We start from the raw sequence: 55,810 nt of genomic DNA, 5'->3' as shown, positions 1-55,810 counted from the left end.
GTGAAGTCGCCCTGAGCGTCAAGCGGTTGACCCGCGAGGGCGTCTTCACCGACGTGTCCTTCGATGTACGGCGCGGAGAGATCGTCGGTCTCGCCGGGCTCGTCGGCGCCGGCCGTACCGAGGTGGCGCGGGCCGTCTTCGGCATCGACCGGTGGGACGCCGGCGGGGTCGAGGTCGACGGCAAGTCGCTGACGAACGGCGCCCCTTCGACCGCGATGGCCGCGGGCCTCGCCCTCGTCCCCGAGGACCGGAGGGCCCAGGGCCTGGTGATGGACATGTCGATCGAGCGGAACATCGGCCTGACCGGGTTGCGTACGACGGTCAGGGCGGGCCTTGTCGACCGGGGCGCCGAGCGCAGCCGGTCCCTCGACTGGGCGGTGAAGCTGCACGTCAAGTACGCGCGGATCGCCGACACCGTCAACACCCTCTCCGGCGGCAACCAGCAGAAGGTCGTCCTCGCCAAGTGGCTTGCCACCGGCCCCAAGGTGCTGATCGTCGACGAGCCGACCCGTGGCATCGATGTCGGGACCAAGGCCGAAGTGCACCGGCTGCTCAGTGAGTTGGCCGCCGACGGGGTCGCCGTCCTGATGATCTCCTCCGATCTGCCCGAGATCCTCGGCATGGCCGACCGCGTGCTGGTGATGCACGAGGGCCGGCTCACCGCCGAGATCCCCCGCTCCGAAGCCACCGAGGAAACCGTGATGGCCGCAGCCACCGGGAGGGCCGCCGCATGACCAAGGCCTTCATGACGACCGCAGCTTTCGGGAGGGCCGCCGTATGAACAGGTCCTTCATGGCGTTCGGACCTTTCGGGAGGGCCGCCGTATGACGGTCACCGCGCCCAATCCCGCGCCCGCCGCCGAGGTGCCCGAGTCGAGCAGCACCCGGCTGGTCGACCGGGTCTTCAAGATGCGTGAACTCGCCATCCTGGTCGTCTTCTTGGTGATGATCGGCATCACCCAGGCGGGCAACAGCGAGTTCCTGTCCGAGCAGGGCATCAAGGACCTGCTCCTCAACGCGACCATCCTGGTCCTGGTCGCCACCGGTCAGTCGCTGGTCGTCATCACCCGCAACGTCGACCTGTCCGTCGGCTCCACGCTCGGCATCACCGCCTTCGCCACCGGCACCTACCTCCAGGGCGGTGGCAACGCTGTCATCGCGATCCTGCTGGCGGTGCTGCTCGGTGTCGGACTCGGCCTGGTCAACGGGCTGTTGGTCAGCCTCGGGCAGGTACCGGCCCTGGTCGTCACGCTCGGCACGCTCTACATCATCCGGGGTGTCGACTCCATCTGGGTCGGCTCACGGCAGATCACCGCCGCCGATCTCCCGGGCGGATTCGTGGACTTCGGCTCCGGCGGACTGTCCGCGGTGCCCTGGCTGGCGATGATCGCGCTCGCCGTACTGATCGCCACCGCCTACTACCTCAAACACTTCGGCAGCGGACGGGAGTTGTACGCGCTCGGCTCCAACCCCGAGGCCGCCCGGCTCGCCGGCATCCCCGTCCGCAAGCGGACCCTCGCCGCGTACACCTTCTGCGGCGGACTCGCCGGACTCGCCGGCGCGATGTACCTCGCCCGCTTCGGCAACGTCGACTCCGGCACCGGCACCGGGTACGAACTCACCGTTGTCAGCGCGGTGGTTGTCGGAGGTGTGGTCTTCACCGGCGGCTCCGGCAGCGTCTACGGCGCGGCCCTCGGCGCCCTCCTGCTGACCTCCATCAACAGTGTGCTGCCCGCCCTCGGCGTCAGTTCCGTCTGGGTGCTCGCCATCAACGGCATCCTGCTCATCCTCGCCATCGCCGTCGACCGGATCGTCGCCCTGCGCGTGGCCACCGCACTGAAGAAGAGGAACGCCCGCCATGCCTGAGCCAGCGTCCTTTGCGAACCGCGCGATCCGCTGGGACACGGTCGTCGGCGCCCTCCTGATCGTCCTGCTGCTGTTCTCCTTCTCCTTCGTGGACGGCTTCGGCAACGCGCTGAACCTGTCGTTCCTGATCGGCAACACGCTCCCCATCGCGCTGATCGCCCTCCCGATGACCCTGTTGGTCGTCGCCGGCGAGATCGATCTGTCGGTCGCCTCCACGGCGGGCCTGTCGGGCGCGGTGATGGGCAAGCTGTGGAACGACGGCATGACCATCGAGACGATCATCCCGATCTGCCTGCTGCTGGGTGTGGCCTGCGGACTGGTCAACGGGCTCCTCGTCACCCGGCTCGGGCTGCCGTCCCTCGCCGTTACGATCGGCACCCTCGCCGCGTATCGGGGGATCGCACAGATCGTGCTCGGCTCCGATGCCGTGACCGATTTCCCCACGCAGTATCTGGACTTCGCGTCCGGGCGGCTTGGGAGCACGTTCCTTCCGCAGGCGTTTCTGCCCTTCCTCGTGTTGCTCGCGATTGCCGTGGTCGTGTTGCATGCGACGCCGTTCGGGCGGTCGTTGTTCGCGGTTGGCGCCAACGTGGAGGCTGCGCGGTTTGCCGGTATTCGGGTTCGGCGGCAGAAGCTGATCCTGTTCACGGTGACGGGGTTGATGGCTTCTCTCACCGGCGTCTTCTGGGCGCTGCATTACGCCAGTGCTCGGTATGACAACGCGACCGGGCTCGAACTGTCCGTCGTGGCAGCGGTGTTGCTCGGCGGGATCGATTTTGACGGCGGAAAGGGGACGTTGGGAGGTGCGATCGCCGGGGTTTTCCTGCTCGGTGCGTTGCAGAACGTGATGAGTCTGCTCAACGTTTCGGCGCAGTCGCAGATTGTCGTCACCGGTGTGCTGCTTGTTGTCTCGGTGCTTGGCCCTCGGGTTGCTCAGCAAGTGGCTGTCGCCAGGGCCGCGGCTCGTTCCACTGGATAGGTCGTTTGGCGTCTGCGGGCCCGTTGTGGCTGGTCGCGCAGTTCCCCGCGCCCCTTAAGGGGCGCTTCTGCTCACCCTCGTATCAAAGGAACCCATGCCATGCGCAAGTCATCCCTCCGTCGTGCCTGTGCGGCTCTCGTCGCCGTCACTTCGCTCACCCTCGTTGCCACCGCCTGCGGTGGCACCACCAAGAAGGACGTCAAGGACGAGAACACCGGCTCGGCCGTCACCGGTGGCAAGGCCGATCCGAATGCCGCGCTCAAGAAGGGGCTCACCGTCGCCTTCCTGCCGAAGGCGGTCAACAACCCGTACTTCACCACGTCCGACAAGGGCGGCGAGAAGGCTCTCACCGAACTGGGCGAGAAGTACAAAGAGGTCGGTACGACCAACGCCACTGACACCTCCGGGCAGGTCTCCTACGTCAACACGCTCACCCAGCAGCAGGTGAACGCGATCGCCGTGTCCGCGCAGGACCCGGGTGCCCTGTGCACCGCGCTCAAGCAGGCGATGAGCAACAAGATCAAGGTCGTCACCTACGACTCCGACACCAACCCCGAGTGCCGCAACGCCTTCGTCTCGCAGGCCAGCGCCGAGGACCTCGGCCGCACAGAGGTGCAGCTGCTCGCCCAACAGATCGGCTACAAGGGCGAGATCGCGATCCTGTCCGCCGCACAGACCGCGACGAACCAGAACACCTGGATCGGCTTCATGAAGGAGGAGTTGAAGGACCCCAAGTACAAGAACATCAAGCTGGTCAAGGTCGCCTACGGCAACGACGACGCCCAGCAGTCCTTCCAGCAGACCCAGGGTCTCCTCCAGGAGCACCCGAACCTGAAGGGGATCATCTCCCCGACCACCGTCGGCATCAAGGCCGCCGCCCAGTACCTGTCCGGTTCCAAGTACAAGGGCAAGGTCAAGCTGACCGGCCTCGGCACCCCCAACGACCTGCGCAAGTACGTCAAGAACGGCACCGTCGACGGCTTCGAGCTGTGGGACCCGGCGAAGCTCGGCGACCTGGCCGCTCGTACCGCCGTGGCGCTCGCGTCCGGGCAGATCACCGGCAAGGAGGGCGAGACCTTCAAGGCCGGTTCCACCACGTACACCATCGGCAAGGACGGCGTGATCAACTTGGGCAAGCCGACCGTGTTCGACGCGAAGAACATCGACCAGTTCAACTTCTAGTCCCCGAAGTTCCAGAAGGTCCCGAAGTCCCTTTTCCCTAAGGGGTGTTGATGCAACGTGTGTGCTTTCTGCTGAAGGTCCGGGCGGACCGCCTCGACGAGTACCGCGAGCGACACGCCGCCGTGTGGCCCGAGATGCTCGACGCACTCTCGGCCACCGGCTGGCACAACTACTCGCTCTTCCTGCGTGAAGACGGCCTGCTGGTCGGCTACTTGGAGACCGAGGACTTCGCCGCCGCCCAGGCCGGCATGGAAGCCACCGACATCAACTCCCGCTGGCAGGCGGAGATGGCGCCGTTCTTCGAGTCCCTGGACGGCGCCCGTCCCGACGAAGCGATGAAGCCCCTCACCGAGGTCTTCCACCTCGCGTGATCCCCCACAGGAGCCGCTCATGAGAAGACGCGCCGTGCTCACGACCGCCATACTGGCGGCCGTGGCGACGCCGGGCATCGCGCGGGCGGCCGACCCCGGCCCGTCCGTCACCAAGAAGAGCACCACCCAACTCGACGCCCAGGCCCTCTACTTCGTCTCGTACGACGGCCTGGTCAACAACAACTCGTTCCAGAAGAACGGCCTGTTGACCTACAAGGGTTATCAGTACGCGGCCTGGTACACCGCAAGCAAGCACGCCGTCGTCGGCCGCCGTGTCCTCGGCGGTTCCACCTGGTCCACGATCACCCTCTCCCACACCCTGAAGAGCGACGACTCCCACAACGTCATCTCCATGGGCGTCTCCAGGACCGACGGCCGCCTCCACCTCCACATGGACTCCCACAGCGACGGCTTCTTCTACGTCAAGTCGGTCGCCGGTCTCCTCGACAACCCGGCGTCCACCGCGTGGACTTCGGCCGTGCTCGGCGCCGTACAGACATCGCTGGACGGAGTGGCACTCACCACCCAGTTCACCTACCCCCAGTTCATCGCCACCCCCGAAGGCAAGCTGCAGCTCAGCTACCGCGTCGGGATATCCGGCAACGGCCGCAACGCCCTTGCCGAGTACGACGGTTCGACCTGGACGGCGCTGGGGGAGTGGAGCGCCTCGACCGGCACCTACACCAGCACGCACGGCTCCAGCGCCGCCCGCAACATGTACCTGCACGGCATCGACTACGACGTGAACGGCCGCCTGCACGCCTTTTTCACCTGGCGCGAGCAGTCCGCCGCCGTGATGTGCAACAGCGGCGGCATCACCAACCACGACACCGGCTACGTCTACTCGACCGACCGGGGCCGCACTTGGCGCAACGACGCGGGAACTGCCGTAGGAACGACGGGTAGTTCAAATACCGTGGCTGTCACGGACGCAGGTCTCGTCGTAGATTCACTCAACCCCGACCACTCCCTGATGAACCAGGAGAGCCAGTCCACCGACTCCACCGGCCTCCCGCACGCGATCATCAGCTACGTCCCCGGCCGCTTCGGCCAGTGCACCACGAACTACGTCACCGACCGCACCGCCAACGGCCGCGCCTTCCACGTCCGCAAGAACTCCGCCGGGACCTGGCAGAAGACCGAGATCCCGATCGCCCTGAACTCCAGCCAGCGCACCAAGCTGGTCCTGGACAAGTACGACAACGCCTACGCGGTCCTGCCCTACGGCCGTATCGCGGGCGCTTCGAAGTCCTCGGGGTACACGGACTGGGCGCTGCTGTACGACGGGAGCGGCCTGAACGCGTTCGGTGAGGTCGTCATCGACGAGCCGCGGGTGAGGGCGGACAGCGTGCTGTCGTTCATGTACCAGGAGAAATCGAGCGGTACGACCCCCTCGGCACTCCACGTCGTCGACTTCGCCCTGCCCGCGTGACCGGCACGGTCGCAGGAGTCGTCACAGGTCATGGCGGTAATGTGAAGACCTGCCCGCCGCCCCACGTCACCCTGGAGGTCTCCGCCTGATGGCCCAGCCGGTGGGTATCAAGGACGTCGCCCGCGCCGCCGGAGTCTCCGTCGGCACGGTCTCGAACGTCATCAACCGCCCGGACACCGTCGCCACGGAGACCCGGGCCCGGGTGCTGTCCGCGATCGACCGCCTCGGCTACGTCCGCAGCGAGTCCGCGCGCCAGCTGCGCGCCGGCCGCAGCCGGATCATGGGGCTGCTCGTCCTCGACATGGGCAACCCGTTCTTCGTGGACGTGGCCCGCGGCGCCGAGCGCGCCGCGCGGGAATCGGGGCTCGGCGTGATGGTCTGCAACAGCGCGCAGAGCCCCGTCGAGGAGGCCGACTACCTCTCGCTCTTCGCCGAACAGCGGGTGCGGGGCGTGCTGTTGACCCCGGCGGACGCGACCGGACGCAACATCGAATCGTTCCGCCGGCACGGCATCCCCTTCGTGCTCGTCGACCGCGTCGCCGAGGGCACCACCGAGTGCTCGGTCTCCGTCGACGACGTCGCCGGAGGTGCGCTCGCCGTGCGGCACCTGGTCGACGCGGGACATCGTTCCATCGCGTACGTCAGCGGCCCGCCCGGCTTCAACCAGGTGCGGGACCGCCGTACGGGCGCGAAGAACGCGCTCGCGGAGGCCGGTCTCGACCCCGACGCGCTGCGCGAGCTGCCCACCGACCGGCTCGACGTGGCCGCCGGACGCGACGCCGGAGCGCGTCTGCTCGGCCTCGCCGACCGGCCCACGGCCGTCTTCTGCGCCAACGACCTCCTCGCCCTCGGCGTGCTCCAGGCCATGTACGCGGCCGGGGTCGGCGTCCCCGACGACCTCGCGATCGTCGGCTACGACGACATCGAGTTCGCGGCCGCAGCCGCCGTACCGCTCACCTCGGTCCGCCAACCCGCCGTCACCATGGGTGCGTTGGCCGCCGAGCTGCTCCTGGAGGAGACCGAGGCGGAGACCGCCGCACGTCCGCACGAGCACCGGCGGGTCGTCCTCCAGCCGGAACTGGTGGTGCGCCGCTCCAGCCTCGCCGCCCGCTGATCCGCCGGTCAGTAGCGATCCGCAGGATTTCATGATCCAGGGGGTCGGATATCGGACGCGCATGTGCTGAGATGTGACGCGGCCCGTAAATCGTCCGTCCCAGGAGCCCCGTTGTCCGTCAGCTACCGCCAGCCCGGCGTCGTCCTCACCGACCGCCACTTCACCGTGCCCCTCGATCACGAGGACCCCACGGGCGAGACCATCCAGCTCTACGCCCGTGAGGTCGTCGCGAGCGGCAAGGCGCACCGCGAGGACCTGCCGTGGCTGCTCTACCTGCAGGGCGGACCCGGATTCGGGGCGAATCGTTTCGTCGGACGACAGGCCTGGCTCGACCGCGCCCTCGACGAGTACCGCGTCCTCCTCCTCGACCAGCGCGGCACCGGCCACTCCACCCCGCTCACCCGCCAGACGCTCCCGCTGCGCGGCGGCCCCGCCGAGCAGGCCGAGCACCTCACGCACTTCCGCGCCGACTCGATCGTCCGGGACTGCGAGACGATCCGCCCGGCCCTCACCGGTGGCGCCCCCTGGACCGTCCTCGGCCAGAGCTTCGGCGGCTTCTGCACGGTGAACTACCTGTCCACGGCGCCCGAGGGCCTGCGCGCCGCCGTCCTCACCGGCGGCCTGCCGTCCCTCGACGCCCACGCCGACGACGTCTACCGCGCCGCCTACCCGCGCATCGAGCGCAAGGTCGCCGCCCACTACGACCGCTACCCGCAGGACGTGGACCGGGCCCGCCGCATCGCCGAGCACCTGATGCGGCACCAGCCGGTCCTGCCCAACGGCTACCGGCTCACCCCCGAGGCCTTCCAGTCCCTCGGCATCATGCTCGGCAGCGGCGAGGGCAGCCACCGCCTCCACTTCCTCCTGGAACACGCCTTCGTCCGCACCCCGCAGGGCCACGAACTCTCCGACGCGTTCCAGGAGGAGGTCCAGAACTCCCTCTCCTACGCCGGGCACCCCCTCTACGCCCTCGTCCACGAGTCGGTCTACGGCCAGGACAGCCGCCCCACCGCCTGGTCGGCGGAGCGCGTCCGCGCCGAGTTCCCGCAGTTCGACGCCGCCAAGACCCTCACGGGCGACAGCCCCCTCCTCTTCACCGGCGAGTCCATCCACCCCTGGATGTTCGACTGCGACCCCGCCCTGCGCCCACTCCGCGACACCGCCGAACTCCTCGCCGCCCACACCGACTGGCAGCCCCTCTACGACCCCGCGCGCCTCGCCGCCAACGAGGTCCCGGTCGCCGCGGCCGTCTACCACGACGACATGTACGTCGACGCGACCCACTCCCTTCAGACGGCCCGCACGATCCGCGGCCTGCGCACCTGGGTCACCGACGAGTTCGAGCACGACGGGGTACGGGCCGGCGGCCCGCGCGTCCTGGACCGGCTGCTCGCCCTCACGCGGGACGAGGCGTAAAGCCCGAGGAGCGTGGCTATTCTGCGCCCATGACCGAGCCGCAGAGCACCCCACTCCAGCCCCTGCCCGACGACTGGCAACGCGCCCTCGCCGTCGTGGCCCACCCGGACGACCTCGAATACGGCTGCTCGGCGGCGGTCGCCGCGTGGACCGACGCCGGCCGGTCGGTCGCCTACGTCCTGGCCAGCCGAGGCGAGGCCGGCATCGACACACTGGAGCCACGCGAGTGCGGCCCGCTGCGGGAACGCGAGCAGCGGGCCAGTGCTGCGGTCGTGGGCGTGACGGAGGTGGAGTTCCTCGGCCACCGGGACGGCGTCATCGAGTACGGCATCGCCCTGCGCCGCGACATCGCCGCCGCGATCCGCCGTCACCGCCCCGAACTGGTCATCACCATGAACCACCGGGACACCTGGGGCGGCGTCGCCTGGAACACCCCCGACCATGTCGCCGTGGGCCGCGCCACCCTCGACGCGGCCGGCGACGCGGGCAACCGCTGGATCTTCCCGGAACTCCGGGACCAGGGCCTGGAGCCGTGGGACGGTGTCCGCTGGGTGGCTGTCGCCGGTTCCGCCACGCCCACGCACGCCGTGGACGCGACCCCCGGGCTGGAACGCGGGGTGCGCTCGCTGCTCGAACACCGCACGTACATCGAGGCGTTGACGGACGAGGACCCCGAGACGTACGCCCGCGAATTCCTGACGAAGTGGGCGACGGCCACCGGTGAGAGGTTCGGCGGTAAGCCGGCGGTGTCGTTCGAGCTGTTCGCGAGGTAGGTCCTGCCGGAGGGTCGAGGCAGGCCCCACACCAGGTGGCTCACGGGTGGTCGCCGAGGACATGCCGCATCGAAATTTCCGACATAAGGTTCATTTCGATGAATACCAAGCCACTCCGCCGGGCCCGCCCGGCCGCCCTGGTCCTCGCCGTCGTCGCGGCGAGCACGGTCGCGCTGGTCTCGTGCGGCAACGACAACGACAGCTCCGGCAGCAGCTCGCAGGCTTCGGCCCCGGACACGGCCTCCTTCTCGGGGATGACACCGTCGGCCCTGAAGTCGGCCGCTTCTTCGGCGGTCGCGTCGGCCTACGCCGCGGCCTCCGTCGCCGCGTCCTCCGCATCGGCCGCCGCGTCCTCCTTCGAGGCATCCGTGTCGGCCGAGGTGGCCCGCGCGAGCAAGGACGCCCAGAACGAGCTCAAGGACGTCAAGGGCCAGGGCAACGCCATGTCGGACGTCGCCATGACCGGCAAACCGCGCGCCCAGACCAGCGGACTGCTCGCCGTCGTCGTCACCATCACCAACAAGACCGACAAGAAGGCGTCCTACGCCGTCCAGGTCGACTTCCTCGACTCCTCGGGGAAGGTGGTGGAGACCCGCTACGTCGGCGCCGAGAACCTCGCCCCCGGCGCGAAGGCCCAGCCGATCGCCATCAGCACCAAGCCGCCGGAGCCGGTACTGACCCCGAAGTTGGCGAAGGCGCAACGCTATTGAGGAAGCTGACGGGCAACAGACGTCTCAGCGCTTGGAGTTGAGCTCGTCCACAGCTCCACCCGCATCGCCGATCGTCGTGTAGTCGACGGCGACGAAGTTCACCGGCCGACCGCGTTCCCGCTCGCAGCGGTGGACGCGGTCGAGCACGTACTGCCGGGCGTTGACCTTCCCCGCGTCCAGGCGGCTGCCGCCGTCGATGGTGATGAAGTGGTTGAGCAGGAACAGGCGTTTGTCGCTGCCGCCGCGATACGGTGCGCAACTCATCGCGTCCGGGGTCCGGAACGCGAACGGCGTCTCCATCCCGTAGTCGTAGAAGTTCCGGTACCAGGACGCCGGGCCGTCGGCCTGCTCGGCGAAGACGACAAGCCGGCGCCCGCTGTCGATCAGGTCGCCCAGGGTCGGCCACGGCTTCGCGGGATCGGGGTCCGGGGTGTGGACCAGGTCACTCAACCCGGCCTGCGTGAAGGCCTGTTCGGTGTCCTCGCCGCTGATCGCGTCCTGCACGATCAGCGTGACGACCTCGGTCGGATGGGCGCGCGTCCAGTCACCGATCTCGCGCAGCGCGGGCACCAGCGCGACGGCGCCGGCCCGGCACACGGAGTGGCACAGCCACAGCCCTTCGCGCGGCGGGTTGAACCTGTCCACGGTCGCGGCGATGAACTTCCGCTGTTCCGGGGTGAAGTCGGACTCGGCGAGCCGCTGCGTGATCTCGTCCGGGCGCTCCCACCGGTAGGTGTCGATCTGCAGGGCACGCACCCCGTCGTCCAACTGGGCGGAGATACCCGGGTCTTGAAGCGGGCCGATGAACCGGTCGACGGTCGACGACATCGCGTTGTGCGAGGTCAGGTAGGCGACCTCGTCGTACGACCGGTCGCACAGTGCGGCGCTGCCCTCACAGGTACGGGACGCGGCGGGCGTGACGGCGTACGGCACGAGCAGGATGCCGGCGACGGCGGCACCACCCGTGGCCAGGGCCAGCCACCGGATGCGGGGCGGTGTAGAGACGCGGGGCCTGACCTGAAGGGCCCAGCCCACGCCGGTCAGGAGGGCGCCGGCCAGAACAGGGACCAGGGCGGTCGTCAGGGCGGTGGCCGTGAGCCGGTCCAGGGCGGTGCGCTGCACGTCGTCGACCAGCCGGGCCAGGCTCGGCGGCCAGGAACCCGGCGGATCGATCACCTGCCCACCGCTGACCAGCCGGAACAGTACGGCGACGAGCCCGGCCAGTACCCCACCGGCGGCGAGCGACCAGCCCAGCGGCAGCAGTCGGCGGCCCGGAGGCGCCGAGCCCCCGGCGACCCACAACACCGCGAGCGAGACGACCAGGAGCGCCGAGGCGAGGGCCTCCGCGAGGCCGAGTCCGACGGCGGTGTAGGTGCGGGCGCGGTGGAGGGGCGCCAGGTCGTTGCCGGACGCGGCGAGGGTGTCCGTGAGGTTCCAGGTGCCGCCGTCGACGGTCGCCCGGAGCTGGGCAGCGGTCGTACGGATCCGGTCCGACACGACGGCGGGGGCGACGGTGGCGAGCGCGGTCGCGACATCACCGTCCCGCAGTGCCGTCTCGACCGCCGGACGCAGGGTGACCCGTTCCGCGGCGGGCAGACCGCTCACCAGCGTCTCCGCCGCCTGGCCCGCCTGAGCCTCGGTCAGCGGAAGGGCGGGCAGCCCCTGGGGCACGTGCCCCGCGACCACGGCACTCAGGGCGCCGGACAGGTCGGTCGAGAAGCGCTCGAAGTCGGGCTCGGGCCGGTCCTGGACCGAGGCGACGAGATCCCCGAAGTAGATCTGGGCCAGGTCGTTGAGGTTGGCCAGCACCGGCCGCAGATCGACCGTGAGGTCCAGCGAGTCGCGCTCGCCGCCCAGATAGCCCACCACGGCGTTGATCTGCTGCTGGGTGAGGTCCCGGACCGTCTCCGGCGGCAGCACCAGCTTGAGGTTGGAGGTGACCTGGGCCTCCGGAACCGGCAGCCGGGCCAGCAGCCCCCGGGTGACAGCCGCCGTCTTCGGATCGACCAGCACCTGGTTGTAGAGGCGGTCGTAGGCCTGCTGTTCGTCCAGTACGGACCGGTAGAAGCCCGGTGAGCCGACAGTGGAGCGGGCCGTGGCCGCGGTGGTGAGCACCGCGGTGGCGAGGGCGGCCAGGATGAGGGCCGCGATACGCGGCAGCCTGCGGGACGCGACGCCGACCGGGTCCATGACTCACCATCGTCGTCCCGCCCCACCGGCCCCGCAAACGGACAGGGGAGGCGGAAACCGCATCGCCATGGCGGCGGCGGACGTGCTTTGATCACCCCGGCCTTCGCTCGTACGACCACGGAATCCACCACGGGGACGGTATGAACGACGAGGAACTTCTGGCGGAGCGCTTCGAGGAACACCGCGGCCGGCTGCGCGCGGTCGCCTACCGCATGCTCGGCTCGGTGCCGGAGGCGGAGGACGCCGTCCAGGAGACGTGGCTGAAGCTCAGCCGCACCGACGCGGACGACATCAGGAACCTCGGCGGCTGGCTGACCACGGTCGTCGGCCGGGTCTGTCTCGACCTGCTGCGCTCCCGTACGTCACGCCGCGAGGAACCGATCGACGAGACCTTCACCGAGACCTTCGTACCCGACCCCTTGGTCAGCCCCCTCACGGAGCTCGACCCGGAAGAGGAAGTACTCCACGCCGACTCGGTGGGCCTCGCCCTCCTCGTCGTCCTGGAGACCCTGGAACCCGCCGAACGACTCACGTTCGTCCTGCACGACATGTTCGCGGTGCCCTTCGACGACATCGCCCCGATCGTGGAACGCGGTTCGGCCGCGACCCGCCAACTGGCCAGCAGGGCCCGCCGTCGAGTGCAGGGTGCCAGCCCGTCGACCGACCCCGATCTCGCCCGCCAGCGCGAGATCGTCGAGGCCTTCCTCGCCGCCGCACGCGAGGGCGACTTCGACGCCCTCGTCGCACTCCTCCACCCGGACGTGGCCCTGCGCGCCGACTCCGGTGCCCTGGTACGGGGCGCGGCTGCCTCCAAGGCGCTGCGCGGCGCACGCGCGGTCGCGGAACAGGCGCTCATGTTCGCCCCGTTCGCTCGCTTCGCCCAACTCGCCCTGGTCAACGGCTCGGTGGGTGTCGTCAACGCGCCCGAGGGACAGGTGCTTTCGGTCATGGGCGTCACCGTCGCCGACGGCCGGATCACCGAGATGTACATCCTCTCCGACCCGGATCGGCTGGCCCGCCTCGATGTGAACAGGGATGTGAACAGGTAAGTACGCTTGGACACCATGGAAGATCACATAGCGGACCGCTCCGACCTCCGCGGCGACTGCGAGCGCTGCTTCGGGCTGTGCTGTGTGGCGTTGCCCTTCGCCGTCTCGGCCGACTTCGCGATCGACAAGGCCGCCGGGACGCCCTGCCCGAATCTTCAGGGTGATCACCGCTGCGGCATCCACGCGAAGCTCCGGCCGAAGGGCTTCACCGGTTGTACCGTCTACGACTGCTTCGGGGCCGGGCAGCGGGTCTCGCAGGTCACTTTCGCCGGACAGGACTGGCGTACGGCTCCCCAGGAGCAGGCCCGCCGGATGTTCGATGTGTTTCCCGTCGTACGGCAGCTTCATGAACTGCTCTGGTACCTGACCGAGGCGCTCACCCTGCCCGCCGCCGGCCCGGTCCACCCCGACCTGCGCCGGGCGCTCGACCGCACCGAGGACCTCACGCGTGGGACGCCCGAAGAGCTCGGCGCGCTGGACGTGGGCGCGCATCGGCAGGAGGTCAACGTGCTGCTGCTGCGGACCAGTGAGCTGATGCGGGCGGGGGCGAAGGGGAAGAAGAAGGAGCGGCGAGGCGCCGACCTCATGGGTGCCCGGCTCAACGGTGCCGATCTGAGCCGGGCCAATCTGCGCGGTGCCTACCTCATCGCCGCCGATCTCACCGGGGCCGACCTGCGCGGTGCGGATCTGATCGGTGCCGATCTGCGGGACGCCGATCTCACGGACGCCGATCTGACCGGCGCCTTCTTCCTCACCCAACCGCAGGTCAACGCGGCCCGGGGGAGCGCCGGGACCAGGCTGCCGGAGTCAGTCGTCCGTCCCGTGCACTGGGCAGCGGGGTTCTGACCGAACCTCGTCGGGGACCGCGACCGGTGCGGAGGCCGCCGCCGCGGCGCGGCGGTCGAGGTGCAGGCGGAGGCCCTCCGGCATCAGCGTCAGGCGCTCGGCCACGCGCAGCTGGTACGCCGGGTCCGGGCGCAGTTCGTAGCGGCGCAGCAGCAGGCCCAGGACCAACGTCGCCTCGTGCAGGGCGAATTGGCGCCCGATGCACGCCCGCGCCCCCGTCCCGAACGGCTTGAAGGTGTGCGGGGCGCGGGAGCGTACGGCCTTGGCGTCGAAGCGGTCCGGGTCGAACTCCTCGGCGTCCGCACCCCACACCTCGGGGTCGCGGTGCAGCATCGGCGTCAGGATCAGCGCCCAGGCGCCCCGGCGCATCGGGTGGACCCCGGTCAGTTCGGTGTCCCGGGTGGCTTCGCGGGCGTACGCGGGGGCCGTCGGCCAGAGCCGTAGCGACTCGTCGAGGACCCGGCGGACGTAGCGCAGCTTGGCGACCTGGTCGTAGCCCGGGGTCCGCGTGTCACCCCACACCTGGTCCACCTCGGCGCGGGCGCGGGCCGCGATCTCCGGGTGGCGGGCGAGATAGTGCAGGGCGAAGGACAGGGAGCCCGAGGTCGTCTCGTGGCCGGCGACCAGGAAGGTGATGACCTGGCGGCGGACGTTCTCGGGGGAGAGGCGTTCGCCGGTCTCCGGGTGGGCCGTGTCGAGCATCCGGTCCAGCAGGTCGCCGTCACCGCCCCCGCTCGCCTTACGGCGGGTGTGCACCATGTCGTCGACCGTGCGATTGAGGTAGGCGATGTCCGCCTCGTTGCGGCGAGTTGCGGTACGCAGCAGGAGCGGGGCCAGAGGCGACGGTACGGAGTTGAGGCGTTGCGCGTAGCTGAGCGTGCCCACCATCGACGTCACGAAGGGGTGCGGGCGGTCGCGTTCGAAGGAGCCGAAGTCATGGCCGAAGCCGGTGCGCGCGATCGTCTCCAGCGTCAGCTTGGTCATGTCGCCGGGCACGTCCACCGACCGTCCGGCCGTCAGTTCGCGGTCCCAGTGGTCCGTGAGCCGCTCGGCCACGGACAGCATCATCGGGTGGTAGCCCGCCATCGCCTCGCGGCTGAAGCCGGGGGCCAGGACGTCGTGCGCCAACTGCCAGTTGGGCTCGTGGTTGTACGCCGTGAACAGCCCGTCCCCGGCGACCGGCCGCAGGTTCGCGACCCCCAGACCGACATGCTTGGCGAACCGCGACTCGTCCGCCATGTCGGCGACCATGTCGGCGCCCCACACGAACACGAACTCCTTGCCGAAGGCCTTCCGCCGGAAGATCGGGCCGAGTTGGCGGGCGTGGCGGAGCGTGTCCTGGAGGGGAGTGCGGCGGTCGGCGCCGAGGACGTCACCGAGCAGCGGGACCCGGCGCGGGGGATGCGGGATGCGGTCGAGGTCGGGCCAGCCCTGCTCGGCATCCCGGAATCCCTTCGGCAGCGCGGTCGGCGTCGCCGTCGTCTCCGCCATGACGCGATCTCCCTTGAGGCAGCGGGCCGTTGAGGGGCACTGAGCCTGTTGTACGTGGGTTCAATAGCGTGTTTCAGTGTGATCCCGTCGGTGAACCGACGTCAAGTAAAGTGCGGGAATGGCCGCCAACCAGGGTGAGCGCACGCGCCGCCGGCTCAGCATCGAGGAGCGTCGGGAGCAACTCCTCACGGTGGGCGCGCGGTTGTTCTCGGAGGACCCCTACGACGACGTGTGGATCGAGCAGGTCGCCGAGATCGCCGGGGTCTCCCGCGGGCTGCTCTACCACTACTTCCCGACCAAGCGGGACTTCTTCGCGGCCGTCGTCGAGCGCGAGAGCGAGCGGATGCTGCGGATGACGGCGGCCGTGCCGGGCGTGCCGGCCCGTGAGCAACTCGCCGTCGCCCTCGACACCTATCTGGAGTACGTGCACACCCACGCGCACGGCTACCGCGCCTTCCACCGCGCCGACGCGGCGGGCGACCAGACCGTGCGGCGGGTCTACCAGCGGGCGTTGGCCGCGCAGGAGCGGCAGATCCTGGCCGCGCTCGCCGCGGATCCCGAGTTCGGGCCGGCCGTGGCGGAGCGGCCCGACGCGAAGCTCGCGGTGCGCGGGTGGCTGGCCTTCACCACCGCCGTCTGTCTGGAGTGGCTGCGCGGGCCGGAGTTGAGCCGGGAGCAGGTGCGCGATCTGTGCGCACGGGCGCTGTTGGGCGTCATCTCGCCCTGAACAGTGGCTCGTGAAGCTGAGCAGCGGTTCGTGAAGGAAGTCGTGCGGATCTGCGTGACGTGGTTGGCGTGCGCTCCGATCTTCGGTAAGTTAGGCAAGGCTTACCTAAGGAGGTTCAGGGATGGGTGACAGCCAGACGTGGACGGCCGTGCCTGCCGCGGCCGAGCGAGCCCGCTCGGTGCTCGCCGCCGCATGGTCCTGCGCGGTGACCGCGGAGGGCGGTCGCGAGGAGTTCGTCGGAGCGCACAGCGTGGACGACGACGGCCGGGTGCTCCTGCAAGTACCCGAGGACAGCGCCCTGTTGGCGGCCGCGATCTGCGCGCCGCGCGGAGAGCCGTCCGCCGTCCTGGAGTTCGCGGACGTCGCCCCCGTCCCCGTGCGCAACCGTATCCGGGCCAGGCTGTGGCTGGCCGGGTGGTTCGTGCCCGAGGAGGGTCAACTCGCCTTTCGGGCAACGCGCGTGGTGCTGCGCCCGTCGACCGGCGCGGTCGTCATCGACCTCGACGAGTTCGCCGGCGCCGAACCCGACCCGCTCGCCCTGGCCGAGGCCCAGCTGCTCACCCACCTCGCCGACTGCCACTCCGACGCGGTCGAGCGGCTCACCCGGCTCGTCGAACCCGACAGCCTGCACGGCGCGGTCCGCGTCCAGCCCCTCGCCGTCGACCGGCACGGACTGACGCTGCGCATCGAGCGCGCCCGTGCCCACGGCGACGTACGACTGCCGTTTCACGCGCCCGCCGACACGGTCACCCACCTCACCGAGCGCATGCATGTGCTGCTCACCCAGGCCAGCGCCGCGTCCTGCCCGCGCCCCCTACAGCGGCAGCGCACAGACGGCGACCGGTGAGGCGAACGGCTCGCCCGCAAGCCGCAGTTGACCTGTGCCGTCGTCCACGTGGAACACACTGACCGTGCTCGACTTCTGGTTCGCGGTGAACAGCAGCGTTCCGTCCGGCGAGAGAGCGATCTGCCGCGGGAAGTCACCGGACACCGGCACCGTGTCGAGCAGCCTGAGCCGGGCGCCGTCCGCCTCGACGGCGTACCGGGCAAGGGTGTTGTCGCCGCGGTTGGCGAGATAGGCGTACGAACCGTTCGACGTCACCAGGATCTGCGCCGGGTAGTTGGTGGTGCTGCCCGTGCTGCCGCTGGACTGCGGGTCGCCGATCGAGAGGGCACCCGTGGCCGGGTCGTAGCCGCAGACCGCGATGGTGTCGTCGACCTCGTTGGCCAGGTAGGCGTACCGGCCGCCGGGGTGAAACGTGAGGCTGCGCGGGCCCGCACCCGCGCGGGTGTGCGCCTGCGAGACCTCGGTGAGCGTGCCCTTCGTGGTGTCCAGGCGGTAGGTGTAGACCGTGTCGGTGCCCAGGTCGACGGCGAGGACATGGCCGCCGTCGGGACTGGTGACGAACTGGTGGGCGTGCGGGCCGTCCTGGCCCGGACCCGGCTGCGGACTGGAGTGCTTGACCAGCGCGGTGCGTTCGCCGAGCGCGCCCGCGGTGTCGATCGGGTGCACGGCCACACTGCCGGAGGTGTAGTTGGCGCTGAGCAGCCAGCGCCCGGTGGGATGCACGGACAGATGGCAGGGGCCCGCGCCGCCGGTGCTCCGCGCGCCGAGGATCTTGCGGTCCGCCAGCCGTACGGCGGTCACCGCACCGGCCGTCTGTTCGTCGACCGCGTACAGCGTGCGACCGTCGGGGTGCACGGCGAGGTACGACGGGTCGGCGACCCCGGTGAGCGCTCCTCCGCCGGTGATCTGCCCGGTCGACGCGTCGTAGGTGGCCAGGCCGATGCCCGTGCCGCCGCCGTCGACCGAGGTGTACGTGCCGAGGTAGAGGGGTCGGGGACCGGAGGCCTTGCCGGTGCGGTGGGTGCCGGGAGCCGGTGCCTTGGCGGCCGACGGATCCGGCGTGTTCGTACCGGGCGATTCGGGATCCGCAGGTGCCGCGGCCGGTGAGGGGACCGCGACCACCGCCGCGGTTCCCGCCAGGGCGCCGATGAAACGGCGCCTGCTCCAGCCCTCGCGTGACGCCTCCGCACCACTGGTCATGCCCACACCCTCAGGTCGTCGCTTGCCTCGGTCGTCACAGCAACCTTGGCGTGACGGACCCGTCGAGCGCAAGACCGGCAACAGGCGTTGCGGACGGTGCAACGGGGGGGGGCGGTTGTGCGACCTACCCCGCCGACTGACGGGCTTACCAGTCGCCGTCCTCCACCGGCTTGCCCCGCGCGTCCTTGAGGGGCTGCACCTGGCCGGTCGCGGGCGGCTGCCAGGGTTCGTGGTCGTCGCCCAGCCAGTCGCCGACCGGCTGCACCGCGTCCAGGGTGTCGGTGGGGGCGAGATCGGTGGCGTCCTGGTCGTAGTAGTCGAACCAGGGGAGCCCCGCCTTGGTGTACGCGGCGCGGTCCACCGGCGACGGCGGCGGGGCCTCGCCGGTGATGCGGCGCCACTCCGGAGGCGTCACCAGGTGCACGAAGACCCGTCCGGCGGGCTCCTCGGCCCAGGACTTCAGCGGGCGATCGTCCTCGTAGACCTCCTGGTGCATCGAACCGCCGACACCGAGCCCCATGGCAGCGGCGGCCCGGGGGCTCGGTGCCGGCGGCGCGCCCGGCGCGGGGGCGGCCTGCGCGGCCATCGGCATGGCGGGCATGCCGTAGCCCCCGGTCGGCAGGGTCGTGGCACGCGCCCGTGACTGCTGCGACCGGCGGCGCTCCGCCTCCCGCCACTTCGCCAACTCCCGCTCGCCGAGCGGGAAGGACTGGAGCTGGACGCCGCCCCACACCTCCTCGCCCGTGACCTGCCCCTCGACGGTCGCGCCGAGGCCGAGCGGGACCGCCACGAACTGGCGGACCGTGCCCTTGCCGGAGTTGATGCCGTCGAGCCACGGCTGGCGGGGCAGTACCACGTAGTTCTGCGGATTCCGGGACAGCCGGTCGCTCCACGGCTCGCCCGAGACCGCGCACACCTTGCCCACCCCGACCTGGAGGGCGGCCGGCTCCAGCGTGCCCGCGAAGCTCAGCCACATCGCCTCGCGCAGATACACCGGCAGCATCACCCCGCCCCGCGCCCGCCACTCCTCGGGCACCGTGTCCGGGAAGTCCGCGACCCGCCGGACGGGGAACTCGCCGAGCCCCGGCGGCAACGGATGAGTGCCCGTCTCGGGCAGCCGCAGGGTGCGGACGAACCGCACCGCCACACCACCGGGCAGCCGCAAGGTGTTCCCGTCGATCCGTACGGTGCTGTTGGTCATGCGCCCGCCCCCATCGTTCCGCTGTGCCGTGTTGTCCTCGTTGTCCTCATGGGGGCGACCCGCCCCCGCGTTCCACGGCCGGAGGCCCCCGCCCCCAGGTGACTCCGTCACCTAGAACGATCGGCGCCCGTGTCCCGGTTCCTGCGCAGCCGATCCGGCACGCCCACCCGCTCCCGCAGCCAGGTCAGCCGGGGCATGCGTTCGCGCTGTTCGCGGGAGACCCGGTCCAGTTCCTCCAGCAGCCGGCGCGAACGGTGCTCGGTGTCCAGCTCGTCCAGCATGCGGTTGACCTCGGTCAGCATGGCACCCAGCAGCTGCCACTGGGCCGCGTCGCGCTGGACCTCCTCCAGGAGCAGCTGGGCCAGCTTGTCGCGGGTCGCGGCGGCGGTGTGCAGCTCGGCGGTGAGCCGTGACTCCGCGGACTCGGCGCTCACCGTCACGTCGGTGGTCACCAGCACCGCGAAACTGACCACGGCGTCGCCGATCTCGGACAGCAAATGGTCTACGGCGGCGCCCGTCGGCGGTGCGAACAGTGGCTCGGGGTCGCGCTGTTTCGCCAGGTCGGTGAAGGTGCGCGCGAGGACGCGGAGCACGACCGTGCAGATCTCCAGGGTGTCCAGGCCGGTCCGCAGCACGACCCGGTGCAGCAGCCCCTCCTGTACGCGCGGATTGAGCCGCAGGCTGTCCTCGGCCTGCCGGAGGGCCGCGTCCACCTCGACGATGTCGTGGTCGAGCCGGCGCGCCTCGTGCAGCCGTGCGGTGGCGTGGTCGACGGGGGTACGGCCCGCCGCCTCCTCGCCCATGCGCCGCATCAGCCGCCGCAGCCGACGGGCCAGGCCCTCGATCGACTCGCCGGCCTCGTCCACCCACACCGGGGGAGCCAGCAGCAGATTGCAGCCGAGTCCGACGACCGCGCCGATCAGCGTCTCCACGACCCGCGCCCAGGCCGTGTTCCCGACCGTGGTGACGCCGAGGACCAGCATCGCGCTGATCGCCACCTCGGGGACGTACTCGTCGACCCGCACCAGACGTCCGACCACCAGCGCGGCCACGATCAGCAGGGCCAGGCTCCACCAGGTCAGACCCACCAGCAGGCTGAAGGCGATGGCGACGAGCACGCCCGCGACCACGGCGTTCACCCGGCGGATTCCGTTGGTGAGGGTGGCGTAGAGGGTGACCTGCACGACGAGGAGCGCGGTCAGGGGAGCGGTGAGCGGCGCGGGCTCGGGGCTCAGGCGCAGTGCGACGACATACGCGACCGTCGCCGCGGTCGCCGACCGCAGCGTCTGGACGACCACGGGGTCCCGGTGCCGCCCCACGAACCGCACAAGCGGCGCCGTCCACTCACGGACATCTCGCATCCTTGGCCTATTCCCTCTCACAGATGCGCCGAACGTAACTATTGAGGACAGTAGCTGTCCGTAAGTGGTCCTGGATTGTCATCACCGGACAGAGTCGACGGGTCGCATCCTGAGGGAAACCCCACCCCTCTACGGAGGGCCACCGGATGGCCCCGGTCCCCGGTACCCGCGACCCTCGGACGATGACACGGCATCGGACCGGACTGATCCTGACCATGCTCATCAGCCTCGGCGCCGTCGCGGCCGGCACCCCGGACGCGACGGCAGCACCTCCGACTCCCTTACCCTCGCCGACCCCCCTGACCTCGGCCGTGGTTGCGGCCCTCGACCGCTCCGCCCACCCCTTGCGGACCGTCGAACCTGGCGGCGCCACCGACGATCTGCGCCCCCTCGACCGGATGATCGGCGGCGCCCGGGTCGTCGGCCTCGGCGAGGCCACCCACAGCTCCCACGACTTCTTCGCCCTCAAGGACCGCGTCTTCCGCCACCTCGTCGAGACGAAGGGCTTCCGCACCTTCGCCCTGGAGGGCGCCTGGAGCACCGGCCTGCGCCTCAACGACTATGTCCTGTACGGCAAGGGGAACCCGCGGCGCATTTTCCGCGAGGAGTTCCAGCGCGACTACCTGTGGTGGAACAACACCGACTATCTGAAACTCGTCGAGTGGATGCGCGCGTACAACGTCCGGCATCCCGGCGACCCCGTGCGCTTCATGGGCGACGACATCGGCTGGGCCGGCCCGGAGCTCTACGACTCGGTCACCGCCTATGTGGCCGACACCCACCCCGAGTTGAGCACCCGCCTCGCCGAGCTGTACCGAGGACTGCGGCCCACGGTGCCGGCCGGGACGTACATCGAGCAGTACCTCGACAAGCCGTACGCCGAACGGAAGGAGATGGCCGAACGCACCGGCCAGGCGCTGGAGTTGCTGAAGCGGCAGTCACCGGGGAAGGACCGCGAGGCGTACGACTGGGCCGTGCAGAACGCGGCCGTCGTCGACCAGGTGGCCCGGCAGTACGACTTCGACTTCGCCGACCCCGCGCAGCTTCCCGCGGCCATGCGCTACCGGGACGAGACGATGGCCGCCAACGTCGTCTGGTGGCAACGGCACACCGGCACCAAGGTGTTGCTGTCCGCGCACGACGCCCACGTCGGCTACGTACCGTCCGACCCGGCCAACTACCCCAAGATGCAAGGGGCGTTCCTGCGCGACCGGCTCGGCTCCGGGTATCGCGGCGTGGGCCTGACCTTCGACCGGGGCTCGTTCAACGCCACCGGCCCGGACGACGCGATCCACCGCTGGACGCTGGGACCGGCCGGGGCGGGCAGCAACGAACGGATCCTGGACCAGGTGCGGTTCGCCGACTACCTGGTCGATCTGCGGTCGGTGGGATCACCGGCCCGGACATGGCTGGAGACGGCGCGGCCGACCCGCAGCATCGGCACCGACTACCCGGAGGACCTGCGGAACATCGCACTGGCCCGTAGCTATGACGTCCTGATCCACCTTCACTCGGTCACGGCGGCCCGGCTGCGCGATCGATAGCCCGCGATCTTCGCGAGGTTGCCGCAGCGGTCCATCGAGCACCAACGGCGGCGGCGGGCCTGGGAGTCGTCGAGGAACAGCAGCGAACACTCGGGGTTCTCACACTCCTTGACCCGCTCCAGCAGTGAACTGCCCACCAGCAGCACGCCGTCCCGGGCCACGGTAGCCAGCGCCGCACGCGCCGGATGTGCCGACTTCCAGCGCTGTTCGCCCAGTTGAGGCGCGAGATCCGGCCGCGCGGCGGCCTCGTTGACCCGCTCGACATCGGCCGCCGCCGGTTCCCGACCGGCCATCGCGTCCCGTACGACACGGTAGAGCGCCTCGCGCAGGGTTCGCGCGTCCGTCAGCTCCCGGGCCGTGACCCGCACCGGCTCGGTACCCGCCGACAGCTCCGCCTCCGTGATCCAGGTGGCCAGGGTCGCCGGATCGGGAAGCCGCTCGACGGGGGTGCCGTGCCGTTTGCCGAGCGTGGCCACGAAGTTCAGGCACGGGCGTCCGCCGATGAACGGGAAGGCGAGCGGGAGGGTCATGACAGGGAGCTTACCTCGCGTACACCGGTTCATGCGGTGTACGCAAGGGCGACCGACGACACCCGACAAGCCTTGACACCGGTTCGTCCGGTGTCGCATGGTGACACCAGTTCAGCGGGTGTCATTCGGATCGGCCCGAGTTCGGTGGCCGTGACAGGGAGCGGGTAGCGGTATGCGTGCGGTACGGATCGATGAGTTCGGCGGGCCCGAGGTGCTGGTAGCGGTCGAGGTGCCCGACCCGGTCGCGGGTCCCGGGCAGATCCTGGTGCGGGTCGCCGCGGCGGGCGTGAACCGCGCCGACGCCCTGATCAGGTCCGGGAACTACCACCGGGCCGGGAAGCCGCCGCTGATCCCGGGAGTGGAGGGAGCCGGTACGGTCGCCGCGCTGGGGGAGGGCGTCACCGGCTTCACGGTCGGGCAACGGGTCGTTGCCCTCGACGGCGTGAACTCGCCTGGTTTCTATGCCGAGTTGGCGGTCGTCCCCGCCATCCGGGTCACCGCCCTGCCTGACGGGGTGGACCTGACCCACGCGGCCGCACTGCCCGTCGCCTGGCTGTCGGCCTGGTACTGCCTGCGGCACCTCGCCCGCGTCACCAAGGAGGACACGGTGGTCGTGAAGGCCGCCGCGAGCGGGGTCGGCAGCGCGGCCGTACAGATCGCGGCCGAGACCGGCGCCCGGGTCATCGCCCTCGCCGGATCACCCGAAAAGGCGGCCTGGGCAGGGGAGTTCGGCGCCCACGCCACCCTCGACACCTCGGCACACCCCGACGACGCGGAGGTCGACGAGGTGCTACGGCTCACCGGCGGACGCGGCGCGGACGTCGTCCTCGACACCGTCGGCGGCCCGGCCTTCGGGCGCAGCCTGCGCGAGATCGGGCACGGCGGCCGGGTCGTCGCCCTCGCCAATGTCGCCCTGGAACCCAGCACCGTCGACACCCGCGACTTCTACCCGAAGAACGCGTCGGTCCTCGGCTTCCAGCTCACCAACCTCCAGATCCACGGCGGCTACGACCCCCGCCCGGACCTGCGCGAACTCGCCGAGCGGGTTGCCGAGGGCACGTACCGTGTGCCGATCGAGACCGTCGTACCCCTCGCCGAGGCGCGTGCCGCCCACGAGCGGCTGGAGCGGCGGGACAACCGGGGCAAGATCGTGATCGCGGTGCCGGGGGACTGACGTCAGACGTACAGCTTGTCGAGGAAGGCGGTCAGGTTGCCCACCGTCCGGTCGATCTGCTGCTCCACGGTGAGGCTCTCCTCGATGCGGATGCCCGACTCCGGGATCTTCTTGCCGCGCGCATAGAGGGAACAGGCGAGGTCGGTGCACATGTACAGGCCGACCGAGTTGCCCTCGCGGCCCGCCGGGCCGACCTTGCGCGCGGTCATCAGGGAGACGCCGCCGCCCGGGTGGGTCGTCACGCACAGCGAACACATGCTCCGGTGCAGAAACCCGCGCCGCGCGGACGGGAACCGCAGCGTGACGCCGATCAGCCCGTCCGCCCGCTCGGTGACGAGGTAGCTGCGGTCCGGTGCCCCGGGATCCCGCCAGCCCAGGAAGTCGAGATCGGCCCAGGGGCGGGTGTCGAGATCACGGGGTACCGCGAGCCGCTTCGCCTCGCCCTTCGAGCAGTTGACAAAGGAGTTGCGGATGTCCTGCTCGGTGAGTGATCTCATGGGGGAGCCTCCTGGGGGCGGTGCCTGTTCAGGCGGTGCCTGTTTCCGAAACCTAGGGGGTCTAGGTTTCGGGCCAGGGTAATGAGGCGAGCGGTGGAGGGGCCAATGGATTTCGGGGGCGTCGAGGGCGTCGGGGCGCGTCAGGCGCGGGCGCTGGGGCATGTGGCCGAGGGATCGTCGGGTCCGGCCGTCGACCCGCGACTGCGCATCACACTCAACTTCCATCCCGACCGTACGGCGCCGCCGCCCGGCCGCTCGATCCTCGACGCGCTGGCCCAAGACGGCACGTACCACTCGCAGTTCGTCACCGGCACCAGCAACGGCGGCCTCACCGCCCGTCCCGGCGGCGACCGTTGGCGCTGGGAGAGCCGGATCTTCGCGGGTGCCTACGACGAGGCGCCCGCACCCGAGCGACCGGTGTACGGTGCGCTGAACTTCCGGCGCCAAGTGGTCGGCGCGGCTCCGCGGTTCGGCTCCTCGCACTTCCGGCTGAGCGGTGCGACCCTCGCCCGCGCGACCTTCTGCTACCCGGACAGCGCGGCCGAACCGACCGACTTCGGCGTCGCCTCCGGCATGTCCCTGATCGCGCTCGCCGAGGCCGGTGAACGGGACGCCCTGAACGACTACATCGAGACGCAGGTGCACGGAGGTGTCGTCCTCGCCCGGGACATGGAGGCCCTCGTCCTGGACGCGAGCTATCGCGGCACTTCCGTCGAGACCGTGGCCCGCCGCCTGCCCTGCCCCGTCGAATGGCACCCCGGATACCGGCTCACCGTGGGGGAGTTGCGGCGGCACGCGGACTACCGGGGGCAGGAGTACGCCGATCTCGGCACCCTTGTCGCCGAGCGCGGTGTCATCGACCCACGCGTCATCGGCGACGCGGCCCGCACCGGTCGCTACGAACTCCAGGACCTGAAGATGGTGTGGCACACGCTCGCGCGTTTCGGGGCGCCGGAGGGAGCGGGTACGGCCTACCGTTCGGCGGTGTCCGTGACAGGCACCGGCGGCCACACCCCCGGCGTCAGCACTCCAAGTGCATAGGCGCGGGCGACCAGTTCGGTACGGTTCGCCGCGTCCCAGCGGGCCGACAGACGCCGTAGGTGATAGGTCACGCCGTCCGTCGTGAGGCCGGTCTCGCGGGCCGCGCGGGCGGTGGTGGCACCGCCGGCGAGCAGCGCCAGGATGCGGGCCTCGATCGGGGTGACCTGCGCGGGGGCATCCTCGCCGGGCCTGTCGTCGCGGGGTTCGCCCTCGCCCTGGACGCGGAGCATGACCAGCAGCGCCGGTGTCTCCTCGACCGTGTCGCTGACCGGGTCGGCCGTCAACTCCCCATGGCGCTCAGTGCCGTTCGGGGCCCGCCACCGTACCGACACCTGGTAGCGCGACCGGTGCCGCAGCCGCAGCGCCTGCGCGATCCGCTCCACCTGTCCCGACTCCTGCGGCTGGAACAGGTCGAGCACGTCCCGGCCGCGCAACCGCCCCGGCGTCGTACCGCACTCCGCCGCCATCGCGGGATTGGCCACCTGCACCGAGCCGTACACATCGCACACCGCGACCGGCACCGCCACCCGGTCGAAGAGCATCAGGGCACGGTTGCGCCACACCACGCCCTCCCTGCGGGTCCAGTCCACCCGTACCTCCTGCCACGTCCGTGCGCCCTACACCATCATGCGGCTCAGTGGCACTTCCCACTGCCGCTGAGGCACGGCGTGTAGTGGACGGTCGGGGTGGGCGTGGGGTCCGGATGAGCGCGGTCGTAGTCCTGCTGTGAGCCCGTGAGCAGCGCGCCCAGGAACAGGGCGACGGCTTCGCTGATGAACAGGGCAATGGCGGCGATGACGTCCGAAGCGGTGGATGTCCTGCTGGACCACGGCCGTCTGTTGCGCAGAGGTGGACGTTCGGGCAGCGCCTGAGCCATGGGCCCACCCTGCCGGGGCGGTCGCGGGGTGCGCATGAGTACGCGCACTCAGTTCGCGCGCCGTGCGTCGGTCTAGCCGGAGAGTGTGGTCTGCGCAAGGCGCCATCGGTGCTTCTCGCTACACGATCGTGTAGTCGCACGGCGCGGTCCGCCGGGGCGGGGCGAGCACGCTGGAGCGCAGTACTTCCGTACCGCGAAAGGCAGTTGTCGCGCCATGCCCCCCACCGCGCCGCACCCCCGGCCCGTCGACACGCTCCCCGGCGTGCCCGTAGTCGACATCACCGCGACCGGTCCCGGTCGCACCCCGATGCAGCAGATCATGGACCTGATGCGCCGTCACGGACCGGCTTTCGTGCGGCGGTTGCACGGCCGGGACACGCTGTTCGTCAGTGATCTGGACCTGGTGACGGACCTCGCCGACGAACGGCGGTTCGCCAAGCACATCGGGCCCGCCCTGGAGAACGTGCGGGCCTTCGCCGCAGACGGACTCTTCACGGCGTACAACGACGAGCCCAACTGGGCCAAGGCGCACGACATCCTGATGCCCGCGTTCGCGCTCGGCTCGATGCGCACCTATCACCCCGTGATGCTGAAGGTGGCCCGCAGGCTCATCGAGGCCTGGGACCGTGGCGCCCGTGACGCGCAGCCCGTCAACGTGCCCGACGACATGACCCGGATGACCCTCGACACCATCGGACTCGCCGGATTCGACTACGACTTCGGGTCGTTCGAGCGGGACGAGCCGCACCCCTTCGTCGAGTCGATGGTGCGCTGCCTGGAGTGGAGCATGACCCGGCTGGCGCGTGTCCCGGGCCAGGATCACTCGGCGGCCGACGCGGCCTTCCACGCCGACGCCGACTACCTCGCCCAGGTCGTCGACGAGGTCATCGCCGCCCGCACCGGCACCGACCAGGGCGACGCCGAGGACCTCCTCGGACTCATGCTCAGCGCCGAGCACCCGGTCGACGGCACGAGGCTCGACACCGCCAACATCCGCAACCAGGTGATCACTTTCCTGATCGCGGGCCACGAGACGACGTCCGGCGCCATGTCGTTCGCGCTGTACTACCTGGCCAAGCATCCGGCCGTGCTCCAGCTCGTGCAGCGCGAGGTGGACGCGCTCTGGGGCGACACGGCGGACCCGGAACCGACGTACGACGAGGTCGGCCGGCTCACCTACACGCGCCAAGTACTCAACGAGGCACTGCGGTTGTGGCCCACCGCCGCCGCGTTCAGCCGGCACGCGCTTCAGGACACGGTGCTCGGCGGACGCATCCCGCTCCGCGCCGGGCAGGCCGTCACCGTGATCGCCCCGATGCTGCACCGGCAGCCCGGCTGGGGCGACAACCCCGAGCTGTTCGACCCCTCGCGCTTCACGCCCGAGGCGGAGGCGGAGCGTTCCGTGCACGCCTTCAAGCCGTTCGGCACCGGTGAACGTGCCTGCATCGGAAGGCAGTTCGCGCTGCACGAGGCGACCATGCTGCTCGCGATGCTCGTCCACCGCTACCGGCTCCACGACCACGCCGACTATCAACTCACGGTGAAGGAGACCCTCACCCTCAAGCCCGACGGCTTCACGCTCACACTGACCCCGCGCACCCCCGCCGACCGTGTGCACACTCCGCTGCCGGGTGCCGTCGAGGCCCCCGCGACTCCTGCGGCCGACCCGGCCGCCCTGCCCGCCCGCGTCCGCCCCGGCACCAGTGCCCTCTTCCTGCACGGCAGCAACTACGGCACCTGCCGCGAGTTCGCCGCCCAACTGGCCGACGAGGCAGCGGTGTTGGGATGCTCCGTGGAGGTGGCACCGCTGGACGCGTACGCCGACGGCCTGCCCACCGACCGGCCCGTCGTCATCACCGCCGCCTCCTACAACGGCCGCCCCACCGACGACGCCCTGGCCTTCGCCGCCGGGCTGGAGGAGACCCACGACCTCACCGACGTGACCTACGCCGTCCTCGGCGTCGGCGACCGCAACTGGGCCGCCACCTACCAGCACATGCCGACCCGCATCGACGCCCGCCTTTCCGAACTCGGCGCCACCCGCCTGACAGACCGTGCCGCCGCCGACGCCTCCGGCGATCTCGCCGGCGCGGTACGGGAGTTCACGGCCCGGCTGCGCACGGCACTCCTGGAGACGTACGGCGATCCCGACGCCATGGACGCCGAACCCATCGAACCGGCCACCGGCTACGAGGTCCGTGCGCTCACCGGCGGCCACCTGGACGCCCTCGCCGAGCGGCACGGACTCGTCCCCATGACCGTCACCGAGGCCCACGACCTCACCGCACCGGGGCACCCGCGCCGCAAGCGCTTCGTCCGCGTCGCCCTGCCGGACGGGACCGACTACCGCACCGCCGACCACCTCACCGTCCTGCCCGCGAACGCCCCGGCTCTCGTCGAACGCGCAGCCGCAGCCCTCGGCGTCGACCTCGACACCGTGCTCGACATCCGCCCGGCCCGCCCGCGCCGCGACGGCCTCGCGGTCGACCGTCCCGTGACGGTTCGTCAACTGCTGACCCACCACGTCGAGTTGCAGGACCGTCCGACCGCCGACCAACTGGTCGCGCTGGCCGCCGCCAACCCCTGCCCGCCCGAGCGCACCGCCCTGGCCGCCCTCACCGACGACCCGCGCACCCTCGTCGAACTCGTCGAGGGTCACCCGGCGTTGCGCGGCGCCCTGGACTGGCCCACGCTCCTCGACCTGCTCGGCCCGCTGCGCCCCCGGCACTACTCGATCTCGTCCTCGCCCGCCGTCGACCCCGGCCACGCGGACCTGATGGTCTCCCTGCTGGAGGCCCCGGCCCGCTCGGGCAGGGGCGTCTACCGGGGCACGGGCTCCGGCCACCTCAACACCCTCGCGCCCGGCGACACGGTGTACGCCCGTGTCCAGCCGTGCCGCGAGGCCTTCCGGATCGACGACTCCACCCCGGTCGTGATGATCGCGGCCGGCACCGGCCTCGCCCCCTTCCGGGGAACCATCGCCGACCGTGCGGCCCTCCTCGCCACCGGCGCCGAACTCGCCCCGGCTCTCTGCTACTTCGGCTGCGACGCACCCGACGCCGACTACCTCCACGCCGACGAACTCCGCGCCGCCGAGAGTGCCGGAGCCGTCTCGCTCCGTCCGGCCTTCAGCGCGGCCCCGGAGGGCGGAGTGACCTTCGTCCAGCACCGCATCGCCGCCGAGGCCGACGAGGTGTGGGCCCTCCTGGACGCGGGCGCCCGGGTGTTCGTCTGCGGCGACGGCGCGCGCATGGCACCGGGCGTGCGGGAGGCGTTCCGTACCCTGTACCGGGACCGCACGCCCGACGCCGACGACGCGGCGGCCGAGCGGTGGCTCAACACACTGATGGCGGGCGGGCGTTACGTCGAGGACGTGTACGCCGCCGGCTGACCGGAAAGCGGAGAGGTGGGCGCACGGTGACGGACTCCTGGGAGCGGGCCCGGCAGGCACTCGGCTTGGCGGGCATCCCACCCGGCGACCTCGCCCACCTCCGCCCCCTGGGCGGCGGCACCTACAACACCGTCGAGGAACTCACCCTCACCGACGGCAGCCGCTACGTGTTGAAAACCGCGCCCACCGCCCCCGGCCTGGCGCACGAACGTCAACTGCTCATCTCCGAGGCCGACTTCTACGGCGCCGCCGCCAAGGCCGGGGTGGCGGCACCGCGCGTCGTGGTCCTCGACGGCGACACCCTCCTGATGACACTCTGTCCGGGCGACCCCTGGGACGACTCCCTCACGGACCCCGAAGTCGCCCTCCTGCGCACGGAGTTGGGCCGCCAGGTGGCCCGCCTGCACGAGATCGCCGGCCCCGGCTTCGGTTACCCCTCCGGCGCCCTCGGCCCGCTCGCCCCCGATTGGCGGACCGCGTTCACCACGCTCTACGACGCCGTCCTCGACGACTCCCGCCGCTACGGGGCCTGGCTCCCGCTGCCCGCCGCCGACATCGCCCGCACGGCCCGGTCGGCGTTCGCCGCCCTGGACGACGTCACCGTCCCGTGTGCCGTCCACTTCGACCTGTGGCAGGGCAACATCCTGGTCGACCGCACGACCGGAACGCCCCGTATCGGCGGCCTCATCGACGGCGAGCGCATGTTCTGGGGCGACCCCCTCGCCGACTTCGTGTCCCTGGCGCTGCTCGGAGACATCAGGAAGGACGAGTCGTTCCTCGCGGGCTACCGGGAAGCGGGCGGGCGGGCCGAGTTCGACCGGTCGGCCCGCCTCCGCTACGCCCTCTACCGCAGCTACCTCTACCTGATCATGCTCGCCGAGACGGTCCCCAGGGAGTTCGGCGAGGAAGAGATGCGCTGGCGGCGGGAGAGGGTCGCCCCCGAGCTGCTCGCCGCCCTGGGGGAGATCGACGAGACGGCTTCCACCCCGTAGTGTGCATTCCGCCGCCCCTTAGTTCAGGGCGTGAATTAAGAAGGCGGGGAAAGTCGCGCCCGGCGGGTCCGCAGGAGTATCTTGCAGGTCGGGCAGGGTTCGGAGGGAGCCACATGGCGGGGCGGAACGGGCGCACGGTACGCGACCTCAGGCGGGCCAACCGCACGGCCGTACTGCAACGGCTGTACTTCGACGGACCCCTCAGCCGCTTCGAACTGGGCCCGGCGACCGGTCTCAGCTCCGGCTCGGTGAGCAATGTCGTCGCGGACCTCGTCGCCGACGGCCTGGTCGAGGAGGCCGGCAGCGTCGACTCCGACGGTGGCCGCCCCCGCACCCTGCTCCAAGTCGCCCCGCACAGCGGCCACATGATCGGCGTAGACGTCGGCGAGACCCGGGTCCGCGTCGAGCTGTTCGACCTCACCCTCACCGAACTCGCCCGTGCCGAACGCCCGTTGGAGCAGCAGCGCTACGAGGTCGAGGTCATCGTCGGCCACATCCGCGACGGCATAGCGGAGGTCCTCGCCGCCGCCGACATCGCACCGGAACGGCTCCTCGGCGTCGGCATCGGCGTGCCCGGCATAGTCGAGCACACCCCGGACCACGGCGCCGTCGTGCACGGCCAGACGATCGGCTGGGACGCGGTCCCCCTCGAAGAGCTGCTCCGCTCCACCTCCCAACTCCCCGACGCCGTCCCGTACTTCATCGACAACGGCGCCAAGACCCTCGGCCAGGCCGAGATGTGGTTCGGCGGCGGGCGCGGCGCCCGCAACGCGATCGTCGTCCTCTTCGGCTCCGGCGTCGGTGCCTGCCTCGTCACTCCCGAGGTGGAGCACGGCCGGGCCGTCGAGTGGGGACACCTGACCGTACGGGTCCGCGGCCGCCGTTGCCGCTGCGGAGCCCTCGGCTGTCTGGAGGCGTACGCGGGCGCCGAGTCACTGCTGGACCGCTGGCGTGAGCAGGGCGGACGCCCGCCCGAGGGCACCGACGAGGAGACCGCGATGACCGCGCTGCTGGTCGCCGCCTACCCGCCCGAGGGCACCGAGGCCGACCCCGTAGCGCTCGCCGTCCTGGAGGAGACCGCCGAGTACCTCGGCGCCGGTCTGTCCGACCTGATCAACCTCTTCCAGCCCGAGCGCATCCTCATCGGCGGCTGGGCCGGACTCCAGCTCGGCTCCCGCTTCCTGCCCGCCGTCCGCCACCATGCCACCGCCTACGCGCTGCGCCACCCCGCAGGACGCGTGACCATCGAGCTGGGCCGCCTCGGCCCCGACGCGGTCACCGTCGGCGCCGCGATCCTCCCCCTCGCCGACTTCTTCGCCCGCGGCGGCCGCCGCGCCGAACCCGAACCCGAGGGCCCACCCCCCGCCTGGCGCCCTGCAAATGAGGAACGCGCCCCGCACTGAGGGGACGGGCAGTTGGGGGATGATCACCCCATGAACGAGATCATCCTGATGTCCGACGCCCGGGTCGCCGCCGTCCCCGTCGAGGAGTGCGGGGAGCCCCTCGTCGACGTGAGCGACGTACTGCTGGTCGACGACCGGAAGCACGAGGACGCCCAAGGCGCCGAACTCCATGTGCGCCAGGGCGTCCTGGACCGGCTCGTCGAGGCGCAGGCCCTGCTGCCCGACGGCCTGCGTCTGCTGTTCGTCGAGGGATACCGGCCGCCGGCCCTCCAGCACCGCTACTTCGAGAGCTACGGCGACGAGCTGCGCGCCGCCCACCCGGACTGGTCCGCCGACCGGATCCGGTCCGCCGCCAGCCGCTATGTGTCCCCGCCCGAGATCGCCCCGCACTCCGCCGGCGCGGCCGTCGATCTGACCCTCGCCGGCGCCGACGGCCGCGAACTCGACCTGGGCACCCCGATGAACGCCAACCCGGAGCAGAGCGACGGGGCCTGCTACACCGGCGCCGAGAACATCACCGCCGAGGCCGGGGCCAACCGCGCCGTGCTCGGCAAGGCGCTCGGTGCGGTCGGCCTGGTCAACTACCCGACGGAGTGGTGGCATTGGTCGTACGGAGACCGCTACTGGGCGCTGATGACCGGCGCGCCCGCCGCCCTCTACGGGCCGAGGGACCTCGACCCCTCCTGAGGCTGTGTGCTCGGTTCTATCCGGCGAAAGCGTTCACACCGGTTAGATCGGCGGACAGCTTCCACAGACGGGCAGCCTGCTCGGGGTCGGTCGCCCAGGACTTGACGCGGGTGCGGTCGTCGTCGCCGTCGGCGGCGGGCTCGGCGATGTCGCAGTCCACCAGGTAGACACCGCCCATGCCGTCCAGCTGGGGCGAGGTCGCCGCCCACACCTCGGTGGCCGCGCCCTGCTCCGGGGTCTTGAAGCCCTCGGGGTTGAGCACGTCGCCCTGCTCGTCCATCCATCCGCGCTCGATCATCTCCGCCTGGGGGATGTGGCGTTGCAGCGGCGTCAGGATGCCGCCCGGGTGGAGCGCGAAGGCGCGGACGCCCCGGTCGGCGGCGAGCCGGTCGAGGTGGACGGCGAACAGGACGTTCGCGGTCTTGGCCTGGCCGTACGCCTCCCACTTGTCGTAGCCCCGGCTCCACTGGACGTCGTCCCAGCGCATCCCGGAGAGGTGGTGGGCACTCGAGGACACCGAGACCACACGGGCGCCGCCCGACTCGATCGCGGGCCAGAGCCGGTTGACGAGGGCGAAGTGGCCGAGGTGGTTGGTGGCGAACTGTGCCTCCCAACCAGGCCCGACCCGGGTCTCCGGGCAGGCCATGATGCCGGCGTTGTCGATCATGAAGTCGACGGTGCGGCCGGAGCCGAGGAACCGCTCGGCGAAGCCGCGCACGCTCTGCAGGTCGCCGAGGTCCAGCTCGTCCACCTCGACGCCGGGCGGGCCGGCCAGGGCCTCCCGGGCGGCGTCGGGCCGACGGGCGGGGACGACCACCCGGGCGCCCGCCCTGGTGAGCGCGCGGGTGGCCTCCAGGCCGAGGCCCGAGTAGCCACCGGTGACGATCGCGAGCTTTCCGCCGAGGGCAAGGCCATCCAGGACGTCGTCGGCGGTGCTCTTCGCGTCGAATCCCGAACCGATCTTGTGCTGTGCAGTGGTCATGGAAGGAACGCTACGAATTGAAGTGCGCTCGAAGTCAAGCGGAGAGGGCGCGCGAGCCCGGACAGGGAGAAGCCCCGACCGCGACGGGGGAATCACGGCCGGGGCGGCCACATGGTGGGTACGGATGGCGGTCGCCTCGCGGCGAAAGGCTCCACAGGGCTTCAGCCGAACGATCTTCCCTGTGGGCGGAGGTTGAGGCCCGGGGACACTGTCCCATCCGCACCCACGGTCTGTTCAACGGGGAACTACCGGCGAGTGTTCCTGCGTAGGCCGCCGCGAGCGGTGATGTGCATCACTTGCCATTGGTCCAGTCCAGTAGCTCGTCCGCCGACCAGGTCGTCACCACCCGTTCGGCGGACACCCCGCACTCCTCCGCCCGCGCACAGCCGTTGATCTGCCAGTCGAGCTGCCCGGGCGCGTGCGCGTCGGTGTCGATCGAGAACAGCACCCCGGCGTCGACGGCCATCCGCAGCAGCCGCCTCGGCGGGTCCAGCCGCTCCGGACGGCTGTTGATCTCGACGGCCGTACCCGACTCGGCACACGCGGCGAACACCTCGTCCGCGTCGAACTCCGACTCCGGCCGCGCTCCACCCCCGTTCCGCCCGATGAGCAGCCGTCCGGTGCAGTGCCCGAGGATGTCCGCGTGCGGATTCCGTACGGCGGCCACCATGCGGCGGGTCATGGCGCGGGCGTCCATACGCAGCTTGGAGTGCACGGAGACCACGACGACATCGAGCCGTTCCAGCAGCTCCCGTTCCTGGTCCAGCGAGCCGTCGTCGAGGATGTCGCACTCGATGCCGGTGAGCAGCCGGAACGGCGCCCAGGTCTCGTTCAGCGCCGCCACCACGTCCAGCTGCTCGCGCAGCCGCTCCGGGGACAGTCCGCGGGCCACGGTCAGCCGGGGCGAGTGGTCGGTCAGCACCGCCCACTCGTGGCCGAGCCGGGCCGCCGTACGGCCCATCTCCTCGATCGGGCTGCCGCCGTCCGACCAGTCGGAGTGGAGGTGGCAGTCGCCGCGCAGCAGCGCCCGCAGCTGCTCGCCGCCGGGGCCGGACGGCGCGGGGGCCTCGGCCTCCAGTTGCTCCAGATAGGCGGGGACGCGCCCGTCCAGGGCCTCGCGGGCCACCTGCGCGGTCTTCGGGCCGATGCCCTTGAGGGACTCCAGCGTCCCGGCCGCCGCGCGTTCGGCCACCTCGCCCTCGGGGAGCGCCGCCAGCACCCTGGCCGCCGTACGGAAGGCGCGTACGCGGTAGGTGGGGGCCAGGGAGCGTTCCAGCAGGAAGGCGATCCGGTCCAGGGCCTGCACGGGATCCATCGAGCCTCCTCCCGCGAGCGGCCCCCGGACGGAAACCGTGGACCACTCGCGACCGCCTGATGCGTTCTAGGCTCTATTGCATGACCGAAATCGCCAGCCCGCACATCTCCACCCCGCGGATCATGGTGCTCAAGGTGCAGCCGGGCACCCCGCCGTTCCGCATCGTGGAGATCGACGGGGAGATGGTCTGCGAGGCCAGAACCCTCACCGACGTCCTGAAGGTCGCAGCCGTGTGCGGCATCACGGTGCATGACCTGGACGACCCGGACGTGGTCCGCTGGGTCGGCGGGGACAAGCTCACCTGGATGCCGCACTAGGCACTGAACACCGGGGTTCTACGAGGTCAGCCGACCGTCCACTTCTGGTTGGCGGCGCCCGAGCAGGTCCAGATCTGGAGCGGGGTGCTGTTGGCGGAGTTGCTGCCGGTGACGTCCAGGCACTTGTTGGCCTGTGGGTTGACGATGTCGTTCGCCGAGCTGACGGCCCACTGCTGGGCGGCGGAACCGTTGCAGTCGTAGAGCTGGACCTTGGTGCCGTCGGCGGTACCGCCGCTGGCCACGTCCAGGCACTTGCCGAGCGCGCGGATCGTGCCGTCGGAGCCCACGGTCCACTGCTGGGCGGCCGAGCCGTTGCAGTCGTAGAGCTGGACGGCGGTCCCGTTCGCGGAGCTCGCCCCGTTGACATCGACGCACTTGCCGGCCAGGCCCTTGATCGCCGCCCCGGCGGCCGTGTCGCTCGTGGTCACCGAGACCGAGTCCACCACCAGCTGGGCCGGGAAGGCCGTGGAGCTGTCGGGGTCGCCGGGCCAGTAGCCGCCGACCGCGAGGTTGAGGATCAGGAAGAACGGCTTGTTGAAGGCCCAGGTGTTGCCGCCCACGTCGGCGGGTGTGCGCGTCTGGTAGACGACACCGTCGACCGACCACTTGATCGAGTTGGGCGCCCAGTCGACGGCGAAGGTGTGGAAGGCGTCCGCGAAGGCCTGGCCGTTCGACAGCGTGTAGCCGGCGCCGATGCCGGCCGAGCCTGAGTAGCCGGGGCCGTGGATGGTGCCGTGGATCGTGGAGGGCTCGAAGCCGACGTTCTCCATGACGTCGATCTCACCGGAGTTGGGCCAGCCGACCGAGCCGATGTCGGTGCCGAGCATCCAGAACGCGGGCCACATGCCCTGCCCGCGCGGGATCTTCATCCGGGCCTCGACATGCCCGTACTGCGCGCTGAACTTCCCGGAGGTGTTCATCCGCGCCGAGGTGTACTGACAAGTGCCGTACCAGCACTGGTAGTTGGCCGGGTTCTCCTTCTTGGCCGTGATCACCAGATGGCCCTGGCCGTCCAGGGCCGCGTTGTTGGTGCCGGACGTGTAGTACTCGCGCTCGTGGTTGTTGACGTTGTCGCCGGTCTCCTGCGTCCACTTCGAGGAGTTGACGGCACTGCCGGCGGCCCCGTCGAAGGTGTCGGAGAACGTGACGGCGTCGGCCTGGGCGGCCGACGAGGACGCCGCCCGCGCCGGACCGATCGCGGCGGACGCGACCAGTGCGGCGGACAGGGCGGCGAAGAGACATCTGCGGAACATGCGTGGGGAGGCCACGTCATTCCCTTCTGTACGGCGGTCGTGGGGACCGGCACGCCGACTGAGGTGGGGGGTGAAAGCGTCGCCTCTTGATTTAAGGGATGAGATAAGGGGAGCGTCAATACCTTGGTACGGACCAGTAGTTGAATGTTACGGACCGGTAGTTGAAGGTCATGAGGATGCCTTCGGCGCTTTGGACGCCTTCGACGCCTTTGTTGTCGTTGTTGCCTTCGAGGGCTTCACCGGCTTCTTGGGCTTCGGGGTCTTCGCCGCGGGCTTCCGCGCGTGCACGGCCTTGCCGAGCCGCCGCCCCATCAGCACCCAACCGATCAGCGCGCCCGTGGTGTTGAGGATGACGTCGTCGATGTCGAAGGCCCGCCCGGTGATCAACGCGCCCTGCGCGAACTCCACCAGGAGCATCACGGTCGCCGTCAGCAGCAGCACCCGCAGGATGCCGCGAGCCCGGGGCGCGAACACCGGCACCAGCACACCGAACGGGATGCCGAGCACCACGTTCCCGCCGATCTGCTTGATGGCGTCCCGCATGGCCGGCTGGTCGAGATAGGCCTTCAGCGAGCGGCCCGGGTGCAGATTGGTGTGCACGAGCGCCTTGGACGCGGGGGACGGCTCCAGGGTGAGCCGGGCCAGTACGACGGCGAAGGCCACCATGAAGGCGAAGGCGAGCAGCATCGACAACACGCGCAGAGGGAGGGGTAGTTGGTGCCGTTCGGGGCGGCTCGGCTTCGGTTCGGGATCCGTCTTCCTGGTGCGCAGGCGTGCGGTGGTACGGGCCATGCGGTGGGCCTCCAGTTGTCAACGGTCCTGCGTCGTGAGGCGAATACCCGGAACGCGGATACCCGAGAGCCGGCCGACGATGCCTCGTCGGCCGGAGTCCGGTCAGGCGCTGTACGAGATGTTCACGTTCTTGAAGCCGAGTGAGCCGAGAAGTCCCTTGAGCATGCTGGTGGTGTTGGTCTCGGCGCGCGTGGTCAGGCCGCTGGTCTTCGCCGCCTCGGCGATGTGCTTGGAGGCGAGTTTCTGCACGGCCTGCTCGCTGTTGGGGTTGTCGGAGAAGATGTCGCCCAGCCGGTCCAACAGGCCGCGCTGCTTGGAGACCGTGTAGGAGTGGTCCGGGTCCAGCGCCGGCTTTCCGAGCGTCGCCTTCGGCAGCTTGATGCTCGCCGACGTGCGGTCGCCGTTGACCGTCACGTCCTGCTTGCCGAGCTTGCCGAGGTCGACATAGCCCTCCACGGTGCCCGCGCCGACGTACAGCGTGCGGGTGCCGCGGATCGCGTCGGGCAGGAACTTGGCGTCCTTCTCCAGGTCCACGACGACCTGGAAGTTGCCGGAGGCCGCGTCGTAACGGCTCATGTCCTGAATGGACTTGAGCAGCGCCGGACCCGAACGGTCATGGGTCTCGGTGCCGAAGATGTCCCGCAGCCCCGGGAGCACGGCCAGTCGGAGCCCGGCGAACAGTACGGCGATCACAACGACGACGGCGGTGAGCACCTTCGCCCAGCCCGGCATGCGCCGGGGTATACGGCTGATGGAAGTCGTCATGGGGACGGCCCTCCCTTCCTCGGTATCCGCATGCCCCCCAAATGCCCTGTCAGACCGACCTGTTGGCCGAACGGTCCATCTGACGGGGGCACGGAGGGCGCACAGGGGTGAAAAGTCACTGTTCCGGCCCGCCGGGAGTCCCGGATGGCCGCAGACAGCATTTCCCGGCCGCTTCGCCCCATGCGTCCCGTGACCTTTCCGGAGCACGGTCCGCTCCGTCTCGTGACACTGGCCACGGATGCCCCGACCGCGCCGTCCGTTTCCCGCACCCGCGCCGGTGAACACCCCTCAGTACGGCCGTAGTTCACGGTCCCCCGACGGCCGCGACCACCACATCCCCTCCCCGTGCGTGAGTCCGGGCAGGGTCAGTTCCACGTCCCGCACCCGGCGGGCCGGCAGCTCGCCGGTGATCAGCCAGCTGCCGATGCCGCCCGTCGTCCCCGCGAACTCGGCGCGACAGGAGGCGAGATGAGCGGTCACCGGCGCGAGCGCGTCCAGCGGGACCTCCGTCTCGAAGGTGACGTACGGCTCGTACAGCCGCGTCCGCGCCAGCCGCAGCGCCCGGCGCAGCACGATCGGGGTGAGGCCGCGGAAGTCCGCCGCCGTGCTCAGCGGGGCGGCGTACCCGGAACGGGTCAGGGTGACCCGGTAGTCCGTCACGGGCGCGCCCTGCAGCCCGCTGAGCAGCGTCGCGTGGACCGTGTCCTCGATGGCCTGGTGGAGCGCGCGGGGGAGCGCGCCGAGTTCGGTCTCGTAGCCGAAGAGCCCGCCGGAGCCCCGCTCCGCCGGTTCGACCCGCAGTCCGATCGTCGCCCAGTAGTGGGTGTGGTCGTGCCACGGGAACTCGTCGCAGGCCTCGCCGGTCCCGGCCGGGCGTTCCAGGAACCGCACCCGGCTCGGCTCGAAGTCGGCCTCGATGCCGAAGTCCTGGACGAGGGTCGCCGCGAGGACCTCCTTCTGGATCTCGCCGTACAGGAGCAGCACGGTCGCCCCGGAGGCGGCCGGCCGCGCGTGCAGCAGCGGGTCCTGGTCGGCCAGCGCCAGAAGTGCCGAGCGCAGCGCCGCCGCCTGCCCGGGCCGCCGCGCCCGTACGACCGTCTCCAGCGTCGGCGGCGCGAACTGCGGTGCCCGCTCGGTGAGTTCGCCGAGCCGGTCGCCGACCCGGATGTCCTTCGGGCCGGTCAGCGCCCCGATGTTCCCGGCGGTGAGCGGGCCGGAACGGCCGATGACTTCGAGACGTGTGACCCGTCCGGAGACCTCGACGGTCCGGCCGTCCGCCCCGTGGCGGTGGAACGTGAGCCGCTGGTGCGGGGCCACCTCGCCGTCGTAGAGCCGCAGATACGCCGTCCGTTCGCGGCCCGGGCCGGGGCGTACCGCGAACACCGTGCCTCTTGGGGGGCCGCCCGGGCCGGTGGGTGCGGGTGGGATCAGCCGGACCAGGTGGTCGACGAGGTCGGTGACGCCCTGGCCGCCGAGGGCCGAGCCGAAGAGGAGGGGGTGGATGGAGCCGTCGGCGGTGTGGGCGGCCAAGGACTTGCGCAGGTCGTCCGGGGTGGGGTGGGGGCCGTCGACGACGGCCGCGAGGATGTCCGGGTCGACCTCGGCGAGTGCCTCGGCCAGGTCCGGGTCGCCCGGCGGGCGGGGCCGTACGCGTGCTGTGGGCGTGCCGAGGGCCGTCACGTCGGTGAGCGGTACGACGTGCGGGGTCAGCCGGCGGCGGATGTCCGCGACCAGGTCCTCGGCGCGGGCGCCCGCTCGGTCGATCTTGTTGACGAAGACGAGCGTGGGCAGCCGTAGCCGACGCAGGGTCCGCATCAGGACGCGCGTCTGCGCTTGGACGCCCTCCACGGCGGAGAGCAGCAGGACCGCGCCGTCGAGCACCTCCAGGGCGCGCTCGACCTCCGCGATGAAGTCCGAGTGGCCCGGGGTGTCGATCAGGTTGATCCGGGTGTCGCCGGCCGTGAACGCGGCGACGGCCGAACGGATGGTGATCCCGCGCTGCCGCTCGATCGCGCCGTCGTCCGTACGGGTGTCACCCGCGTCGACGCTGCCGAGCCGGTCGATCGCGCCGTGGTCGAACAGCAGCCGCTCGGTGAGGCTGGTCTTACCGGCGTCGACGTGGGCCAGAATTCCGATGTTCAGGGTGTGCATGCGTGGTCGAGTCCTCGAGAACCGTCGTCCAGTGGGGAAGCTGGTGGATTCCGAGGAGTCGGCGCATCTGGGGCTCCTGACATGCGGGGGAGTACGGGCGCCGCCATCATGGCTCACGGGAGTGGGCGGTACGCAAGCCGTTTTCGCGGGTCAGTAGCATGAGGCACGGCCGGGAATGATCATGCGAGGAGCAGATCGTGCGAGACATCGCCGTGTTCAGCGGGAGTGCCCATCCCGAGTTGGCCAAGGAGGTCTGCGCGCATCTGGATGTACCGCTCAGCCCCACCCGGGTCAGCCGGTTCGCCAACGACTGCCTGGAGGTACAGCTTCAGGCCAACTGCCGGGAACGGGACGTCTTTCTGATCCAGCCGCTGGTCAAGCCGGTCCAGGAGAACCTCGTAGAACTGCTGTTGATGTGCGACGCGGCGCGCGGTGCCTCCGCCGGGCGGATCACCGTCGTCATGCCGCACTACTCCTATGCCCGCTCCGACAAGAAGGACGCCCCGCGCATCTCGCTCGGCGGCCGGCTGGTCGCCGACCTGATGGTGGCGGCGGGCGCGAGCCGCGTCCTGGCGATGACCCTGCACTCGCCGCAGGTGCACGGCTTCTTCTCGGTGCCGGTCGACCATCTGCACGCACTGCGCGAACTCGCCGCGCACTTCCGGCAGTACGACCTCTCCCGCACCACCGTCGTCTCCCCGGACCTCGGCAACGCCAAGGAGGCCGCCGCGTTCGCCCGGCTGATCGGCGCCCAGGTGGCCGCCGGAGCCAAACAGCGGTACGCGGACGACCGGGTCGTCATCAGTTCCGTCATCGGCGACATCGCCGACCGGGACGTCATCGTCCTGGACGACGAGATCGCCAAGGGCAGCACCGTGCTCGAACTCCTGGACCGGCTGCGGGACTTGGGGCCGCGCTCGATCCGGGTCGCCTGCACCCACGGCCTGTTCGCGTCGGGCGCGCTCAAGCGGATCGGGGAGCAGCCCGACGTACTGGAGATCGTCTGCACCAACACCGTGCCGGTGCCCGAGGAGGAGCGCACCGAGAAGCTGCGCATCCTGTCCATCGCCCCGGCGCTCGCCGAGGCCGTACGCCGCATTCACAACGGTGAGTCCGTCAGCGCCCTGTTCGACGCGCCGCCGAACGAATAGACATGAGGGGACGGAGCAACGCTCGGCATCACCGAGGTGATCAGGAGGACTCGCCGTGGCGAAGGCGAAGTTCGAGCGGACCAAACCCCATGTGAACGTCGGCACCATCGGTCACATCGACCACGGCAAGACCACGCTTACGGCGGCCATCACGAAGGTGCTGCACGACCGGTTCCCCGACCTCAACCCCTTCACGCCGTTCGACCAGATCGACAAGGCGCCCGAGGAGCGGCAGCGCGGCATCACGATCTCGATCGCCCATGTCGAGTACCAGACCGAACACCGGCACTACGCACACGTCGACTGCCCCGGGCACGCCGACTACATCAAGAACATGATCACCGGCGCCGCCCAGATGGACGGCGCGATCCTGGTCGTCGCGGCCACCGACGGACCCATGCCGCAGACCAAGGAACATGTGCTGCTGGCCCGGCAGGTCGGCGTCCCGTACATCGTCGTCGCCCTCAACAAGACGGACATGGTCGACGACGAGGAGATCCTGGAACTGGTCGAGCTGGAGGTGCGGGAGCTGCTCACCGAGTACGAGTTCCCCGGCGACGACCTCCCGGTGATCAAGGTGTCCGCGCTCAGGGCCCTCGAAGGGGACCCCGAGTGGACCGCCTCGGTGCTTGAACTCCTCGCCGCCGTCGACGAGTTCGTGCCCCAGCCGGTACGGGACGTCGACCGGCCGTTCCTGCTGCCGATCGAGGACGTCTTCACCATCACCGGGCGCGGCACGGTCGTCACCGGACGGATCGAGCGCGGGGTGCTGAAGGTCAACAACGAGGTGGAGATCATCGGCATCCACCCGCAGAAGACCCGGACGACCGTCACCGGCATCGAGATGTTCCGCAAACTCCTCGACGAGGGCCGGGCCGGCGAGAACGTCGGACTGCTCCTGCGCGGGGTCAAGCGCGAGGACGTGGAGCGCGGGCAGGTCGTCATCAAGCCCGGATCGGTCACCCCGCACACGGAGTTCGAGGCCCGCGCCTACATCCTGTCCAAGGACGAGGGCGGCCGGCACACGCCCTTCTTCCACAACTACCGCCCGCAGTTCTACTTCCGCACGACGGACGTGACCGGTGTGGTGACCCTCCCGAAGGGCACCGAGATGGTCATGCCGGGCGACAACACGACCATGCACGTCGAGCTGATCCAACCCATCGCGATGGAGGAGGGGTTGAAGTTCGCGATCCGTGAGGGCGGGCGCACAGTGGGCGCCGGTCAGGTCACGAAGATCCTCAAGTAGCCCTCGCCGAACGGCTCATAACGTGCCGGACGTGGCCTCGGGCTGCCCCAGGGCCGCGTCCAGCGTCGGCTGCGGCGGCAGCAGCCGGTTGAGCCCGGTGACCCGCAGGATGCGCAGGGTCAACGGGTGGGTGCAGACGAGATGCAGCCGCCCGTCCCGTTCGAGTACCCGCTGGCGGGCCCGGAACAGCAGGCGCAGTCCCGAGCAGTCGAAGAACTCGACCTGCCTGAGGTCGATCACGATCCGCGCGCGGGGCCGCGCCGTCACCCGGTCCAGATACGGCAGGATCTCCGTCGCCGCGGCGATGTCGATCTCCCCGCGGAACTCCAGGACCGTGAACCCGCGGTCCCGGTGAATCCGCAGATGCCGGGTCAGCGGCGCGGGTTCCTGCTGCACATCCACTTCGCCTCCAACCGGCCCTCGGTGAAGCGGGGTTGAGCGTAGAAGCGCTCCCCGCCCTGCAAGTTACCCTCGATGGAGTGAATTTGAGCATGTTCGATTGACATATGTCTTCGAATCGAGCCAGAGCTTTCTGTGATGTGCGCGGCAGCCACGGACCGGCGCACGCCCGGGCTTGCGGGGCGGCGGACGTCAGGACCTGAGCCGGCGGACCTCAGGCCTACGACAGCGCGTGCCAGGCCTTGGAAAGCGACTGCCGGAACTGCTCACTCTGATGTGCCGTGAGCTGGGCGACCATCCGCTCCTCCAGGTCCCGCACCGGCCCGGCGCACCCCGCCAGCAGCTCCCGCCCCTCCTCGGTCAGCAGGATCAGCAGCTCGCGACGATTCCGCGGGTTGCGCTCCCGGCCGATCAGCCCGCGTCCCTCCAGGGAGCGAACCAGATCGGCGATGGACTGCGCGGTGACGAAGGAATCCCGGGCCAGCTGCGCCGCGGACAGGCCGTCGTGTCGCTCCAGGACCGTGAGCGCGGTGTACTGGAGTGCGGTGATCCCGTACGGCTTGACCAGCTCGTCCAGGCGGGAGCGGACGACCAGCTCCACCTGCTTGACCATGTACAGCAGGGACGGGGGTGCCTTCGTCGCTTGCGTGCCCACCACGGATTCAGCCATGGATTCAGCCTAGAGCATTGACAGGAAACCTGTCTGTAATGAGACTGCGGACCAGACGAGAAATCAACAGGAATCCTGTTGGTTGAAATCTTGGCAACGATGCTGAGGAGTGGCGATGAGCGCCTTCGAGATCGAACCCGGCCGCCTGTTCGTCGGGGGCCGGTGGTGCGAGGCCGCCGACGGAGCGCGCACCGAGGTGGTCGACCCGTCCCGGGGCCGGGTGCTCACCACGGTCGCGGAGGCGGGCCCCGCCGATGTGGACGCCGCCGTCCGCGCCGCCCGCGAGGCCTTCGACAGCGGCCGCTGGTCCGGACTGAGCGGACGTGAACGCGGCCGGATCCTGCACCGCGTCGCCGAGCTGATCCGCGAGAACGCCGACGAACTGGCCCAGTTGGAGAGCCTGGACGTAGGCAAGCCCATCACCCTGTGCCAGGCCGTCGACGTGACCAACGCGGCCAACGACTACGAGCACTACGCCGCCCTCGCCTACTCCCTGGACGGTGCCACCCGCGACACCCCGCTCAACGCGCTCGCCTACACCAAGCGCGAGCCCCTCGGCGTGGTCGCCGCGATCACCCCCTTCAACTTCCCGCTGATTCTGGCCGGTTCGAAACTCGCCCCCGCCCTCGCGGCCGGCAACACCGTGGTCCACAAGCCCGCCGACGAGACCCCGCTCAGCGCCCTCTACATGGCCGGCCTGCTCCAGCGGGCGGGCGTCCCGGACGGCGTCGTCAACGTCGTCACCGGCGCCGGACCGGTCGCAGGCGAGGCCCTCCTGCGGCACACCGGCGTTGACAAGATCGCCTTCACCGGCTCCACCGCCGTCGGCCGGCACGCCGCGAGCGTCGCCGGCGAGAACCTCAAGCCCGTGACCATGGAACTCGGCGGCAACGCGGCCCACCTCGTCTTCGAGGACGCCGACCTGGAGAAGGCCGTCGGCGCGGTCATCAAGGGCTTCGTCTTCAACACCGGCCAGTTCTGCATGGGCGGCCCGCGTCTGCTGGTCGCCCGCCCCGTCTACAGCACCCTTCTCAACATCCTCGCCGAGGCCGTCCCCGGCGTACCGGTCGGCGACCCCCGGCTGCCCGAGACCGTCGTGGGCCCGATGGCGGGGGAGAAGCACCTGCGGAAGGTCGAGGAGTACGTCGACCTCGCCCGCAAGGAGGGTGGCCGCATCGTCTGCGGCGGCGAACGGCTCGACCTGGACGGCGGCTACTACTACAAGCCCACCGTCATCGCCGACCTCGCCAACGACTCCCGGGTCGTGCAGGAGGAGATCTTCGGCCCGGTCCTCACCGTGCAGCCCTTCGACACCGAGGACGAGGCCGTCGAACTCGCCAACTCCACGCCCTACGGCCTGGCTTCGGGCATCCAGACCGGCAACCTCGCCCGCGCCCACCGCATCGCCGACCGGCTCCAGGCGGGCATCGTCTGGATCAACGACTGGGCGATGCTCGACCCCAACATCCCCTTCGGCGGCGTCAAGGACTCCGGCTTCGGCCGCGAGTACGGCCCCGAGGGCCTCGCCGCCTACACCCGGACCAAGTCCGTCGTCGTCTCCCTCGACTGATCACGCCCGTCAACTCGACTGACCCCGCTCGTCAACTCAACTGATCATGTTCGCCAAGGAGTTCGTACGATGTCCACCACCACGCGCGCGGCCGTCGTCGAGTCGGGCGGCGCACCCTTCACCCTCACCGATGTCGAACTGGCCGAGCCGGGACCGCACGAGGCGTTGGTGCGGGTCGTCGCAACAGGCCTGTGCCACACCGACCTTGGAGTGGCGAGCGGCGGACTGCCCTTTCCGCTCCCGGGAGTTCTCGGTCACGAGGGCGCCGGTGTCGTCGAGGAGGTCGGCTCGGCCGTCACCGGTGTCGTACCCGGCGACCATGTCGTGCTCTCCTTCACGTCCTGCGGCGACTGCCGCAACTGCCGGGGCGGGCACCCGGCTTACTGCGCGACCTGGTTGCCGCTGAACCTCATCGGCGGCCGGCGTGCCGACGGCAGCAGCACCATCAGCCGCGACGGAGAGCCCCTCGGCGGGCACTTCTTCGGTCAGTCCTCGTTCGCCGAGCGGGCGTTGGTCGACGAGCGTAGCCTGGTGAAGGTCGACCCGGACGTGCCGCTGGAGTCGATCGCCCCGCTGGGCTGCGGAGTTCAGACGGGAGTCGGCGCCGTCTGGAACGTCCTCAAGCCCCGGCTCGGCGACACGATCGTGGTGCTCGGCGCCGGCGCCGTCGGCCTGTCAGCGGTGATGGCCGCCGCGCTCACCCCCGCCACCCGGATCATCGCCGTCGACAAGGTCGCCGAACGCCTGTCGCTGGCAAAGGAGTTGGGGGCAACCCACACCGTCAACGCGGGCGAGGCCGACCTCGGCGAGACCCTCGCGGTACTGACCGACGGCCAGGGAGCCGACGGCATCGTCGAGACGACCGGCAATGTCGGCGTCCTCCGCCAGGGCGCCGACGCGCTCGCCGCCCGGGGCACGCTGGTCGTCGTAGGGGCGCCGCCGTTCGGCAGCGAAGTCGCCCTGGACGTCAACGGGTTGCTCCCCGGAAAGCGGATCGTCGGCCTCACCCTCGGTGACAGCGAGACGCGGAGCTTCATCCCCGCGCTCGTGCAGTTGGTGAAGGAGGGACGGCTTCCGTTGCACCGCCTGATCAGTACCTATCCGTTCGCGGACATCGACCAGGCGGTGCGGGACATGAGCGCGGGCAAGGCCATCAAGCCGGTACTCACCTTCTGACTCACCAGCCCGTGCTCACCTTCTGACTCAGTCGACGGTCAGCACCAGCTTGCCCGCGGTGCGGCCGGTGGCGCCGAGCGCGTGTGCCTCGGCGGCATCGGCCAGCGGGAACGTCCCGGCGATCGTCGCGCGCAGCTTGCCCGCCTCGACGAGTTCCGCGATCGCCTCCATGTCGGCGCGATCGGCGTCGACGAGCATCCGGACCGCCCGCACACCGAGCCGCTCGGCCTCCTCGTAGAAGTCCGGCTTGCCCATCGGCACGATGGAGACCACGATCCCGCCCGGACGCAGCACCCGCAGCGACTTGAGCGCGGTGTCGCCACCGAGCATGTCCAGAACGACGTCGACGTCCTTCACGGCCTCGGTGAAGTCGGTCTCCCGGTAGTCGATCGCCTCGTCGACGCCGAGCTCGCGCAGGAAGTCGTGCTTGGCCGCGCTCGCCGTGCCGATCACATACGCGCCCCGCGCCTTCGCGATCTGCACGGCCACATGCCCGACCCCGCCGGCCGCCGCGTGGATCAACACCCGCTGCCCCGGCTGGACTTCGGCGTTCTCCACGAGGGCCTGCCACGCGGTCAGCGAGACGAGGGGCAACGCGCCCGCCTGGACGTGGTCGATCCCGGCCGGCTTGTGGACGAAGGCGCGGGCCGGGGCGGCGACGTACTCGGCGTGCGAGCCATGGCCCCACGGGTAGGACAGCATCCCGAAGACCTCGTCGCCGGGCGCGAAGCGGGCGACACCGACACCGACGGCCTCGACGACGCCGGAGACGTCCCAGCCGAGGGTGAACGGCGGCTCGCCGAGGAAGCCTCCGGTGGCCCGGTGCTTCCAGTCGGTGGGGTTGAGCCCGGCGGCACGGACCCGGACGAGGATCTCGTTGGCACGCGGCGCGGGCCGCTCGACCTGTACTTCTTCCAGGACCTCGGGACCGCCGAGGACGTGCTGGGTGATGACGCGCATGGTGTTCACAGTGCTCATGGTCAGTCAGCCTGCCGGGTCCCGCACGACAAGGAAATGGCACGATGGCCAACCTTCGATAGAATCGTGCCATGCAGCATGTGGAACGGGTCGTGGTCCTGGCGCTCGACGGCGTCTACCCCTTCGAGCTGGGCATCCCCAGCCGCATCTTCGGCGCGGCCGACGGTCACTACGAGGTGCTGACCTGCACGGTCGACGGCCGTCCGGTGCGCACCAACGCCGACTTCTCGGTCGCGGTGGAGCACGGCCCCGAGATCCTCGAAACGGCGGACACGGTCGTGGTCGCCTCCATGGCGACCCCGCGCATCCCCACCGGGCTGCCCACCGAGATCGCCGACGCCCTCGCCCGGATCCGGCCGGACGCGCGGATCGTCTCGATCTGTACGGCCGCCTTCGTGCTCGCCGCCGCCGGTCTCCTCGACGGCCGCCGCGCCACCACCCACTGGCAGGTCGTCGACCGCTTCCGGGCCCTGTATCCGCGGGTCGACCTGGACCCGGACGTGCTCTTCGTCCAGGACGGCCGCATCCTCACCTCCGCCGGCGCGGCCTCCGGAGTCGACATCTGCCTGCACATCGTGCGTACGGACCACGGCAGCGAACTCGCCAACGCGGTCGCCCGCAGCTGCGTCGTCCCGCCGTTCCGCGACGGAGGCCAGGCCCAGTACATCCAGCAGCCGGTGCCCGACTGCGCGGTCACGAGCACGGCCGCCACCCGCGACTGGGCCCTGACCCGCCTCGACGAACCCCTCGCCCTGACCGATCTCGCCCGCCACGCCGGCATGAGCCTGCGCACCTTCGCCCGCCGCTTCAACGACGAGGTGGGCCTCAGCCCCGGCCGCTGGCTGATCCAGCAGCGGGTCACCCGCGCCCGCGACCTCCTGGAGGCCAGCGACCTGTCGGTCGACCAGATCGCCGGCCGCGTCGGCTTCGCCACGGGCGCGTCACTGCGGCAGCATCTGCACGCGGCGATCGGGGTCTCCCCGCAGGCGTACCGGCGTACGTTCCAGGAGACCCGCTGAACCCCAACGTTTTGGCCCGCCCGCGCGTCGTAGGAACAAGACGCGAGGGGGCAGGCATGCGCAGAGGGCTCGCAGGGGTCGCGGTACTGGTGGCCGCGACGGCGGTGGGATGCGGGACCGGGGGCGGGGCAGACGTGGTGGTCGCGGGCACACGGCCGGCCACGCCCTACGCCGGACCGCTGTACGTACCGGCCACCGACTCCGACGAGTCGGGTGCCGCCGGCCGGGCGCTGGAGTGCGACGGCAAGATGTACGCGGGCGGCGACGCCGAGACCTGGAGCAAGGGCGACGGCGGCAAGACCCCCGAGGGTGGCCTGCGGGCGTACTTCGACATCGAGCAGCCTGACGTACCCCGCACGGGTTATCGCGTCGAGCGCGAGGCGGACGGGCGCGTCCTGTTCTCCTTCGATGTCGGCGGCCGTACGAAGGTCGCCGTCGTCGTTGCCAAGGACGGGAAGGACAGGCCGGGTTGGGGCCCGGAGACCAGCGCGTCCTGCGACCCGGCCGAACTCCCGGCGAGCTTCACCAAGGCGCACGGATACGAGATCTGGACCGACGAGGACGGACACCGCCTGCCGACCACGGTGGTGAGCAGTTCGGTCGGTGCCGCGCACTGCGACTGGCAGAAGGCGCACTTCCTGGAGACCGGAGACGGCAAGAACGGCAGACTGTACGCGCGCGATCCGGAGGGGGTGCTCGAACCCGCCATGCTCACCGCCTCCTACGACGGTGATGTCCGCATGCCGGCGAGCGCCCGCGACACCGGATACCGGTACCACGACTGGCAGTTGTGGCTCACGGCCGACGCGTCGACGGCGTACGTCCGCACGCCCGACGGCGTGCAGGCGTGGCCCTTGGTCAAGGACAGCGCGCGCTGCATGTGAGCGTCCGTCACCGGCTCATGTGCAGGGCGACCAGCAACTGCCATACCTGGTCGGCGATTTCCTCCGCCGTGCCCTCCAACAGCCCGTGCAGCCAGTCGGCGAGGACCCCGCCGAAGGTCCCGGCGACGGCCGAGGCGACCAGCGGGGCGTCCGCCGCGCCCGCGAGTTCACGCTCGCGGAGGCTGTAGGCACGCAGGTCCCGGTGCAGGACCCGGCCGAGCGGGCCGCCGCCGCCCGGGCTCAACAGGGCGCGGTACAGGGCCGCGTGGGGGAGCAGCCCGGCGAAGAACTCCGGCAGCGCGGGCGGCGCGTGCACCGGGTCGGGCTGCCCGCGCCACGCGTGCAGTGCCTCCACCGCCTCCCGTACGACGTCCGCGCAGGCGTCGACCGCAAGCGCTTCCAGGCCGTCGTAGTGGACGTAGAACGTGGCCCGGCCGACCCCGGCGCGGCGCGCCAAGGCGGCGACGCCGACCTCCTCCAGGGGGCGTTCGGCGCACTCGTCGAGGAGGGCCTGGCGCAGCCGCGCCCGGGTGCGGGCGGTTCGCCGGTCCTCGGGCTCGGCGCGGCTCACCGGGCGATCAGGACGGCGGCCAGGGCCAGCGCGCCGGGCAGCGCCTGGGCGAACAGGATGCGCCGGTTCGCCGTCACCGTGCCGTAGACGCCCGCGATCACGACGCAGCTCAGGAAGAACACCTGGGCGCGGAAACCGGTCGGGTCGGCGGCGAGCAGGCCCCAGATCAGACCCGCGGCGAGGAAGCCGTTGTACAGGCCCTGGTTGGCGGCCAGCGGTGCGGTGGCTCTGGCCATCTCGGGGTCGAAGCCGTGCAGACCGCGCCCGGGCTTCTTCTCCCACAGGAACATTTCCAGCACCAGGATGTACAGATGCAGCGCGGCCACCAGTCCGACCAGCACGTTCGCGAGCGTTTCCATGATCGATCGACTCCTCGTCATCTTGGACAGGTGTCTACTGTAACTGGACGCATGTCCATGTTCAGACTTCTCGGAGAGTGACGGAACCCTCACTTCCGCACCGCCTTGAGGTTGATCTTTTACGGTTCAAACCCGATAAGCTCCCGTGCGGCGCAGCGAGTTGACGTGATCGTGACCGGTCGGCTCGTGGTGCGTCCTCCTGAGTGCGGTCTGACCTCGCACGCCCCCTGTTCGTTCGTGTCGCTTCGAAGGATGCAGATGGAACTCGCCACTCCGCCACCGGCGGCGCGGGCACCTGTCGCCTGGTACAGCTGGTGGCTGATGCCGCTGGCCTTAGGAGGCGGGACCGTTGCCGCCACGTTCATGAGCTCGGAGCGAATAGCCGCGACCGCGGCCGGAGCGGCGGCCACGGTGGCCAGTGCCGTGTGCGTACGACTGCTCGTCCGCACGCAGGCTCAACTGCGCCGTTCCGAAAGCGGTTTCCGCACCTCGCAGGCCGAGCACTCCCAGCAGTGGCAGCAGCATGTGGCGGGCTTGGAGCGGAAGTTCAGCGCCGAGCGCGCCACGCTGGAGGCGCAGCTGACCGAGCACTCCGGTGTCTACGAGACCCGGCTCGCCGACCACTCCGGCGCCTACGAGGCCCAACTCGCCGAGCAGGCACGGGCGTACGAGGAGCGGCTGACCGGGCAGGCCACGTCCTACGAGGCGCAGCTCGCCGACCAGGCCGAGGTGTGGCAGGAGCAGCTGGCCCACCAGCTCGCCGCCGTCGCCCGCCTCGCCGACGAGCAACTCCCCGAAGCGCTCACGCAGTTGCGCGCGGGTGACGCCATCGACGACCTGCTGCCGGTCGCGAGCCAGTGCGCGAAGGTCAGTGCCGAGCTCCAGGCCGAACTGCGCAAGGTGCTGCGGATCTCGCTCATCGGCGTCGAGGAGGAGTTCAACCGCTCCACCGCCGCAGAGCAGGCCGTCATCAGCATCGGCAGCCGCATCCACGTCCTGACCAGCAAGCTCCGCGGCCGACTGCACGAACTGCAGGGCGAGCACGGGCGGTTGCCCGCCGTCGCCCGCGGTCTGATGGAGCTGGACCAGGAGATCGGCCCCGCCGACTGTCTCGCCGCGAGCGTCGGCGTGCTCGGCGGCTCGGACCGGCCCGGCCGGCAGTGGCAGGAACCGCAGCGCCTGCTGAGCGTGGTGCGCGGCGGCATCGGCCGGATCAAGGACTTCCACCGGGTCGACGTACGCCAACTGCCCGAACTCGGCGTCGACGGCGGTCTGGTGGACCACCTCACGCTGATCTTCGCCCACCTCCTGGACAACGCGGCCCGCTACTCGCCGCCCACCGAGCCGGTGATCGTCTCCGGCAAGGAGGTGCCCAACGGCGTCGGCATCGAGATCCAGGACTCCGGCAAGGGCCTGAGCGAGGAGTCCAAGCGCGAGGCCGAACACGCCCTCGCCGGCACCGGCGCGGGCCCCGGACTCGGCGGTGTCTCCGAGGACGCCAGCATCGGCCTGCGTGTCGTCGGCACCCTCGCCCGCCGCTACGGCATCCGCGTCACCTTCGCGGACTCGCCCTGGCTCGGCACCTCGGTGGTCGTCGTGGTCCCGCACAAGTACTTCAGCCAGTTGCCCGCGGCGGCCGTCACCGGCACCCCCTCGTTCCAGGCCGCCGCGACGGCCGCGACCGCGACGGCGAGCCGCGGCACCGCCGTCGCCCAGACCCCGGCTGAGACCGTCGAGGCGGAGGACACCACGCCCGGCGGGCTGCCCAGGCGCCGTAGCAAGCGTGGCGAGACGGCGCGGCCCCAACCGGCCGGACGGACCGCGGAGATGGCCGTCTCCGCCGTGCCGCCCGACGCCTCCTTCACCGGCCTGGCGGCCTTCGCCACCGCCGGACGGGAGGCCCCGGGGGAGGAACCGGCGTCTGCAGGCCGCGAGTTCACCGAGCACAGCACTGAAGAGAGCGACGAGTCCACATGACGCAACAGGGAACCGACGTGAGCTGGGCGCTCCGCGATCTGGTGGAGAGCATCCCGGAGATCCGCTTCGCCCTCGTGGCCTCCAGCGATGGCAAGGCGATCACCTCCTTCGGCGCGGAGGACCCCGACGACGTGGACCGCTTCGCGGCCGTGGTGGCCGGCCTGCAGGCGCTGGCCCAGCCGGTCGCCGAGCAGTTCCCCAAGTACGCGGGGCAGTTGCGGCTGGCGATGATCGAGGTCGACGGCGGCCATCTCTTCGTCGTCCGCGCGGGTGTGGAGACGTATCTCGGCGTGCTGGCCCGCGAGGGCCTCGACCAGGGCCTGCTCGGACACCAGATGCGGGACCTGGCCCGCAGGATGGGTGAACTCCTCGGCACCACCGCGCGCCTGGAGGAGCACTCTGGATGAGTGCTCCCCGCCGGCCGATCGACCCGTCCGGTCTTGAGCGTTACTACGTCCTCACCGGAGGGCGCAGCGGACCGGGCGGTTCGGCGTCGAGCCTCGACGTGGCGACCCTCATCGTCTCCCGGGCCGCCCCCGTACCGGGCATGCAGCACGAGCACGAGGAGATCCTCCGGCGTTGCCGCGAGCCGCTGTCGGTGGCCGAACTCGGCGCCCACCTCGGACTGCCCTTCAACATTCTCGCGGTGCTGCTGGCGGATCTGCTGGAGGCAGACCGCGTCGAAGCCCGTGACCCCATCCCGGCGCACGGCGCCGGTCGCGGGCCCGACCTCGCGCTCCTTGAGGAGGTACTCAGTGGACTTCAAAGGCTTTGACCATCCCGGCTCCCCGGCCGGCGCCGAAAGGGCGCGTCGGGGTCGAGAGGACGAACGGACGGAGGCCCGAAGGGCTGAGCACGATCGGCCTCTCGACCCCGGCTTCGGCGCCCTGGAGGCAAGCGTCGAAAAAGGTGTCACCCGCTCGGTGAAGGTGATGATCGCCGGCGGTTTCGGCACCGGGAAGACCACGATGGTCCGCTCGGTCAGTGACATCAAGCCGCTCACCACCGAGGAGACCCTCACCCAGGCGAGCGCCGGCGTCGATCACCTCATCGGGGTGACCGACAAGACGCAGACCACCGTCAGCCTCGACTTCGGCAAGATCGGCATCAACGACGAGCTGGTCCTCTACCTGTTCGGGACCCCGGGCCAGGAGCGGTTCTGGTTCCTGTGGAACGGTCTGTTCAAGGGTGCCCTCGGCGCGGTGGTCCTCGTCGACACCCGCCGACTCGCCTCCAGTTTCCGGGCGATCGAGGAGATGGAGCGGCAGGACGTCCCGTTCGTCATCGCGCTGAACGTCTTCCCCGACTCCCCGGAGCACCCGGTCGACGAGATACGGGACGCCCTGGACATCTCCCCGGACATCCCGGTCGTGGCCTGCGACGCCCGCGACCGCTCCTCCAGCCGTGACGTACTGGTCGCGCTGATACGGCACTTGAAGGAACGCTCGGCCGTCGTCGCACTGGAGCCCCGATGACCGACCAGACCGACCAGACCTTAAACGGCCCCGATGCTCCGAGGGGTTGCCCCGTCGCCCACGGGTCGGGTGACGACCTCACGCGACTGTACGGGCCGGACGCGGCGACCGATCCGCGCGGCATCTACGAGCGGCTGCGCGAGCAACACGGCTCCGTCGCACCGGTGTTGCTCGAAGGTGACGTCCCGGCGTGGCTGGTCCTCGGGTACCGCGACAACCGGCGGGTGCTGGACAGCCCCCGCCAGTTCAGCCGGGACGCGCGGATCTGGCGGGACTGGCGGGAGGGGCGGGTCGCGGACACCTCGCCGATCATGCCGATGGTCGGGTGGCGTCCGGACTGCGTCTCGCAGGACGGCGAACCGCACCGTCGGCTGCGCGGCGCGGTGACCGACGGGCTGCTGGCCGCGGCCGGCCGCGGTGTCCGGCGGCACGCGACGTACTTCGCCAACAAGCAGATCGACGCGTTCGCGGACACCGGTCGGGCCGATCTGGTGGCGGACTACGCCGAGTATCTGCCGATGCTCGTCCTCACCCGCATCCTGGGGCTTCCCGCGGCGGACGGGAACCGGCTGGTGGAATCCAGCGCGCAGGTCCTCAAGGGTGGCGAAGACGCCCTGCTGCACAACGACCGCATCATCGAGATCCTCGGTGAACTCGCCGAGCGCAAACGGGCCGAGCCCGGCTCTGACTTCACCACCGCGCTGATCGAGCATCCGGCGGGGCTCGACGCGGAAGAGGTCGTCATGCATCTGCGGCTGGTGCTGATCGCCGCGCACACCACTACCAGCAACTTGTTGGCGCGGGTCTTGCAGCGGATCCTCACGGATGCCTCACGGCTTTCGGGGCTGGTCAGTGGGCAGTTGACTGTCTCGGCCGTTGTCGAGGAAGTCATGTGGGACACCCCGCCGTTGGCCGTTCTGCCGGGGCGGTTTGCTACGGCGGATCTTGAGCTCGGGGGGCATCGGATCGAGGAGGGTGACCTGCTCGTCCTTGGGCTGACCGCCGGCAATGTTGATCCTGAGGTTCGGCCTGATGCGGGGGTTTCCGTGCAGGGGAACCAGTCGCATCTGGCGTTCAGTTCGGGGCCGCACGAGTGTCCGGGGCAGAGTATCGGGCAGGCGATTCTTGAGGTCGGCGTGGATGTGTTGCTGCATCGGTTGCCGGGGTTGCGGTTGGGTGTGGTGGCGGAGGATCTGACTTCTACGGCGTCTACGTGGGAGTCTCGATTGGACTGTCTGCCAGTTGAGTTCGCGGTGTGAGTCGGTAGTTATTCGTCCGCGGGCGCGTTGGGGCTGGTCGCGCCCACGCGGCGGAGCCGCAAATCGATACAGCCCCGCGCCCCTAAAAGCGAGCTGCCCGGCCCCTTGGCCGGGCAGCTCGCCCCCGTCTCACACCGCCAACAGATCGTCCACCGAGCCCTTGCCTGCCAACTCCGCTTTCGCTGCCGGGCCTTCCTTCGACGCCGTGTAGCGGCCCGACACGAGCGCCCACTCGTAGTTGCCGTTGATCCAGTGCTGGATGGCCTCCACGCCCTGGCGGACCCGGAGGCGTTCGTCCTCGTCCAGGCTCAACTCGTCGCACATCTGCGGGACTTGGGATTCCAGTTCGAGGTACTCGGCCAGGCAGGCGTTCGTCATGCGGTACGCCTCTTCGGCCGCCGCCTCCCACGACAGGTCGCGGTCCCGGTGGAGCACGGCTATCAGGTTGTGGCCGTCGCCTCGGCGGCGTTCGCGTTCGAAGGAGTGGATGTCGTTCATGAAACCGATGGTGTCGGCGGCCAGGTCACGCATGCGTTCCATCAGCGGGTGTGCCTGAACCTGGGCCGGGACTTCGAAGCCCCGGCTGCGTTCGCCGGCGTCGATGCTGT

54 protein-coding genes (2 of these 54 cut by a window edge) are annotated in these 55,810 nt (G+C 70.5%); 33 read left to right on the top strand and 21 right to left on the bottom strand.

Translation table 11 applies throughout. The features are described 5' to 3' along the window. The 10 genes from ACFWP5_RS01110 to ACFWP5_RS01065 form a co-directional block, all read left to right on the top strand. Positions 1-734 carry the end of a sugar ABC transporter ATP-binding protein gene (locus tag ACFWP5_RS01110; RefSeq protein WP_384148577.1) on the top strand. Its footprint begins 784 nt before the window's first position, so the window shows 734 of its 1,518 coding nt (coding positions 785-1,518); its start codon lies beyond the left edge, outside the window; the stop codon is at positions 732-734. A gap of 90 nt (positions 735-824) precedes the next feature. Beyond that, a complete protein-coding gene (locus ACFWP5_RS01105) occupies positions 825-1,865 on the top strand; it encodes an ABC transporter permease (RefSeq protein ID WP_384148574.1) in 1,041 nt (346 codons plus the stop codon). Next, complete coding sequence (locus ACFWP5_RS01100; protein ID WP_384148572.1) at positions 1,858-2,844, top strand: ABC transporter permease; 987 nt, start codon at positions 1,858-1,860, stop codon at positions 2,842-2,844. The genes ACFWP5_RS01105 and ACFWP5_RS01100 overlap by 8 nt, the downstream gene beginning before the upstream one ends. A gap of 99 nt (positions 2,845-2,943) precedes the next feature. Further along, positions 2,944-4,026 (top strand): rhamnose ABC transporter substrate-binding protein, encoded by a 1,083-nt coding sequence (gene rhaS, locus ACFWP5_RS01095; RefSeq protein ID WP_384148570.1) that lies wholly within the window; start codon positions 2,944-2,946, stop codon positions 4,024-4,026. 50 nt (positions 4,027-4,076) lie between these two features. Next, a complete protein-coding gene (locus ACFWP5_RS01090; RefSeq protein WP_033278944.1) occupies positions 4,077-4,397 on the top strand; it encodes an L-rhamnose mutarotase in 321 nt (106 codons plus the stop codon). 19 nt (positions 4,398-4,416) lie between these two features. Next, complete coding sequence (locus tag ACFWP5_RS01085; RefSeq protein ID WP_384148567.1) at positions 4,417-5,829, top strand: BNR repeat-containing protein; 1,413 nt, start codon at positions 4,417-4,419, stop codon at positions 5,827-5,829. An 88-nt stretch (positions 5,830-5,917) separates the two neighbouring features. Continuing rightward, entirely contained in the window at positions 5,918-6,943 is a 1,026-nt protein-coding gene (locus tag ACFWP5_RS01080; RefSeq protein WP_033278942.1) for a LacI family DNA-binding transcriptional regulator, read from the top strand. Positions 6,944-7,054: 111 nt separating this feature from the next. Beyond that, on the top strand, positions 7,055-8,359 hold the full coding sequence (locus ACFWP5_RS01075; protein ID WP_384148565.1) for an alpha/beta fold hydrolase: 1,305 nt from the start codon (positions 7,055-7,057) through the stop codon (positions 8,357-8,359). 29 nt (positions 8,360-8,388) lie between these two features. Further along, positions 8,389-9,132: a PIG-L deacetylase family protein gene (locus tag ACFWP5_RS01070; RefSeq protein WP_384148563.1), complete on the top strand. Its 744-nt coding sequence runs from the start codon at positions 8,389-8,391 to the stop codon at positions 9,130-9,132. A gap of 98 nt (positions 9,133-9,230) precedes the next feature. Next, entirely contained in the window at positions 9,231-9,842 is a 612-nt protein-coding gene (locus ACFWP5_RS01065; RefSeq protein ID WP_384148561.1) for an FxLYD domain-containing protein, read from the top strand. Positions 9,843-9,866: 24 nt separating this feature from the next. Here ACFWP5_RS01065 and ACFWP5_RS01060 read toward each other — a convergent pair whose 3' ends face one another. Beyond that, on the bottom strand, positions 9,867-12,032 hold the full coding sequence (locus ACFWP5_RS01060) for a hypothetical protein (protein WP_384148559.1): 2,166 nt from the start codon (positions 12,030-12,032) through the stop codon (positions 9,867-9,869). Between the two features lie 140 nt (positions 12,033-12,172). On the opposite strand from ACFWP5_RS01060, the gene sigJ reads away from it, so the two are divergent. Together sigJ and ACFWP5_RS01050 are read left to right on the top strand one after the other, a co-directional pair. Continuing rightward, positions 12,173-13,081 (top strand): RNA polymerase sigma factor SigJ, encoded by a 909-nt coding sequence (sigJ, locus tag ACFWP5_RS01055; RefSeq protein WP_384148557.1) that lies wholly within the window; start codon positions 12,173-12,175, stop codon positions 13,079-13,081. Positions 13,082-13,096: 15 nt separating this feature from the next. Next, positions 13,097-13,927 carry a pentapeptide repeat-containing protein gene (locus ACFWP5_RS01050; protein ID WP_384148555.1) on the top strand — a complete coding sequence of 277 codons (831 nt, stop codon included), beginning with the start codon at positions 13,097-13,099 and terminating at the stop codon, positions 13,925-13,927. On the opposite strand, the gene ACFWP5_RS01045 is transcribed toward ACFWP5_RS01050, so the two are convergent. Beyond that, the gene (locus ACFWP5_RS01045) at positions 13,889-15,418 is read right to left on the bottom strand and encodes a cytochrome P450 (RefSeq protein WP_384148553.1); all 1,530 of its coding nucleotides are present in this window, start codon (positions 15,416-15,418) and stop codon (positions 13,889-13,891) included. The genes ACFWP5_RS01050 and ACFWP5_RS01045 overlap by 39 nt on opposite strands. 118 nt (positions 15,419-15,536) lie before the next feature. Between ACFWP5_RS01045 and ACFWP5_RS01040 the strand changes: the two genes are divergently transcribed. After that, positions 15,537-16,145, top strand: a complete 609-nt coding sequence (locus ACFWP5_RS01040) for a TetR/AcrR family transcriptional regulator (protein WP_384148551.1) — start codon at positions 15,537-15,539, stop codon at positions 16,143-16,145. Positions 16,146-16,266: 121 nt separating this feature from the next. Further along, positions 16,267-16,992 (top strand): DUF2470 domain-containing protein, encoded by a 726-nt coding sequence (locus tag ACFWP5_RS01035; RefSeq protein ID WP_384148549.1) that lies wholly within the window; start codon positions 16,267-16,269, stop codon positions 16,990-16,992. Here the strand turns inward: ACFWP5_RS01035 and ACFWP5_RS01030 are convergent. From ACFWP5_RS01030 to ACFWP5_RS01020, 3 genes are all read right to left on the bottom strand, one after another. Then, positions 16,960-18,192, bottom strand: a complete 1,233-nt coding sequence (locus ACFWP5_RS01030) for a lactonase family protein (RefSeq protein WP_384148547.1) — start codon at positions 18,190-18,192, stop codon at positions 16,960-16,962. The two genes, ACFWP5_RS01035 and ACFWP5_RS01030, sit on opposite strands and share 33 nt — an antisense overlap. 145 nt (positions 18,193-18,337) lie before the next feature. Continuing rightward, on the bottom strand, positions 18,338-19,393 hold the full coding sequence (locus ACFWP5_RS01025; protein WP_384148545.1) for a hypothetical protein: 1,056 nt from the start codon (positions 19,391-19,393) through the stop codon (positions 18,338-18,340). A 107-nt stretch (positions 19,394-19,500) separates the two neighbouring features. Next, entirely contained in the window at positions 19,501-20,754 is a 1,254-nt protein-coding gene (locus tag ACFWP5_RS01020; RefSeq protein WP_384148543.1) for an aromatic acid exporter family protein, read from the bottom strand. Between the two features lie 182 nt (positions 20,755-20,936). Between ACFWP5_RS01020 and ACFWP5_RS01015 the strand changes: the two genes are divergently transcribed. Further along, on the top strand, positions 20,937-22,298 hold the full coding sequence (locus ACFWP5_RS01015) for an erythromycin esterase family protein (protein WP_384148541.1): 1,362 nt from the start codon (positions 20,937-20,939) through the stop codon (positions 22,296-22,298). Here ACFWP5_RS01015 and ACFWP5_RS01010 read toward each other — a convergent pair. Continuing rightward, entirely contained in the window at positions 22,262-22,828 is a 567-nt protein-coding gene (locus tag ACFWP5_RS01010; protein ID WP_384148539.1) for a CGNR zinc finger domain-containing protein, read from the bottom strand. The two genes, ACFWP5_RS01015 and ACFWP5_RS01010, sit on opposite strands and share 37 nt — an antisense overlap. Positions 22,829-23,000: 172 nt before the next feature. Between ACFWP5_RS01010 and ACFWP5_RS01005 the strand changes: the two genes are divergently transcribed. Continuing rightward, the gene (locus ACFWP5_RS01005; RefSeq protein ID WP_384148537.1) at positions 23,001-24,002 is read left to right on the top strand and encodes a zinc-binding alcohol dehydrogenase family protein; all 1,002 of its coding nucleotides are present in this window, start codon (positions 23,001-23,003) and stop codon (positions 24,000-24,002) included. Positions 24,003-24,004: 2 nt separating this feature from the next. Here the strand turns inward: ACFWP5_RS01005 and ACFWP5_RS01000 are convergent, their stop codons facing one another. Further along, positions 24,005-24,499 (bottom strand): FBP domain-containing protein, encoded by a 495-nt coding sequence (locus tag ACFWP5_RS01000; RefSeq protein ID WP_384148535.1) that lies wholly within the window; start codon positions 24,497-24,499, stop codon positions 24,005-24,007. 105 nt (positions 24,500-24,604) lie between these two features. Here ACFWP5_RS01000 and ACFWP5_RS00995 point away from each other — a divergent pair, with 105 nt between their 5' ends. Beyond that, positions 24,605-25,540 (top strand): DUF3626 domain-containing protein, encoded by a 936-nt coding sequence (locus ACFWP5_RS00995; RefSeq protein ID WP_384148533.1) that lies wholly within the window; start codon positions 24,605-24,607, stop codon positions 25,538-25,540. On the opposite strand, the gene ACFWP5_RS00990 is transcribed toward ACFWP5_RS00995, so the two are convergent. Beyond that, on the bottom strand, positions 25,471-26,082 hold the full coding sequence (locus ACFWP5_RS00990; protein WP_384148657.1) for a PAS domain S-box protein: 612 nt from the start codon (positions 26,080-26,082) through the stop codon (positions 25,471-25,473). The genes ACFWP5_RS00995 and ACFWP5_RS00990 overlap by 70 nt on opposite strands. A gap of 92 nt (positions 26,083-26,174) precedes the next feature. Further along, on the bottom strand, positions 26,175-26,417 hold the full coding sequence (locus ACFWP5_RS00985) for a DUF6234 family protein (protein WP_384148531.1): 243 nt from the start codon (positions 26,415-26,417) through the stop codon (positions 26,175-26,177). A 214-nt stretch (positions 26,418-26,631) separates the two neighbouring features. Between ACFWP5_RS00985 and ACFWP5_RS00980 the strand changes: the two genes are divergently transcribed. The 4 genes from ACFWP5_RS00980 to ACFWP5_RS00965 all read left to right on the top strand — a co-directional run bounded on the left by ACFWP5_RS00980 (position 26,632) and on the right by ACFWP5_RS00965 (position 32,890). Beyond that, a complete protein-coding gene (locus ACFWP5_RS00980) occupies positions 26,632-29,808 on the top strand; it encodes a cytochrome P450 (protein ID WP_384148529.1) in 3,177 nt (1,058 codons plus the stop codon). Positions 29,809-29,834: 26 nt separating this feature from the next. Then, on the top strand, positions 29,835-30,800 hold the full coding sequence (locus ACFWP5_RS00975; RefSeq protein ID WP_384148527.1) for a phosphotransferase family protein: 966 nt from the start codon (positions 29,835-29,837) through the stop codon (positions 30,798-30,800). A 113-nt stretch (positions 30,801-30,913) separates the two neighbouring features. Further along, on the top strand, positions 30,914-32,203 hold the full coding sequence (locus ACFWP5_RS00970) for an ROK family protein (RefSeq protein WP_384148525.1): 1,290 nt from the start codon (positions 30,914-30,916) through the stop codon (positions 32,201-32,203). A 30-nt stretch (positions 32,204-32,233) separates the two neighbouring features. Next, positions 32,234-32,890 (top strand): M15 family metallopeptidase, encoded by a 657-nt coding sequence (locus ACFWP5_RS00965; protein WP_384148523.1) that lies wholly within the window; start codon positions 32,234-32,236, stop codon positions 32,888-32,890. 16 nt (positions 32,891-32,906) lie between these two features. On the opposite strand, the gene ACFWP5_RS00960 is transcribed toward ACFWP5_RS00965, so the two are convergent. Both ACFWP5_RS00960 and ACFWP5_RS00955 read right to left on the bottom strand, forming a co-directional pair. Further along, entirely contained in the window at positions 32,907-33,872 is a 966-nt protein-coding gene (locus tag ACFWP5_RS00960) for an SDR family NAD(P)-dependent oxidoreductase (RefSeq protein ID WP_384148520.1), read from the bottom strand. A 292-nt stretch (positions 33,873-34,164) separates the two neighbouring features. After that, a complete protein-coding gene (locus ACFWP5_RS00955) occupies positions 34,165-35,187 on the bottom strand; it encodes a PHP domain-containing protein (protein WP_384148518.1) in 1,023 nt (340 codons plus the stop codon). 80 nt (positions 35,188-35,267) lie between these two features. Here ACFWP5_RS00955 and ACFWP5_RS00950 point away from each other — a divergent pair, with 80 nt between their 5' ends. Beyond that, positions 35,268-35,504 carry a hypothetical protein gene (locus tag ACFWP5_RS00950; protein WP_384148516.1) on the top strand — a complete coding sequence of 79 codons (237 nt, stop codon included), beginning with the start codon at positions 35,268-35,270 and terminating at the stop codon, positions 35,502-35,504. Positions 35,505-35,530: 26 nt separating this feature from the next. On the opposite strand, the gene ACFWP5_RS00945 is transcribed toward ACFWP5_RS00950, so the two are convergent. From ACFWP5_RS00945 to otr(A), 4 genes are all read right to left on the bottom strand, one after another. Beyond that, positions 35,531-36,772 carry a ricin-type beta-trefoil lectin domain protein gene (locus ACFWP5_RS00945; protein ID WP_384148514.1) on the bottom strand — a complete coding sequence of 414 codons (1,242 nt, stop codon included), beginning with the start codon at positions 36,770-36,772 and terminating at the stop codon, positions 35,531-35,533. Between the two features lie 153 nt (positions 36,773-36,925). Further along, complete coding sequence (locus tag ACFWP5_RS00940) at positions 36,926-37,549, bottom strand: VanZ family protein (RefSeq protein ID WP_384148512.1); 624 nt, start codon at positions 37,547-37,549, stop codon at positions 36,926-36,928. A 102-nt stretch (positions 37,550-37,651) separates the two neighbouring features. After that, complete coding sequence (locus ACFWP5_RS00935; protein ID WP_384148510.1) at positions 37,652-38,314, bottom strand: DUF4230 domain-containing protein; 663 nt, start codon at positions 38,312-38,314, stop codon at positions 37,652-37,654. A 288-nt stretch (positions 38,315-38,602) separates the two neighbouring features. Then, on the bottom strand, positions 38,603-40,465 hold the full coding sequence (gene otr(A) / locus ACFWP5_RS00930; RefSeq protein WP_384148508.1) for a tetracycline resistance ribosomal protection protein Otr(A): 1,863 nt from the start codon (positions 40,463-40,465) through the stop codon (positions 38,603-38,605). A gap of 197 nt (positions 40,466-40,662) precedes the next feature. Here otr(A) and ACFWP5_RS00925 point away from each other — a divergent pair, with 197 nt between their 5' ends. Both ACFWP5_RS00925 and tuf read left to right on the top strand, forming a co-directional pair. Further along, complete coding sequence (locus tag ACFWP5_RS00925) at positions 40,663-41,616, top strand: ribose-phosphate diphosphokinase (RefSeq protein ID WP_384148506.1); 954 nt, start codon at positions 40,663-40,665, stop codon at positions 41,614-41,616. 55 nt (positions 41,617-41,671) lie between these two features. Beyond that, positions 41,672-42,865 (top strand): elongation factor Tu, encoded by a 1,194-nt coding sequence (gene tuf, locus ACFWP5_RS00920; RefSeq protein WP_384148504.1) that lies wholly within the window; start codon positions 41,672-41,674, stop codon positions 42,863-42,865. A gap of 15 nt (positions 42,866-42,880) precedes the next feature. On the opposite strand, the gene ACFWP5_RS00915 is transcribed toward tuf, so the two are convergent. Further along, entirely contained in the window at positions 42,881-43,261 is a 381-nt protein-coding gene (locus tag ACFWP5_RS00915; protein WP_384148655.1) for an anti-sigma factor antagonist, read from the bottom strand. Between the two features lie 223 nt (positions 43,262-43,484). Next, positions 43,485-43,934 (bottom strand): MarR family winged helix-turn-helix transcriptional regulator, encoded by a 450-nt coding sequence (locus ACFWP5_RS00910; protein ID WP_384148502.1) that lies wholly within the window; start codon positions 43,932-43,934, stop codon positions 43,485-43,487. A 115-nt stretch (positions 43,935-44,049) separates the two neighbouring features. Here ACFWP5_RS00910 and ACFWP5_RS00905 point away from each other — a divergent pair, with 115 nt between their 5' ends. Together ACFWP5_RS00905 and ACFWP5_RS00900 are read left to right on the top strand one after the other, a co-directional pair. Beyond that, on the top strand, positions 44,050-45,504 hold the full coding sequence (locus ACFWP5_RS00905; protein ID WP_384148500.1) for an aldehyde dehydrogenase family protein: 1,455 nt from the start codon (positions 44,050-44,052) through the stop codon (positions 45,502-45,504). A gap of 69 nt (positions 45,505-45,573) precedes the next feature. Next, positions 45,574-46,680, top strand: a complete 1,107-nt coding sequence (locus ACFWP5_RS00900; RefSeq protein ID WP_384148498.1) for an NAD(P)-dependent alcohol dehydrogenase — start codon at positions 45,574-45,576, stop codon at positions 46,678-46,680. Positions 46,681-46,707: 27 nt separating this feature from the next. Here ACFWP5_RS00900 and ACFWP5_RS00895 read toward each other — a convergent pair whose 3' ends face one another. Further along, positions 46,708-47,658, bottom strand: a complete 951-nt coding sequence (locus tag ACFWP5_RS00895; RefSeq protein WP_384148496.1) for an NADP-dependent oxidoreductase — start codon at positions 47,656-47,658, stop codon at positions 46,708-46,710. Positions 47,659-47,729: 71 nt separating this feature from the next. Between ACFWP5_RS00895 and ACFWP5_RS00890 the strand changes: the two genes are divergently transcribed. Both ACFWP5_RS00890 and ACFWP5_RS00885 read left to right on the top strand, forming a co-directional pair. Next, a complete protein-coding gene (locus tag ACFWP5_RS00890; RefSeq protein WP_384148494.1) occupies positions 47,730-48,677 on the top strand; it encodes a GlxA family transcriptional regulator in 948 nt (315 codons plus the stop codon). A gap of 56 nt (positions 48,678-48,733) precedes the next feature. After that, positions 48,734-49,561 (top strand): hypothetical protein, encoded by an 828-nt coding sequence (locus ACFWP5_RS00885; RefSeq protein ID WP_384148492.1) that lies wholly within the window; start codon positions 48,734-48,736, stop codon positions 49,559-49,561. A 7-nt stretch (positions 49,562-49,568) separates the two neighbouring features. On the opposite strand, the gene ACFWP5_RS00880 is transcribed toward ACFWP5_RS00885, so the two are convergent. After that, positions 49,569-50,132 (bottom strand): TetR/AcrR family transcriptional regulator, encoded by a 564-nt coding sequence (locus ACFWP5_RS00880; RefSeq protein ID WP_384148490.1) that lies wholly within the window; start codon positions 50,130-50,132, stop codon positions 49,569-49,571. Further along, positions 50,129-50,491, bottom strand: coding sequence for a DUF1304 domain-containing protein (locus tag ACFWP5_RS00875; protein WP_384148488.1), 363 nt, complete (start codon positions 50,489-50,491; stop codon positions 50,129-50,131). The genes ACFWP5_RS00880 and ACFWP5_RS00875 overlap by 4 nt, the downstream gene beginning before the upstream one ends. A 258-nt stretch (positions 50,492-50,749) precedes the next feature. Here ACFWP5_RS00875 and ACFWP5_RS00870 point away from each other — a divergent pair, with 258 nt between their 5' ends. The 5 genes from ACFWP5_RS00870 (at position 50,750) to ACFWP5_RS00850 (ending at position 55,202) form a co-directional block, all read left to right on the top strand. Further along, positions 50,750-52,468, top strand: a complete 1,719-nt coding sequence (locus ACFWP5_RS00870) for an ATP-binding protein (RefSeq protein WP_384148486.1) — start codon at positions 50,750-50,752, stop codon at positions 52,466-52,468. Next, the gene (locus ACFWP5_RS00865) at positions 52,465-52,875 is read left to right on the top strand and encodes a roadblock/LC7 domain-containing protein (RefSeq protein WP_019057749.1); all 411 of its coding nucleotides are present in this window, start codon (positions 52,465-52,467) and stop codon (positions 52,873-52,875) included. The genes ACFWP5_RS00870 and ACFWP5_RS00865 overlap by 4 nt, the downstream gene beginning before the upstream one ends. Next, on the top strand, positions 52,872-53,243 hold the full coding sequence (locus ACFWP5_RS00860; RefSeq protein ID WP_033278903.1) for a DUF742 domain-containing protein: 372 nt from the start codon (positions 52,872-52,874) through the stop codon (positions 53,241-53,243). The genes ACFWP5_RS00865 and ACFWP5_RS00860 overlap by 4 nt, the downstream gene beginning before the upstream one ends. Before the next feature lie 112 nt (positions 53,244-53,355). Beyond that, positions 53,356-53,943: an ATP/GTP-binding protein gene (locus tag ACFWP5_RS00855; protein WP_384148653.1), complete on the top strand. Its 588-nt coding sequence runs from the start codon at positions 53,356-53,358 to the stop codon at positions 53,941-53,943. Next, on the top strand, positions 53,940-55,202 hold the full coding sequence (locus ACFWP5_RS00850) for a cytochrome P450 (RefSeq protein WP_384148483.1): 1,263 nt from the start codon (positions 53,940-53,942) through the stop codon (positions 55,200-55,202). The genes ACFWP5_RS00855 and ACFWP5_RS00850 overlap by 4 nt, the downstream gene beginning before the upstream one ends. A 129-nt stretch (positions 55,203-55,331) precedes the next feature. Here the strand turns inward: ACFWP5_RS00850 and ACFWP5_RS00845 are convergent, their stop codons facing one another. Continuing rightward, positions 55,332-55,810 carry the 3' end of a 7-epi-alpha-eudesmol synthase gene (locus ACFWP5_RS00845; protein ID WP_384148481.1) on the bottom strand. 553 nt of this gene lie beyond the right edge of the window, so only the last 479 of its 1,032 coding nucleotides appear in the window; its start codon lies beyond the right edge, outside the window; it ends in the stop codon at positions 55,332-55,334.

The sequence above is a fragment of the Streptomyces sp. NPDC058469 genome (assembly GCF_042721125.1).
Lineage (GTDB): Bacteria > Actinomycetota > Actinomycetes > Streptomycetales > Streptomycetaceae > Streptomyces.
Note: the sequence above shows the minus strand (reverse complement) of the source record. Positions and strands in the feature narration are given on the sequence as shown.

Bases quoted from the DNA above. Each gene is read 5' to 3' on its own strand.
- ACFWP5_RS01070 (WP_384148563.1), top strand. From the start codon at position 8,389: ATGACCGAGCCGCAGAGCACCCCACTCCAGCCCCTGCCCGACGACTGG.
- rhaS (WP_384148570.1), top strand. From the start codon at position 2,944: ATGCGCAAGTCATCCCTCCGTCGTGCCTGTGCGGCTCTCGTCGCCGTC.
- ACFWP5_RS01025 (WP_384148545.1), bottom strand. From the start codon at position 19,393: ATGACCAACAGCACCGTACGGATCGACGGGAACACCTTGCGGCTGCCC.
- ACFWP5_RS01060 (WP_384148559.1), bottom strand. From the start codon at position 12,032: ATGGACCCGGTCGGCGTCGCGTCCCGCAGGCTGCCGCGTATCGCGGCC.
- ACFWP5_RS00970 (WP_384148525.1), top strand. From the start codon at position 30,914: ATGGCGGGGCGGAACGGGCGCACGGTACGCGACCTCAGGCGGGCCAAC.
- ACFWP5_RS01085 (WP_384148567.1), top strand. From the start codon at position 4,417: ATGAGAAGACGCGCCGTGCTCACGACCGCCATACTGGCGGCCGTGGCG.
- ACFWP5_RS00865 (WP_019057749.1), top strand. From the start codon at position 52,465: ATGACGCAACAGGGAACCGACGTGAGCTGGGCGCTCCGCGATCTGGTG.
- ACFWP5_RS01045 (WP_384148553.1), bottom strand. From the start codon at position 15,418: ATGGCGGAGACGACGGCGACGCCGACCGCGCTGCCGAAGGGATTCCGG.
- ACFWP5_RS01105 (WP_384148574.1), top strand. From the start codon at position 825: ATGACGGTCACCGCGCCCAATCCCGCGCCCGCCGCCGAGGTGCCCGAG.
- ACFWP5_RS01050 (WP_384148555.1), top strand. From the start codon at position 13,097: ATGGAAGATCACATAGCGGACCGCTCCGACCTCCGCGGCGACTGCGAG.
- ACFWP5_RS01035 (WP_384148549.1), top strand. From the start codon at position 16,267: ATGGGTGACAGCCAGACGTGGACGGCCGTGCCTGCCGCGGCCGAGCGA.
- ACFWP5_RS00985 (WP_384148531.1), bottom strand. From the start codon at position 26,417: ATGGCTCAGGCGCTGCCCGAACGTCCACCTCTGCGCAACAGACGGCCG.
- ACFWP5_RS00950 (WP_384148516.1), top strand. From the start codon at position 35,268: ATGACCGAAATCGCCAGCCCGCACATCTCCACCCCGCGGATCATGGTG.
- ACFWP5_RS01030 (WP_384148547.1), bottom strand. From the start codon at position 18,192: ATGACCAGTGGTGCGGAGGCGTCACGCGAGGGCTGGAGCAGGCGCCGT.
- ACFWP5_RS00935 (WP_384148510.1), bottom strand. From the start codon at position 38,314: ATGACGACTTCCATCAGCCGTATACCCCGGCGCATGCCGGGCTGGGCG.
- ACFWP5_RS00940 (WP_384148512.1), bottom strand. From the start codon at position 37,549: ATGGCCCGTACCACCGCACGCCTGCGCACCAGGAAGACGGATCCCGAA.
- ACFWP5_RS01010 (WP_384148539.1), bottom strand. From the start codon at position 22,828: ATGACCCTCCCGCTCGCCTTCCCGTTCATCGGCGGACGCCCGTGCCTG.
- ACFWP5_RS00870 (WP_384148486.1), top strand. From the start codon at position 50,750: ATGGAACTCGCCACTCCGCCACCGGCGGCGCGGGCACCTGTCGCCTGG.
- ACFWP5_RS01080 (WP_033278942.1), top strand. From the start codon at position 5,918: ATGGCCCAGCCGGTGGGTATCAAGGACGTCGCCCGCGCCGCCGGAGTC.
- ACFWP5_RS00990 (WP_384148657.1), bottom strand. From the start codon at position 26,082: ATGCTCTTCGACCGGGTGGCGGTGCCGGTCGCGGTGTGCGATGTGTAC.
- ACFWP5_RS00995 (WP_384148533.1), top strand. From the start codon at position 24,605: ATGGATTTCGGGGGCGTCGAGGGCGTCGGGGCGCGTCAGGCGCGGGCG.
- ACFWP5_RS00910 (WP_384148502.1), bottom strand. From the start codon at position 43,934: ATGGCTGAATCCGTGGTGGGCACGCAAGCGACGAAGGCACCCCCGTCC.
- ACFWP5_RS00875 (WP_384148488.1), bottom strand. From the start codon at position 50,491: ATGGAAACGCTCGCGAACGTGCTGGTCGGACTGGTGGCCGCGCTGCAT.
- ACFWP5_RS01000 (WP_384148535.1), bottom strand. From the start codon at position 24,499: ATGAGATCACTCACCGAGCAGGACATCCGCAACTCCTTTGTCAACTGC.
- ACFWP5_RS00885 (WP_384148492.1), top strand. From the start codon at position 48,734: ATGCGCAGAGGGCTCGCAGGGGTCGCGGTACTGGTGGCCGCGACGGCG.
- ACFWP5_RS00905 (WP_384148500.1), top strand. From the start codon at position 44,050: ATGAGCGCCTTCGAGATCGAACCCGGCCGCCTGTTCGTCGGGGGCCGG.
- ACFWP5_RS00960 (WP_384148520.1), bottom strand. From the start codon at position 33,872: ATGACCACTGCACAGCACAAGATCGGTTCGGGATTCGACGCGAAGAGC.
- ACFWP5_RS00860 (WP_033278903.1), top strand. From the start codon at position 52,872: ATGAGTGCTCCCCGCCGGCCGATCGACCCGTCCGGTCTTGAGCGTTAC.
- ACFWP5_RS00900 (WP_384148498.1), top strand. From the start codon at position 45,574: ATGTCCACCACCACGCGCGCGGCCGTCGTCGAGTCGGGCGGCGCACCC.
- ACFWP5_RS01005 (WP_384148537.1), top strand. From the start codon at position 23,001: ATGCGTGCGGTACGGATCGATGAGTTCGGCGGGCCCGAGGTGCTGGTA.
- ACFWP5_RS00850 (WP_384148483.1), top strand. From the start codon at position 53,940: ATGACCGACCAGACCGACCAGACCTTAAACGGCCCCGATGCTCCGAGG.
- ACFWP5_RS01090 (WP_033278944.1), top strand. From the start codon at position 4,077: ATGCAACGTGTGTGCTTTCTGCTGAAGGTCCGGGCGGACCGCCTCGAC.
- ACFWP5_RS01040 (WP_384148551.1), top strand. From the start codon at position 15,537: ATGGCCGCCAACCAGGGTGAGCGCACGCGCCGCCGGCTCAGCATCGAG.
- ACFWP5_RS00980 (WP_384148529.1), top strand. From the start codon at position 26,632: ATGCCCCCCACCGCGCCGCACCCCCGGCCCGTCGACACGCTCCCCGGC.
- ACFWP5_RS00895 (WP_384148496.1), bottom strand. From the start codon at position 47,658: ATGAGCACTGTGAACACCATGCGCGTCATCACCCAGCACGTCCTCGGC.
- sigJ (WP_384148557.1), top strand. From the start codon at position 12,173: ATGAACGACGAGGAACTTCTGGCGGAGCGCTTCGAGGAACACCGCGGC.
- ACFWP5_RS00890 (WP_384148494.1), top strand. From the start codon at position 47,730: ATGCAGCATGTGGAACGGGTCGTGGTCCTGGCGCTCGACGGCGTCTAC.
- ACFWP5_RS01100 (WP_384148572.1), top strand. From the start codon at position 1,858: ATGCCTGAGCCAGCGTCCTTTGCGAACCGCGCGATCCGCTGGGACACG.
- ACFWP5_RS00965 (WP_384148523.1), top strand. From the start codon at position 32,234: ATGAACGAGATCATCCTGATGTCCGACGCCCGGGTCGCCGCCGTCCCC.
- ACFWP5_RS01020 (WP_384148543.1), bottom strand. From the start codon at position 20,754: ATGCGAGATGTCCGTGAGTGGACGGCGCCGCTTGTGCGGTTCGTGGGG.
- ACFWP5_RS00955 (WP_384148518.1), bottom strand. From the start codon at position 35,187: ATGGATCCCGTGCAGGCCCTGGACCGGATCGCCTTCCTGCTGGAACGC.
- ACFWP5_RS01065 (WP_384148561.1), top strand. From the start codon at position 9,231: ATGAATACCAAGCCACTCCGCCGGGCCCGCCCGGCCGCCCTGGTCCTC.
- ACFWP5_RS01015 (WP_384148541.1), top strand. From the start codon at position 20,937: ATGACACGGCATCGGACCGGACTGATCCTGACCATGCTCATCAGCCTC.